Annotated in this window: 37 protein-coding genes and 1 pseudogene (2 of these 38 cut by a window edge); 32 read left to right on the top strand and 6 right to left on the bottom strand. The window is 62.2% G+C overall.

The window, feature by feature from the left end; all coding sequences use genetic code 11:
• The 12 genes and pseudogenes from BL8807_RS01630 to BL8807_RS01575 form a co-directional block, all read left to right on the top strand.
• Window positions 1–1,302: the 3' portion of a ribonuclease J gene (locus BL8807_RS01630; protein ID WP_072723622.1), read on the top strand. 645 nt of this gene lie to the left of the window's left edge; only the last 1,302 of its 1,947 coding nucleotides appear in the window; the start codon falls outside the window, past its left edge; it ends in the stop codon at window positions 1,300–1,302.
• A gap of 126 nt (window positions 1,303–1,428) precedes the next feature.
• Complete coding sequence (pepN, locus tag BL8807_RS01625; RefSeq protein ID WP_072723624.1) at window positions 1,429–4,038, top strand: aminopeptidase N; 2,610 nt, start codon at window positions 1,429–1,431, stop codon at window positions 4,036–4,038.
• Between the two features lie 41 nt (window positions 4,039–4,079).
• Window positions 4,080–5,600 carry an AI-2E family transporter gene (locus BL8807_RS01620; RefSeq protein WP_094725372.1) on the top strand — a complete coding sequence of 507 codons (1,521 nt, stop codon included), beginning with the start codon at window positions 4,080–4,082 and terminating at the stop codon, window positions 5,598–5,600.
• A complete protein-coding gene (locus BL8807_RS01615) occupies window positions 5,600–6,832 on the top strand; it encodes a glycosyltransferase family 2 protein (protein WP_072723692.1) in 1,233 nt (410 codons plus the stop codon). Before BL8807_RS01620 ends, BL8807_RS01615 begins: the two co-directional genes overlap by 1 nt.
• A gap of 342 nt (window positions 6,833–7,174) precedes the next feature.
• A complete protein-coding gene (locus BL8807_RS01610) occupies window positions 7,175–8,143 on the top strand; it encodes an ABC transporter ATP-binding protein (RefSeq protein WP_072723694.1) in 969 nt (322 codons plus the stop codon).
• Window positions 8,140–9,819, top strand: a complete 1,680-nt coding sequence (locus BL8807_RS01605) for an ABC transporter permease (RefSeq protein ID WP_072723626.1) — start codon at window positions 8,140–8,142, stop codon at window positions 9,817–9,819. Before BL8807_RS01610 ends, BL8807_RS01605 begins: the two co-directional genes overlap by 4 nt.
• Window positions 9,820–9,931: 112 nt before the next feature.
• Window positions 9,932–11,350: a D-alanyl-D-alanine carboxypeptidase/D-alanyl-D-alanine-endopeptidase gene (locus BL8807_RS01600; RefSeq protein WP_072723696.1), complete on the top strand. Its 1,419-nt coding sequence runs from the start codon at window positions 9,932–9,934 to the stop codon at window positions 11,348–11,350.
• Window positions 11,351–11,354: 4 nt separating this feature from the next.
• Window positions 11,355–12,467, top strand: a complete 1,113-nt coding sequence (tilS, locus tag BL8807_RS01595) for a tRNA lysidine(34) synthetase TilS (protein ID WP_072723628.1) — start codon at window positions 11,355–11,357, stop codon at window positions 12,465–12,467.
• Complete coding sequence (hpt, locus tag BL8807_RS01590) at window positions 12,454–13,017, top strand: hypoxanthine phosphoribosyltransferase (protein ID WP_094725382.1); 564 nt, start codon at window positions 12,454–12,456, stop codon at window positions 13,015–13,017. The genes tilS and hpt overlap by 14 nt, the downstream gene beginning before the upstream one ends.
• Window positions 13,014–15,119, top strand: coding sequence for an ATP-dependent zinc metalloprotease FtsH (ftsH, locus tag BL8807_RS01585; protein ID WP_072723631.1), 2,106 nt, complete (start codon window positions 13,014–13,016; stop codon window positions 15,117–15,119). The genes hpt and ftsH overlap by 4 nt, the downstream gene beginning before the upstream one ends.
• 352 nt (window positions 15,120–15,471) lie before the next feature.
• Window positions 15,472–15,963, top strand: a pseudogene (locus BL8807_RS11900) (2-amino-4-hydroxy-6-hydroxymethyldihydropteridine diphosphokinase); the annotation flags it as partial.
• Window positions 15,964–16,040: 77 nt separating this feature from the next.
• Entirely contained in the window at window positions 16,041–16,577 is a 537-nt protein-coding gene (locus tag BL8807_RS01575; RefSeq protein ID WP_072723633.1) for a DUF3180 domain-containing protein, read from the top strand.
• A gap of 13 nt (window positions 16,578–16,590) precedes the next feature.
• Here BL8807_RS01575 and BL8807_RS01570 read toward each other — a convergent pair whose 3' ends face one another.
• From BL8807_RS01570 to ettA, 3 genes are all read right to left on the bottom strand, one after another.
• Window positions 16,591–17,847, bottom strand: a complete 1,257-nt coding sequence (locus tag BL8807_RS01570) for an IS110 family RNA-guided transposase (RefSeq protein ID WP_094725499.1) — start codon at window positions 17,845–17,847, stop codon at window positions 16,591–16,593.
• A gap of 443 nt (window positions 17,848–18,290) precedes the next feature.
• The gene (locus BL8807_RS01565) at window positions 18,291–19,196 is read right to left on the bottom strand and encodes an acyl-CoA thioesterase (protein WP_072725642.1); all 906 of its coding nucleotides are present in this window, start codon (window positions 19,194–19,196) and stop codon (window positions 18,291–18,293) included.
• Between the two features lie 495 nt (window positions 19,197–19,691).
• Window positions 19,692–21,371 (bottom strand): energy-dependent translational throttle protein EttA, encoded by a 1,680-nt coding sequence (ettA, locus tag BL8807_RS01560; RefSeq protein ID WP_072725767.1) that lies wholly within the window; start codon window positions 21,369–21,371, stop codon window positions 19,692–19,694.
• Between the two features lie 410 nt (window positions 21,372–21,781).
• Between ettA and BL8807_RS01555 the strand changes: the two genes are divergently transcribed.
• The 5 genes from BL8807_RS01555 (at window position 21,782) to BL8807_RS01535 (ending at window position 29,816) form a co-directional block, all read left to right on the top strand.
• Window positions 21,782–23,419, top strand: coding sequence for a DEAD/DEAH box helicase (locus BL8807_RS01555; RefSeq protein WP_083570211.1), 1,638 nt, complete (start codon window positions 21,782–21,784; stop codon window positions 23,417–23,419).
• Window positions 23,420–23,834: 415 nt separating this feature from the next.
• A complete protein-coding gene (locus BL8807_RS01550) occupies window positions 23,835–24,611 on the top strand; it encodes a hypothetical protein (RefSeq protein WP_072725646.1) in 777 nt (258 codons plus the stop codon).
• 643 nt (window positions 24,612–25,254) lie between these two features.
• Window positions 25,255–26,601 (top strand): xylose isomerase, encoded by a 1,347-nt coding sequence (xylA, locus tag BL8807_RS01545; RefSeq protein ID WP_072725648.1) that lies wholly within the window; start codon window positions 25,255–25,257, stop codon window positions 26,599–26,601.
• A 246-nt stretch (window positions 26,602–26,847) separates the two neighbouring features.
• Window positions 26,848–28,569 (top strand): glycoside hydrolase family 43 protein, encoded by a 1,722-nt coding sequence (locus BL8807_RS01540; protein WP_072725651.1) that lies wholly within the window; start codon window positions 26,848–26,850, stop codon window positions 28,567–28,569.
• Window positions 28,566–29,816 carry an MFS transporter gene (locus BL8807_RS01535; protein ID WP_072725653.1) on the top strand — a complete coding sequence of 417 codons (1,251 nt, stop codon included), beginning with the start codon at window positions 28,566–28,568 and terminating at the stop codon, window positions 29,814–29,816. The genes BL8807_RS01540 and BL8807_RS01535 overlap by 4 nt, the downstream gene beginning before the upstream one ends.
• A gap of 24 nt (window positions 29,817–29,840) precedes the next feature.
• On the opposite strand, the gene BL8807_RS01530 is transcribed toward BL8807_RS01535, so the two are convergent.
• Window positions 29,841–30,869 carry a LacI family DNA-binding transcriptional regulator gene (locus tag BL8807_RS01530; RefSeq protein ID WP_072725655.1) on the bottom strand — a complete coding sequence of 343 codons (1,029 nt, stop codon included), beginning with the start codon at window positions 30,867–30,869 and terminating at the stop codon, window positions 29,841–29,843.
• A gap of 399 nt (window positions 30,870–31,268) precedes the next feature.
• Between BL8807_RS01530 and BL8807_RS01525 the strand changes: the two genes are divergently transcribed.
• From BL8807_RS01525 to BL8807_RS01485, 9 genes are all read left to right on the top strand, one after another.
• A complete protein-coding gene (locus tag BL8807_RS01525) occupies window positions 31,269–32,546 on the top strand; it encodes an ABC transporter substrate-binding protein (RefSeq protein ID WP_072725658.1) in 1,278 nt (425 codons plus the stop codon).
• 94 nt (window positions 32,547–32,640) lie between these two features.
• Complete coding sequence (locus BL8807_RS01520; RefSeq protein WP_072725660.1) at window positions 32,641–33,681, top strand: carbohydrate ABC transporter permease; 1,041 nt, start codon at window positions 32,641–32,643, stop codon at window positions 33,679–33,681.
• Window position 33,682: 1 nt separating this feature from the next.
• Complete coding sequence (locus tag BL8807_RS01515; RefSeq protein WP_072725662.1) at window positions 33,683–34,579, top strand: carbohydrate ABC transporter permease; 897 nt, start codon at window positions 33,683–33,685, stop codon at window positions 34,577–34,579.
• 88 nt (window positions 34,580–34,667) lie between these two features.
• Window positions 34,668–36,299, top strand: a complete 1,632-nt coding sequence (locus tag BL8807_RS01510; protein WP_072725665.1) for a glycoside hydrolase family 43 protein — start codon at window positions 34,668–34,670, stop codon at window positions 36,297–36,299.
• Between the two features lie 116 nt (window positions 36,300–36,415).
• Window positions 36,416–38,302 (top strand): sialate O-acetylesterase, encoded by a 1,887-nt coding sequence (locus BL8807_RS01505; protein WP_083570207.1) that lies wholly within the window; start codon window positions 36,416–36,418, stop codon window positions 38,300–38,302.
• 82 nt (window positions 38,303–38,384) lie between these two features.
• Complete coding sequence (locus BL8807_RS01500) at window positions 38,385–40,349, top strand: right-handed parallel beta-helix repeat-containing protein (RefSeq protein ID WP_072725669.1); 1,965 nt, start codon at window positions 38,385–38,387, stop codon at window positions 40,347–40,349.
• Window positions 40,343–42,406 (top strand): hypothetical protein, encoded by a 2,064-nt coding sequence (locus tag BL8807_RS01495; RefSeq protein ID WP_159431893.1) that lies wholly within the window; start codon window positions 40,343–40,345, stop codon window positions 42,404–42,406. Before BL8807_RS01500 ends, BL8807_RS01495 begins: the two co-directional genes overlap by 7 nt.
• Window positions 42,403–43,545 carry a family 8 glycosyl hydrolase gene (locus BL8807_RS01490; RefSeq protein ID WP_072725671.1) on the top strand — a complete coding sequence of 381 codons (1,143 nt, stop codon included), beginning with the start codon at window positions 42,403–42,405 and terminating at the stop codon, window positions 43,543–43,545. The genes BL8807_RS01495 and BL8807_RS01490 overlap by 4 nt, the downstream gene beginning before the upstream one ends.
• Window positions 43,546–43,602: 57 nt before the next feature.
• A complete protein-coding gene (locus BL8807_RS01485) occupies window positions 43,603–45,030 on the top strand; it encodes a carboxylesterase/lipase family protein (RefSeq protein ID WP_072725674.1) in 1,428 nt (475 codons plus the stop codon).
• Between the two features lie 291 nt (window positions 45,031–45,321).
• On the opposite strand, the gene BL8807_RS01480 is transcribed toward BL8807_RS01485, so the two are convergent.
• Window positions 45,322–46,752, bottom strand: coding sequence for an ATP-binding protein (locus tag BL8807_RS01480; protein ID WP_072725676.1), 1,431 nt, complete (start codon window positions 46,750–46,752; stop codon window positions 45,322–45,324).
• 355 nt (window positions 46,753–47,107) lie between these two features.
• Here BL8807_RS01480 and BL8807_RS01475 point away from each other — a divergent pair, with 355 nt between their 5' ends.
• Entirely contained in the window at window positions 47,108–49,135 is a 2,028-nt protein-coding gene (locus BL8807_RS01475; RefSeq protein WP_226847406.1) for a glycoside hydrolase family 36 protein, read from the top strand.
• On the opposite strand, the gene BL8807_RS01470 is transcribed toward BL8807_RS01475, so the two are convergent.
• Entirely contained in the window at window positions 49,132–50,142 is a 1,011-nt protein-coding gene (locus BL8807_RS01470; protein WP_072725680.1) for a LacI family DNA-binding transcriptional regulator, read from the bottom strand. The two genes, BL8807_RS01475 and BL8807_RS01470, sit on opposite strands and share 4 nt — an antisense overlap.
• A 148-nt stretch (window positions 50,143–50,290) precedes the next feature.
• Between BL8807_RS01470 and BL8807_RS01465 the strand changes: the two genes are divergently transcribed.
• The 5 genes from BL8807_RS01465 to BL8807_RS01445 all read left to right on the top strand — a co-directional run.
• Window positions 50,291–51,535, top strand: a complete 1,245-nt coding sequence (locus tag BL8807_RS01465; protein WP_072725682.1) for an ABC transporter substrate-binding protein — start codon at window positions 50,291–50,293, stop codon at window positions 51,533–51,535.
• Between the two features lie 120 nt (window positions 51,536–51,655).
• Window positions 51,656–52,570: a carbohydrate ABC transporter permease gene (locus BL8807_RS01460; RefSeq protein ID WP_072725771.1), complete on the top strand. Its 915-nt coding sequence runs from the start codon at window positions 51,656–51,658 to the stop codon at window positions 52,568–52,570.
• An 18-nt stretch (window positions 52,571–52,588) separates the two neighbouring features.
• A complete protein-coding gene (locus BL8807_RS01455; RefSeq protein WP_072725684.1) occupies window positions 52,589–53,428 on the top strand; it encodes a carbohydrate ABC transporter permease in 840 nt (279 codons plus the stop codon).
• A gap of 25 nt (window positions 53,429–53,453) precedes the next feature.
• The gene (locus tag BL8807_RS01450; protein WP_072725686.1) at window positions 53,454–55,433 is read left to right on the top strand and encodes a glycoside hydrolase family 127 protein; all 1,980 of its coding nucleotides are present in this window, start codon (window positions 53,454–53,456) and stop codon (window positions 55,431–55,433) included.
• 82 nt (window positions 55,434–55,515) lie between these two features.
• On the top strand, window positions 55,516–57,671 hold the 5' portion of the coding sequence (locus BL8807_RS01445; protein WP_072725688.1) for a carbohydrate-binding protein. 394 nt of this gene lie beyond the right edge of the window; only the first 2,156 of its 2,550 coding nucleotides appear in the window; its start codon is at window positions 55,516–55,518; its stop codon lies off the right edge, out of view.

The following is a 57,671-nucleotide window of genomic DNA, read 5'->3' as shown; positions in this document are numbered from 1 at the left end:
TTCAACCTCGAGTTCGTGAACGTGACCCATTCGATTCCGGACGCGCTCGCCGTCTACGTGAAGACCCCGGCCGGAAGCCTGATCGACACCGGTGACATCAAGCTGGACCAGCTGCCGCTCGACCACCGCGTCACCGACCTGGTGGAGTTCGGCAAGCTCGGCGAGCAGGGCGTGGATCTGCTCATGATGGATTCCACCAACGCCGAGGTGCCCGGTTTCGTCAAGCCCGAGACCACGATCGGTCCCGCGCTCGACCAGGCTTTCGCGCAGGCGACCCGCAAGATCATCGTCGCCAGCTTCTCCTCGCATGTGCACCGCGTGCAGCAGGTGGTGGACGCCGCCCACAAGTACGGCCGCAAGGTCGTGTTCGTCGGCCGTTCCATGGTGCGCAACATGTCCATCGCCGCCGATCTGGGTTTCCTGCACATTCCCGAAGGCACGGTCGTCGACCTCAAGCAGGCCAACGACATTGAGGACAAGAACCTGGTGTACATGTGCACCGGCTCCCAGGGCGAGCCGATGGCCGCGCTGGGCCGCATCGCCGACGGCAACCACCGCGACATCTCGATCAACGAGTTCGACACGGTGATCCTGGCCAGCTCCCTGATCCCCGGCAACGAGCACGGCGTGTACAAGATCATCAACAAGCTCGTGCAGATGGGCGCGCGCGTGGTCAACCGCGACAACGCGGCCGTGCACGTCTCCGGCCACTGCAACGAGGGCGAGCTGCTGTACATGTACAACATCGTCAAGCCCAAGTGCGCCATGCCGATCCACGGCGAGAACCGCCATCTGGTGGCCAACGGCCTGATCGCCGTGAAAACCGGCGTGGATCCGCAGAACGTGGTGCTCGCCGAGGACGGCGACGTGGTGGACCTCTACCACGGCAAGGCCGCGGTCGTCGGCTCCGTGCCGTGCGGCTACGTGTATGTGGACGGCGACTCGGTGGGCGAGCTGACCGAGGAGGAGCTGGAGAAGCGCCGCATCCTCGGCACCGAAGGCTTCGTCTCCGCCTTCGTGGTGGTCGACACCGAGGCGCGCGAGGTGGTCTCCGGTCCGAAGATCTACCTGAACGCCGTGGCCGAGGACGAAAGCGAATTCAACAAGGTGCGTCATCAGATCGTCGAACAGCTCAACGACGCGATGATGAGCGGCACGAAGGACACCTACAAGCTGCAGCAGCTGATGCGCCGCACGCTGGGCGGTTGGATCTCCCGACAGCTCAAGCGCAAGCCGATGATCGTGCCCGTGGTGGCCGATCTGGCCACCGACGTGGACGAGCTTGCCGGCCAGGAGCGATAATTGGCTCCGCGCCGATAAAGGGTATACAGTTGTTCCTATCGGAATGGCAGAGCGGCGTAACCGAATCGGTTGCGCCGTTTTCATATGGCGTGGCGGAAGCGCGCCAGCTTGTGGCAAAGGAGTAGCATGCCCGGTTCTAACCTGACCCGAGTCGAGGCTGAGGAACGCAAAGGCGTCGTCGAAGCGCCGATCGCCTATCATGTCGATCTGGATCTGACTCGAGGGGAGCGCACCTTCGGTTCGGTCTCCCACATCACATTCGACGCCATGGCCGGCGCGAGCACCTTCCTGGATCTCATCGCCGACGAGGTGACCGCGGTCACGCTCAACGGCGAGGCCTTGGATCCGGCCGAAGTGTTCGCCGACGACCGCATCGCGCTGAATGATCTGAAGGAAAGCAACGACGTGGTGGTGGAGGCGCTGTGCCGCTACTCCAACACCGGCGAGGGCCTGCATCGTTCGGTGGACCCCACCGACGGCAACGTCTACCTGTACTCCCAGTTCGAGGTGCCGGACGCCCGCCGCGTCTACGCCGTGTTCGACCAGCCCGATCTGAAAGCCGTGTTCAACTTCTCCGTGCTGGCGCCCCAAAGCTGGATCGTCACCTCGAATATGCCGGTCGCCTCCGTCGAGGAGAGCGAAACCGAAACCGCCGACGGCACCCTCGGCGACAAGCCGAACGAGACGACCAAGCGTTGGACGTTCGAGCCCACCCCGGTGATGAGCTCCTATCTGACCGCCATCTGCGCCGGCCCGTACGCCGAGTGGCACACCGAATACCACAACGAGGACGGACGCGTCGTGCCGATGGCGCAGTACTGCCGCCAATCCCTGGCCGAAGCGTTCGAGAGGGACGTCGACTACCTGTTCGACATCACCAAGAAGGGCTTCGCGTTCTATGCCAAGACGTGGGGCGTGCCCTACCCGTACGCCAAGTACGACCAGATCTACGTGCCCGAATACAACGCGGGCGCCATGGAGAACATCGGCATGGTCACCATCCGCGACCAGTACGTGTTCGATTCGAAGGTCACCGACGCGCTCGCCGAACGCCGTGTGGTGACCGTGCTGCATGAGTTGGCCCACATGTGGTTCGGCGACTATGTGACCATGAAGTGGTGGAACGACCTGTGGCTCAACGAATCCTTCGCCGAGTTCACCTCCACCCTCGCCACCGCCGAGGCCACCGAATGGCATGACGCCTGGGCCACGTTCTGCTCCGGCGAGAAGAGTTGGGCGCTGCGTCAGGACCAGCTGCCCACCACGCATCCGATCGTCGCTCCGATCAACGACCTCAACGACACCTACGTGAACTTCGACGGCATCACCTACGCCAAGGGCGCGTCCGTCCTGAAGCAGCTGGTGTTCTATGTGGGCCGTGAGCGTTTCTTCGAGGGCATCCACAACTATCTCGACAAGCACGCCTACGCCAACGCCACCCTCGCCGACCTGCTGGGCGAGCTGGAGGCCACCTCCGGCCGCGACCTGAAGGCGTGGAGCGCGAAGTGGCTGGAGGAGTCCGGCATCAACACCATCACCCCGCAGGTCGAGACCGACGAGAACGGCGCGTTGCGCTCGCTCACCCTGCGTCAGACCGCTCCGGCGGACCATGCCGTGCTGCGCCCGCACCGTCTGGCCCTCGGCTTCTACGACGAGGACCCCGCCAGCGGCAAGATCGTACGCACCGAGCGTGTGGAACTGGATGTGGACGGCGAGACGACCGTGGTGGCCGAGGCCGCCGGCAAGCCCCGCCCCGCGCTGATTCTGGTCAACGACGAGGACCTGACCTACACGAAGATCCGTTTCGACGAGGAGTCCCTCGCCTTCGCCGAGGCCAACCTGCACCGTTTCGACGATGCGCTCGCCCGCGCCGTCATCTGGCTCGCCTTCTGGGATATGACCCGCGACGGCGAGTTCCCGGCCACGCGCTTCATCGACATGACGCTGCGTCTGCTGTCCGCGGAGACCGAATCCACCACCTTCCGCTATGCGCTCAGCTGCATGGGCACCGCCGTGCACCATTACGTGCCCGCCGACTCCCGCGACGAGATGCTGCGTCATGTGGCCGCCGAGCTGTGGGCGCTGGCCAATGTGGCCGATGCCGGCTCCGACAACCAGTTCCAGCTGGCCACCGCCTATCTGGGTTATGGCGAGGAGGGCGACGACGCGTTCGCCGCGAACGCGCGCGGTCTGCTCAACGGCACGATCAGCCTGCCTGAGCTTGAGATCGACAACAACCTCCGTTGGACGATCATCACCGCGCTCACCTCGGTCAACGAGATGGACGAGGCCGATGTGCAGGCCGAACTGGCCAAGAAGGAGACCACGGAGAACCGCGAGTTCGCGCTGGGCGCCCGCGCCTCCCACGCCACGGCCGACGCGAAGAGCTGGGCTTGGAACGAGGCGCTGCACAACGACGGGCTGACGAACTCGCAGATGGAGGCCGTGGCCCGCGGCTTCTCCGGCACGCCGCGCGCCGACCTGGCCGAACCGTACGCGAAGCAGTACTTCGACACGGTCGACTGGGTGTGGGCGAACAAAACCTACCATATGGCCGAAGCGCTGCTGACCGGCCTGTATCCGTCCTACGCCGATCCGGCCGATCTGACGGAGCTGGGCGACGCGTGGCTCGAATCTCACCAGGACGCGGACAACGCGCTCAGGCGACTGATCATCGAGAACGTGGATTCGTCGCGCCGCACGCTGAAGGTCCGCCAGTACAACGAATCTCTCTGATCGACCGACGCGGCCAACGCCGATAACGAGAATGGTGAGCCATGAGCATCAACGATGAAGACAACGAACGGATCGACTTCGCGTCGGTGTTCCCCTCCAAAGGGGATGCGCGCCGGCCTCCGGAATGGTTCGGGCGCGCCTTGCTGTACACGGCCATAGCCGTGTTCCTGGCGTATTTCGTCTGGAGGTCGTGGAGCAAGATCGACTACATCGTGCTCGATGTGGTCATCTCCATCTTCATCGCGTTGGCGGTGGAGCCGATGGTCGTCGCCCTGGTGCGGCATGGGTGGAAGCGGGGCGTCGCCTCGGCCTCCGCCCTGCTGCTGCTGTGCGTGGCGATCGTCGGCCTGCTGGCGTTGTTCGGCAACATGTTCGTGCAGCAGGTCGTCGGCATGGTGCGGGGGATGCCCGCGCTCTACCAGCAGATCGCCGATCTGGTGGCCCAGTACACCACGTTCCGGCTGCCGGAGATCGACAGCTTGGGCACGGAGATCATCAAGAACCTGCAGACCTCGTGGGTCACCGACTTCGCCGGACAGGCGCTCAACACCACGATGGGCGTCTTCAGTGTGCTGATCGACCTGCTCACCGTGCTGATGGTGACCTTCTACGTTTCGGCGGCCGGCCCCAAAATGCGCCGTTCGCTGTGCCAGTGGATGGGGCCCTCCCAGCAGCGCCGTTTCCTGCTGGTGTGGACGATCGTGCAGGAGCAGATCTCCGGATTCCTGTTCTCCCGTTCGATCCTCGCCCTGATCAACGCCACCTGCACCGGCATCTTCCTTGAGGTCATCCACGTGCCCTATTGGCTGCCGTTGGCGATCTTCTGCGGTCTGGTCTCCCAGTTCATCCCCGTGGTCGGCACCTACGTCGGCGGCGCGCTGCCGGTGCTGTTCGCATGGAGCAACAACGGCGTGCCGGCGGCGCTCGCCGTGCTGGTGTTCATCGTCGTCTACCAGCAGATCGAGAACATGATCCTCTCGCCGAAGATCTCGCAGCGCACGATGGATCTCAACGAGGCCGTGGCCTTCCTCGCCGTGCTGCTGTTCGGCTCCCTGTTCGGCGCGCTCGGCGCATTCCTGGCTTTGCCGATCACCGCCAGTCTGCAGGCCGTGTTCCGCGCATACACCAAGCGGTATGAGCTGGTCGATTCTCCGTTGATGAACGATCCCGAGCCGGTGAAGAAGTCCAAGGTGGTGGAGGCCGGCGAGGTGATCGCCGACCATGTGATCAAACCGGTGGCCGAGCATATGCCGCGCGCGGCCAAAAGCACGGCCGGCCGTGTGCCGATCAACGACGAGCTGCGCCGCCTGCAGGAGCAGATCTACAACATCGCGTCGTCCGACGACGGGGATGACGAGGATTCCGCCACGGTGGCGATTCCGAAGAACGTGCTGTCCGGACAGGAGCGCCGTCCGCTCGCGGGTGCCGACGAGAACGAAGGCGGGATCGTGGACGGGGACGAATCCGGAGCCGAAGACCGTGGTCGGTCCGACGTCGACGGGCGTGAGGACGGGAGCGGCGCGCGTTCGGCCGACGGCAATCCTCGTGCGGGGTGGCGCTGATGCTGCTGCTGAACGTGTTGGATGTCCTGCTGGTCATCCTGGGCGCGGCGGGCATCCTCTACCAAGCCGCCTGCATCATCATGTCGCTGCTGGCCAAGCCGGCCCGGTTCCCCGACGCGCCCGAAGACAGGCATTTCGCCGTGCTGATCTCCGCGCGCAACGAGGAGAATGTGATCGGCAACCTCATCGCCTCGATCCGCGAACAGACCTATCCCGGCGAACTCATCGACATCTGGCTGGTGGCCGACAACTGCACCGACCAGACCGCCCAGGTGGGGCGCGATCTGGGCTGCCATGTGGTCGAACGGCACAACACCGAGCAGATCGGCAAAGGCTACGCGCTCAGCTATCTGCTCAACCATATGATCGAATCCGGAGCGGCCGAGCGGTACGACGCGTATTTCGTGTTCGACGCGGACAATAAGCTCGACCGTCGTTATGTCGCGGAGATGAACAAGGCCTACCAGTCGGGCTTCCGCATTCTGACCAGCTACCGCAATTCGGTGAACCTCGCCGACAACTGGGTGTCGTCCGGCTCGGCGCTGTGGTTCATCCGCGAATCGCGGTTCCTCAACAGCTCGCGTATGATCTTCGGCTCCAGCTGCCATGTGGGCGGCACCGGTTTCATGTTCTCGCGCGAGGTGATGCAGCGCAACAAGGGGTGGAAGTTCCATCTGCTCACCGAGGATCTCGAATTCACCATGGATTCGATTCTGCATGGCGACCGCATCGGCTATTGCGGCACCGCCATTCTCTACGACGAGCAGCCGGTCACCTTCGCGCAGAGCTGGCGGCAGCGCTTGCGTTGGAGCAAGGGATTCCTGCAGGTGTTCCGCTATTACGGCGAGGCGCTGATCAAGCGCGCCGTGCGCGAACGCGACTTCTCCTGCATCGATTTCACGCTGCTGCTGTGCCCGTTCACCGTGCTTGGCGTGGTACGCGTGGCGATGGGATGTCTGTTCGCCGCGTTCGGATTCGTGACCTGGTCCAGCCAATTGCAGTCGCTGACCGGATGGTCGAGCGGCATCATCACCAGCATCCTCGGAATGATGGCGTTGGCGGCCCTGACGATTCTCGCGGAACGCGATCAGATCGGCGCCACCAACAAGGAGCTGTTCGCCTACGTGCTCAGCTTCCCGATCTACATGCTCAGCTACGTGCCGATTTCCTTCCAGGCCATCTTCGCCAAAGCCCAATGGAAACCCATACAACATAAAGGCGCGGCCTCGTAATTGCGAAGCAATTACACAAAGGCCGCGGAGGCGGCGCAGTGAAGGGAAAACCCTGTGGGTTTTCCCGAGCGTAGCTCCTTAAGATGTCACCCTCGTAATCGTTGCGCGATTATACAAAGGCCGCGGAGCCATCACATGGTGCGGTCCATGGTGCGGTGACTACATGGTGCGGTGGGTTGGAATTTCAACGTTTTCGAGGCACCGCACCATGGAAAGTGCCGCACCATGGGCACCACCGCACCATGGACCGCACCATGTGCCACATGATATGCCGCTGCGCGGCTGTGCACGGGTGTTGACAACAGCAAGGCAGCCCTTCGCGTGTGGGGTAGTATGGAAACCATGACATTCGACACTTTCGCCAATTCTGTTGGTTATGCTCCGATTCCTCCCGATCCTTCCGCCGCCGTGTCGATCCGCGGCCTGTTCAAGCGCTTCGACGACAAGGTCGCCGTCAACGGTCTGGCTCTCGACATTCCCGTCGGTTCCTTCTACGGCTTGGTCGGCCCCAACGGCGCTGGCAAAACCACCACGCTGAACATGCTCACCGGCCTGCTCGTGCCGGACGCGGGCACGGCGATGATCCTCGGCAACGACGTGTGGAGCGACGTCAACCGCGTCAAGCGCGAAATCGGCGTGATGCCGCAGGCCGGTCAGATCTTCGACAGGCTTACCGGCCTGCAGCTGCTGGTCTACTCGGGCATGCTGCGCGGCATGCGCCGCGACGAGGTGCTGCGCCGCGCCAACGATCTGCTGAACGCCTTCGATTTGGCGCAGTCGGCGAACACGATGGTGGTTGACTATTCCTCCGGCATGACCAAGAAGATCTGTCTTGCGGCCGCGATGATCCACAGTCCGCGCATTCTTGTGCTCGACGAGCCGTTCGAATCGGTCGATCCGGTTTCCAGCGCGAATCTGCGCGATATCCTGATTGAATACGCGGCCACCGGCGGTACGGTGATCATCTCCTCGCATGTGATGGCGCTGGTCGAGAAGATGTGCACGCATGTGGCCATCATCAACCGCGGCCAGGTGTGCGCGGCCGGCACCGTCGACCAAGTGGCGGCGGGCGGCGACTTGGAGGAGCGCTTCCTCACGCTTGTCGGCGGGCGTCACGGCGCGGCCAAACTCGACTGGCTCGACGGCGGCGCGAATGATGCGTCCATGCCGGCTTCCGCGCCGGGTTCCGCCACAAATCCAATCCAGCCCATGGTTCCGGTCCAGCCCATGACCCCGGTCCAGAATCCGATCGGGACGCCCGCGCCGACCGGTCGTACCGGCGCGTCGGACGGCAACGGAGGCGTGCGATGACCATCGCGTTGAATATCGTCCGCCTGCGTTGGGCGCTGACTTTCGCGGCCATGCGCAAATCCGTGTGGCAGACCGTCGGCTATGTCGTCTGTCTGGCGATGGGTGCCATGTGCGTCATCGGTGTGGCGGCGGGTGCGTTCGCTCTCGGTTTCGGTCCTGATTTGATGGGATCGCCGGCGGGACAGGCTTCGGCTGCGGCTCGTGACTACGCGTCGGTGACCCGCTGTGTGGTCGTCATCGTCGCGGCCTGCCTGCTGCTGTTCGTCGCGGCCATCCAGCTTATGCTGATCGGCGAGGGATCCTCGCTGAGCCCTAAAAAATTCGAATTATATGGTATCGAGGACCGCACGCTGCAGTTCGGTCTGCTGCTTGCGGGGCTTTCCGGGGCGCCTGCCATCGGCGGCACGCTCGCCTTCGCGCTGTGGGCCATGGCCTACCGTTGGATGGGGCCGGTGCCCGTGCTGGTGGCGGTCGTCGCCGCGCCGCTGGCCGTCGTCACGATGATCAGCATCTCGCGTATGATCATCTCATTGGCCACCTCGATGGTCACTTCCACGCGCGGTCGGACCATGTTCTATATCGTCACGACGGTGGTGTCCATTCTGCTGTGCCAGATGCCGAGCATCGTGCTCAACAGCAGTGTGGAATCCGAAGGTTTCGATACGGCCGCCCTGATGGCCGGCGGTACGATGCTCGCCGACATCCTGGCTTGGACGCCGCTCGCGGCCGCCTTCCAACTGCCGTTCGACGCGTTCGCCGGCGCTTGGCTGCCGTTGCTCGGCCGTCTCGCCGTGCTCGCGCTCACCTGGGTGGTGTGCTTCATGGTCTGCACCTGGTGTCTGCGTCGCGAACGCCTGGTCGCCGGGCGCGATGCCGCGACTGCCAAAATCAAAGGTATCGGCGCGTTCTCATGGATGCCTGACTCGCCGTCCGGCGCGATCTCCGCCCGACTGCTCATTTCGATGCGCCGGGACCCGCGCCTGTCGGTGATGTTCCTTATGCCGCTGCTGTTCGTGGTGATTTTCGGCATTCAGTCGCATGGTCTTTCCGTGATGATCTGGCAGTCGCTCACTTGGATGGGCCTGTTCATGATGATGGTGGAGGGCAACGGCCTGGCCTATGACGGCGGCGGCTTCACCATGCAGGTGCTCGCCGGCGTGCGCGGGCGCGACGACCGCTTCGGCCGCGTGCGTGTCTACGCGACGTTCTCGCTGGTCTACATACTGGTTCTCTCCTTGGGCATCTTCGTATTCACGGGGGATTGGCGCACCGGCGACGGGCTGGCGCTCGGACTGGTGTGCACCGGCATCGGCATCGGCGTCGTGTTCGCAGGCCTCGGCCTGGCCGAAGTGCTGTCCTGCGTGCTCATGTACCCGGTTCCCTCGATCGAAAAGCCGTTCTCGTCTCCGCAGGGGCGCTTGGCCGCGCAGGGCTTCTTCCCCTTCGCGCATCTGTTCGGCTCCGTCATCCTCATGCTGCCGACCGGCATCGTGGCGCTGGTGCTTGGCCTGACCGTGGGCGACGCCACGGTCGTGTTGGCGGGCGTCGGCGTGGGCGCGTTGGTCAACGGCGTCGTGGCGTTGCTCGTGGGTTCATGGCTTGGCGGTAAGCTGATGGATGTGCGGATGGTCAAGATCGTACAGACGCTCGAATCGTTCGCCAGCCTGCAGAAGTGACGCGCTTCGGTGGGCGAGGGTCCCATCGGTTGTTGGAAGACAAGGAGTGCGGCAGTTGGCTTTCGAGACGGCGAATCAACGGCCACGGCCCGGAACCCAAACCGTGCATGACATGCGGCGGCGCCGGTGGACCGTTCTGGTTTCGGTGGCGCTCACCGTGGCGCTGTGCGTGGGATACGCCGTGGCCGACGTGTATGACGCGGCCCCGGGCCTGCTGACGCAACGGACCGTCGCCGCAAGCGACTATCCCGCCCCGTCCGTCGTGCGCGTCGGCGACGGCATCGTGGGCGATCTCGACTCGACCAAAACCGTCGATCCGCAGGCCGCATCCGACCTGATCGAAACGCTCGTCTCCGCCGAAGGCGTCGGCGACGGCCTTTCGGCCATCATCGTCGACGCCCAAGGCGATGTCGTGGCGCAATACGAGTCAAGCACCCCGCGTGAGCCGGCCTCCACTATGAAGACGCTGACCGCGCTCGCCGCCTCCACCACCCTCGACATGGGCTCGACGCTCGACACCGAAACCTATCTCATCCAACACGACGACGGCACCGCCACATTGGTGCTTACCGGCAACGGCGACATGCTGCTCGGCGAGGGCGCAAGCGACCCCGAGCACGTCAACGGACGCGCTGGATTGGGCACACTGGCGGAAAGGACGGCCGCCGCGTTGTCGCAGCGCGGCATCACCGCCGTCACACTGGTCTACGACGATACCCTGTTCGGCGACCTGCGCTCGCCGGAGGGCATCGAGGAGAACAACGGCGACCACCTTTACTACACGCCCGTCTCGTCCATGGCCGTGGATGGCGGCCGTCAATGGTCGAGCGCCCTGCCCAAACCCTCCAATCCCGACGATTCCTCGTTGTATCCGCCGTTGTCGCAGACCACCGCGGCCGATGCGGCCGCCGTATTCGCCACCCGGCTGGCCGAGCAAGGCATCACCGTGAGCGGCGGGCCCAGCGAGGGAACCACGCCGGAGGATCTTTCACCCCTGGCCAGCGTCTCATCGGCCACATTGGCCGAGGTGCTCGCCTTCGCGCTGCGATATTCGGACAACACGCTCGCCGAGGAGTTCGGCAGGCTGACCGCCATCGCGCGCGGCGCCGACAATTCGCCCGCCGGCGCCACCGCCGCGGTCGAGGAGGCGCTGCGGGAACTGGGCATCGACACCACGGGACTGACGATGGCCGACTGTTCGGGACTGACCCCAGGTTCGCGGCTGACCGTGCGCACCCTGGCCGCCGTGCAGACGCATAACCTCACCGCCGGCAACGGCGCCGCCGCGGCGGAGGGATTGTCCATCGCGGGACTGGTCGGCACCGCCGCCACCCGATACACCGACGAATCGGCGGCCGGTCTGCTGCGAGTGAAAACCGGCAGCCTCGGCACGGTCACGTCGATGGCCGGCAACGTCTCGCGCATCGATGGCGGCGCGCTCTCCTTCGCCGTGGTCGTCAACGATCCGACGGACTACGAGGCCGCGCGTTCCGCAATCGACGCGTTCGTGACCGCTCTGGTCGGGCTGTGATCGCATGGTGTATTCGGCACGTCTGCGCAACGCGATCGGCCTGCTGCGCTCATCGCTGGAACAGGCCGGTCTGGGCATGCAATCGCCCCGCTTCGCCGAACATGGGGAACATGAGCCTGATCCGGACGCGCCTATGGTGCTGGTCGCCTGTTCGGGAGGGCGGGATTCGATGGCGCTGGCCGCGGTGTCGCGTCGTGTGTGCGCCTCGCTGGGACTGCGCTGCGGCGTCGTGATCGTCGACCATGGATTGCAGTCGGATTCGGCGCGGGTGGCGCGTGAGACGGCCGACCGTTGCCGTGCGCTGGGCATCTCCGAAGCGGTTGTGCGTCCGGTTACGGTGACGCCCAACGGCGAAGGGACGGAATCCGCGGCCCGTGAGGCGCGCTACGCCGCGCTGGTCAGCGAGGCGGCGTCTTGCGGAACCCGCTGCGTGGTGGCGTTGGCCCACACGCGTGACGATCAGGCCGAAACCGTGTTGATGGGACTGCTGCGTTCCGGTGGCGTGGATGCGCTCGCCGGTATGCCCCCGCGTTTCGAGCGCGGCGGCGTCGTCTTCCTGCGTCCGTGGCTGGCCCTGCCCCGCGCGGACACCACCGGCATCTGCGAGGATCTGGGACTGGCGTATTGGGACGATCCGACCAACGGCGACGCCGCCGCGGAGCGGGGGGATGTCGATGATGGTCTGCCCCGTGGGTTCCCGCTGCGTTCGCGTGTGCGGCACGACCTCATCCCGTACATCGAACGTTTCGCCGACGCCGATATCGTGGGTCATCTGGCCGAGGGGGCGAATCAGGCGCGGCAGGACAAGGATTTTCTGGACGATCAGTCCGACCGGTTGGCATGTCGGAGCGTGCTGAACCACGCCGCCGAGGGCGAGGTGGTGCGCTTCGACGCGCGCGTGCTCGCCGAAGCGCATCCGGCGATCCGCAGACGTGTGGTCGCGCACGCGTTGCTCGCGGCCGGCATCGCCTGTTCCATGAAACAGGTCGAGTCCATCGACGCGCTGATCTGCGACTGGCATGGCCAGGGGGGTGTGGCCCTTCCCAGAGGATATTCAGCGAACCGCAAGAAACACGTCATTCGTGTGTGCCAAGATGGAGCGCATGCGAATCGCTGATGTTCAGGAGTGCATTGACCACGAGCTGGTCAGTGCGCGGCAGATTGATACCATAATCCGCCAGGCCGCGGCGCGCGCTAGCGCCGACTACCGTGGCAAGGATCCGTTGCTGGTGGCGGTTCTGAAGGGGGCCGTGAACACCTTGGTCGCGTTCTCCCAGGCCATGACCATTCCCGTTCAGATGGATTTCATGAGCCTGTCGAGCTACGGTTCGGGGGTCACGTCGAGCGGCGCCGTCACCGTGCGGCAGGATCTGTCCGCCGATGTTCGCGGCCGGCACATTCTGATCGTTGAGGATATTGTGGATTCAGGACGCACGCTCGCCTGGCTGGTCGATGAGCTCAAAGCGCGCGGCGCCGCCTCGGTCGAGGTGTTCGCGCTGCTGAGCAAGCCTTCGCGCCGCGAAGTGGACGTGGATGTGAAATACAGCGGCTACGAGATTCCGGACGAATTCGTGGTCGGATTCGGTCTCGACTATGACGAGCGATTCCGCAACCTCGACTCGATCGCGGTGCTCAAACCGTCCGTATACCAAGGAGAACAAGCATGACCTTCCCTCAAGGACCCGGCCAATCAGGCAACGGGAACTCGCCCAACGGCGGTGACAACCGCAACAACGGCAACCCGTTCACCAACCCGTTCAACCGCGGCGGCGACGGCAACGGCAACAAGCGGGGCAACTCCAACGAGCCCAAGCCGTTCTGGCAGTCGCCGTGGCTGTGGGGCGTGGTGCTGGTGATGCTCAGCGTGCTCATGTTCCAGATGTTCGCCGGCTCCAGCACCCGCACCATCGACACCAAGGACGGCTTCGAGCTGATTCAGAGCGGTCAGGCCACCTACGCCGAGATCACCGACAACCGGCAGCAGGTGCGGCTGGAGTTGAGCAGCGACTTCACCAAAACCGACCCCGACACCGGCCGGGAGGTGAACTACGGCAAGGAGGTGCAGTTCTACTACACCTTCGCGCAGGGCTCCCAGCTGGCGCAGATGGTCGAGGAGGCCAATCTGTCGAAGGGCTGGACCTCGAATATCGCGCAGACCAGCGTGGTCAGCTATCTGCTGTCCTCGCTGCTGCCCTTCCTCATCATCTTCGGCCTGTTCTGGTTCCTGATGAGCCGTATGGGCGGCGCCTCCGGCATGTTCGGCATGGGAGGCAAGAAGAACGCGGGCAAGCTGCTCGAAGGCCAGACCCCGACGACCAAGTTCGCCGACGTGGCCGGCGAGGACGAGGCCGTGGCCGAGGTCGAGGAGATCAAGGACTTCCTGAAGGATCCGTCCAAGTACAAGGCGCTGGGCGCGCGCATCCCGCGCGGCGTGCTGCTGTACGGCCCTCCCGGCACCGGTAAGACGCTGCTCGCGCGCGCCATCGCCGGCGAGGCCGGCGTGCCGTTCTACTCGATGGCCGGCTCCGACTTCGTCGAGATGTTCGTCGGCCTGGGCGCCTCCCGTGTGCGCGACCTGTTCGAAGAGGCCAAGAAGAACGCCCCCGCGATCATCTTCATCGACGAGATCGACGCCGTCGGCCGCAAGCGCGGCTCCGGCATGGGCGGCGGCCACGATGAGCGCGAGCAGACGCTCAACCAGCTGCTTGTCGAGATGGACGGCTTCAACAACGACACCAACCTCATCATCATCGCCGCCACCAACCGCCCCGACGTGCTCGATCCGGCCCTGCTGCGTCCGGGCCGATTCGACCGCCAGGTGGGCGTCGCCGCCCCCGATCTGGAAGGCCGCGAGGCGATTCTGAAGGTGCACGCCAAGGGCAAGCCCTTCGTGCCGGACGTCGATCTGCATATGATCGCCGTGCGCACGCCGGGCTTCACCGGCGCCGATCTGGCCAATGTGCTCAACGAGGCCGCGCTGCTGTGCGCCCGCGCCGGCGCCCAGCTCATCGACAACCGCGCCATCGACGAGGCCATCGACCGCGTGCAGGCCGGACCGAAGAAGCAGTCGAAGGGCATGGCCCTCGAAGAGCTGCGCAACACCGCCTACCATGAGGGCGGCCACGCGCTTGTCGCGGCGGCCCTCAACGACACCGATCCGGTGACCAAGGTGACGATTCTGCCGCGAGGCCGCGCGCTCGGCTATACGGCCGTGATGCCCACCTCCGACCGCTACTCGCAGTCGCGCAACCAGCTGCTCGACCAGATGGCCTACGCGATGGGCGGCCGCACCGCCGAGGAGATCGTCTTCCACGATCCGACCACCGGCGCTTCGAACGACATCGAGAAGGCGACGAAGATCGCCCGCACCATGGTCGTCGAATACGGCTTCTCCGCGAAGCTCGGCGCGATCAAGTGGGCGGATGACGACGACCAGACCACGGTGATGGACGGACTCGCCCCGCGCAAGTACTCCGACCGCACCGCCGAGGTCATCGACGACGAAGTGTTGAAGCTCGTGGAGACCGCGCACACCGAGGCGTGGAACATCATCAACGAGAACCGCGACGTGCTCGACGAACTCGTGCGCCAGCTGCTCGTCAAGGAGACCCTGAACGAGAAGGAATTGGCCTCGATCTTCGCGAACATCAAGAAGGCCCCGAAGCGCGAGGTGTGGCTCTCCGACGAGCGCCGACCCGATTCGTACAAGCCGCCGGTCGAGATCCCCGAGTCGCTGAAGCGCTCGGTGGGTATGAAGCCGGGCGAGTGATCGCAAGCGACAACCAAGGGGGCGTGCCGGGCGGCAGGCCCCCTGCCATATGGGGGAGAAGACCGTGACAAACACCGAACATCAGGAGCTCGACGCCGAGGTGACGCTGCGGCTGACCCCGAGTCAGGCGCGACGGCTCGCCCCGGGCGCGCATGTGGACGTTATCGTGCGTGACGCCGGCGGCGAATTCGTGGCCTTCGCGCACGACGTCGATGTGCGGATCGACGGCATCGACGGCGGCGACATCATCGACGGCGGCGGCAGCGGCGCGAATCGTGTCGGATTCGGGCCGGATTCGGCCGCCCCGACCACCGCCGTCGAGACCGATGGGGACGAACGGACGGACGTTGGCGCGGCCATCGCCTCCCGCAGGGCCGTCATTTCACTGGACAGCGTGTCTCAACGGGCCGAGTCGATATTCCGTGCGGCGATCGTCGCCATCGATGGTATCCCCGGCAACCAGGTGGAAGGCATCTCTCCGCTCTACCATGTCAGCGGCGTCACCGGACCGGACGCGATGGCCGCCGTCATCCAGATCACCACCCGGATGAGCGCGCGCGAACTCATCGGTGTGCTCGGCGCGGTGGAGGCTTCCCACGAGGGAGCGGTGGATTTGGATCTGGTGGATATGGAAGGCGTGCGATCCGACGAGCCGGACTGCCGCGTGCCGTGGCCCTCGGCCCGTGAGCATGCGGGCGTGCTGGCCCCTTGGCTTGATATGGATCCCGACGCCGAATTGGGAGGCGATCCGGTTTCGTTCCTGCTGGCGATGGCTCCCGACGCGGGATTCGTGGGAATGCTGAGCGACAATTGGATCCTCGGAGCGCAGGGACTGATCGACTGAACGCCCGACGGGCGGGATCCCGTCCGGTTCGTCCCATCTTCGCGGGCGGGACGGACGTTGGAATATAAGGAGAACATATGAACGCACGGCGCACCTCATGGTGGTATTACCTCATCGCCATCGCGCTCGGCCTATTGGGCGGCGCCGGCATCGCCGTCTACGACGAGCATTCCGGAGCATCGATGCTCGGCGCGCCTTGGTTCGTCTCCGGACTGCTGGCCGTGCTTGGGGTCGTCGTGCTCGTGCTGGCCCTGCAGGTGCATAAATACGCCACCACCGACCCCCGCAAGCGGCCGAACACGTTCGTGAATCCCACTTTGGCCGTGTACACGCTGGTGCTGGCCAAAGCCTTGGGACTCGCCGGCGCGGCGCTCGCCGGATGGTACGGCGGCCAGGCGCTGCTGTCCATCGCGCATATGGAGGCGGATTATTACTCGCAGGTCGTGCTCGAATGCGCGATCGCCGTGGTGGTCTGCCTGGCCGATATGGTGATCGGCATCGTGGGGGAGTGGCTGTGCCAGTTGCCTCCCACCGAAGGCGCGGAGCATCCCAAAATGAAGAAGGCGGCCAGAAGCCGCCAAATGGCGGGCGCGGTCTCCAAATCCGCCGAATAGAACCTCGATGCTCCTATAGTTTGTCAAGCTGTTGTTGGGGTGGTGTGTCGGTGGTGCTGTGGATCCATTGGGTGGCTCGTCGTTCGAGTTCGGGCAGGTCGCGGGCGCCTCGTTCGATCTCGCTGATCCTGCTGGAGGGCACGCCGAGGGCCTGTCCGACCTGTCGCTGGGTCAGCGCGTGGGAGAGCCTCAGTTCGCGCAGCATGGCGCCGCGCCGGGCGGGTGGCTCGCGTCCGGGGTCGCCGTCGCGGACGGCGATGAGGACGCGGTGGATCTCGCGGGCGATGTAGCGTTTGAGGCAGCGGATGGTCTCCATCTTGCTTTTGCCCTCGCGGGTCCTTTTGGCCATGTAGTCGCGGGTGGGCTGGTGGTGGCGCAGGCGCACGACGGCGATCTGGTGCAGGGCCTTGTTGCCCTGCCGGTTGCCTCCCCGGTTGAGCCGGTGGCGGCTGGTCCTGCCGCTGGAGGCGGGCAGGGGGCACGCGCCGCACAGTTTGGCGAACGCGGCCTCGCTTCTGACTCGTTCGGGGTTGTCGCCGGCGACGACGGCCAGGGTGGCCGCGGTGACGACGCCGACCCCGTTCAGGTCGAGCAGCGCGCGGGCGTGTTCCTCGAGGATCTCGCGCATCGCCCTCTCGAGCCCGTCCGCCTGTTCGCGGAGGGCCTTCCACGCCGTCGCGGACGCCTTCATCGCGGTGAGCGCGGCGCGCTCGACCGGCCCGCCGGCGGGCCGGCAGGCGGCAAGGCGGGTCATGCGCCTCCCGGTCCTCAGGCTCCGGTAGCGGTCCCGGACGGTCTCGGGCGCGGTGACGAGCATGCCGTTGACGCTGTTGGACAGCGTGGTCATGGCCGACACCAGCCGGTCGCGCTGCGTGTTGAGGTGGCGCAGGGCCTCGACCCAGCCGTCCGAGCTCTTCGGCCCGGTCCCGTCTCCGGCCATGACGCTCCTGGCCGCCTCGGCGGCGTCGACGGGGTCGGACTTGCCGTCCCTGCGGCGCACCGCGCGTTTGGGGCGCAGCACCTCGCGCGTCTCGTAGCCCGCGGCGGCGAGCCTGCGGGCCAGGGCCGCGCCGTACGAGTTGGTCCCCTCCACGCCCACCACGACCCGGGACGGGTCGGGCAGCATGCCCGCCAGCGCCTCGTAGCCGGCGGCGTCGGTCGGGAACGTCCGCGTGGCCAGCGGCCGTCCGCGCCAGTCGAGCAGGGCGAGCGTGTGGGTGTCGGTGTGGGTGTCCACCCCGGCGTAGATCGTCTCCATGGGCGGCGTCATCGTTGTCCTCCTTCGCTGGCCGTCGATGGTCGTTCCGGGGGCTTCCGGCGCAGACGGGACGTTGACGGGACACGCTACCATGGACGATGCGGGGTCCGATGGGAGCGTCCACGCTCCTATGAGGTCATGCGTCCATGGCCCTCGGTCCGGCGGTCCCGGGCGGGACAGATCGAGGGCGGGACAGCCGCTTCCCGAAAGGAACGGCGTCAGTCATCCTGGGGGTCACCGCCCGGACCGCCACCTTCAATTATCACCGGACAAACCGGCAATAACCATCATCAACGTCATCCTGAGCGGAGCGCAGCGGAGTCGAAGGATCTCACGCCGATTAGAGATCCTTCGACTCCGTCCTTCGGACTCCGCTCAGGATGACGGAATGATGGCTGGACTCCGCTTAGGATGGCATGAGGGCGGCTGGCTCCGCTCAGCACGACGAGTGGGTGTCACTTGTGCGGCACGCGGATCATGGCCTCCTGGGTCATGACCGCCACCAGTTCGCCGTCCTGCGCGTAGACCTTCGCCGTGCCCAGTCCGCGGCCGTGCGCGGCGGTCGGCGTGTCCTGCACGTATAGATGCCACTGGTTGATGTCGATGTCGCGGTACCACCACATCGAATGGTCGATCGAGGCGTAGGAGATGCCCGGCGTGGAGATGCTCAGTCCGGCGCGGCGCAGCACCGGCTCCATCATCACCTGATCGCATTCCATCGCGAGGATCGCGCGGTGCATCACCTGTGGCGCGTCCACCGTGCCATCCACCTTCATCCACACCATCTGCTTGCCGGAATCGCGTTTCGCGGACTCATTGTCGGCGCCCAGCATGATCGTGGGCGTCACATGGCGGATGTCGAACGGCGACTTCTGCGCGTAGTAGTTCGCGAACGGGGAATGTTCGGCGTACGGGGCCATGAGCTCCTTGGCGCTGGTCAGGGTTTCCGGCGCCGGCACGTCGGCGGGCATGGGGTCGGCGAATTCGACGCCGGACTGCCCGCTCTCCTGGAAGCTGGCGATCGCGGTGAGGATCGGCCCCTCGGCCTGCGTCACATTCACCCGTCTCGCGGAGAACGAGCGGCCGTCGCGCAGCGTTTCGACGTCGAACAGCAAGTCCTGACGGATGTCGCCGGCCGCGATGAAATAGCCGTGGATCGAATGCGGCAGGCGGCTCGGGGAGACGGTTTTCGCCGCGGCCATCATCGCCTGCGCGATCACCTGGCCGCCGTAGACGCGGCCGGTGGGGAAGTAGAGGCTTTCGCCGTTGATGTACGTGTGGTTGCGGTAATCGGAGGGCCTTCCCAACCGCAGCACGTTCACCAGATGGTCCAGAGGTGTGGTCGTGGCGGTATCGGTCATAATCTCCTCGATTCTTGGAGCGCGCTGGGAGCGCCGGTGGTGTGTTCAATCCTGCTGAGCAGTTTAGCGTCCGTAAGTAACCGTATTCGTCAGGGAATGTAACGAATCATCATAATCCGCCTCCCACGGCCGCTCCACCCCACCAGGCGTGCTGCCCCGCCCGCGCCTGTTTCCCGGCTTCGCCGTGCTTCCGTCACACGTACGCGTCGCGCCGGGAGCGCCGGTCCGTCGGATCCTGCGGCGCGTGAGGGATTTGCGGTCTTTTGCGGTTGGGACACGCTATGTGGTCGAATCCTGCGGTGTGTGCGGGTGGGACCGTTCATCGTGCCCAAAGACACCACCGCAGTCACGAATCCTACGGTGTGCGGGTGGGTCTGTGACGGGTGATGGATATGCAAAGGCCGTCGGAACGATGGTTCCGGCGGCCTGTTTTGCGGTTGAGTTTTTTTCGGCTCTCGGCTTATGGCTTATGGTCGAAAGCCGGTCGACCCAATATCAGACGCGGGTCAGCTTGCGGTGCAGGCGGTGCGGGCGGGACGCCTCCTCACCCAGACGCTCCACCTTGTTCTCCTGGTAGGACTGGAAGTTGCCCTCGAACCAGTACCAACGGGCCGGATTCTCGTCATCGCCCTCCCACGCGAGGATATGCGTGGCGACGCGGTCGAGGAACCAACGGTCGTGGGAGACGACCACGGCGCAGCCGGGGAACTGAATCAGCGCGTTCTCCAGGCTTTCCAGCGTCTCGACGTCCAGATCGTTGGTGGGCTCGTCGAGCAGCAGCAGGTTGCCGCCCTGCTTGAGGGTCAGGGCCAGATTCAGGCGGTTGCGCTCGCCGCCGGAGAGCACGCCTGTGAGCTTCTGCTGGTCGGAGCCCTTGAAACCGAAGCTCGCCACATAGGCGCGGGTCGGCACCTCGACGCCGGCGACCTCGATGAAGTCAAGACCGTCGGAGACGGCCTCCCACAGGTTCTTGTTCGGGTCGAGTCCGGCGCGGTTCTGGTCCACGTAGCTGATCTTCACGGTTTCGCCGACCTTCAGTTCGCCGCCGGAGAGCGGCTCCAGGCCGACGATCGTCTTGAACAGCGTGGACTTGCCCACGCCGTTGGGGCCGATCACGCCGACGATGCCGTTGCGCGGCAGCGTGAAGCTCAGATCGTCGATGAGCACGCGGTCTCCGAAGGCCTTGTGGATGTGGTTGGCTTCGAGCACCATGGAGCCCAGACGGGGGCCGGCCGGAATCTGAATCTCGGAGAAGTCGAGCTTCTTGTTGTTGCGCGCCTCCTGCTCCATCTGGTCGTAACGCTCCAGACGGGCCTTGTTCTTGGCCTGGCGGGCCTTGGGGGAGGAGCGCACCCAGTCGAGCTCGTCCTTCAGACGCTTGGCGAGCTTGGCGTCCTTGGCGCCCTGGATCTCCATACGCTTCGCCTTGGTTTCCAAATAGGTGGTGTAGTTGCCCTTGTAGGGGTAGAGGTGGCCGCGGTCGACCTCGCAGATCCACTCGGCCACATTGTCCATGAAGTAGCGGTCGTGGGTGACGGCGATGACGGCGCCCTTGTACTGGTGCAGGAACTGCTCCAGCCACAGGATCGACTCGGCGTCGAGGTGGTTGGTGGGCTCGTCGAGCAGCAGCAGGTCGGGGGCCTCGAGCAGCAGCTTGCACAGGGCCACGCGGCGGCGCTCGCCACCGGAGCACACGTTCACCGGGGTGTCCGGGTCGGGGCACTGCAGCGCGTCCATCGCCTGCTCGAGCTGGGAGTCGAGATCCCAGCCGTCCGCGGCGTCGATGTCGTTCTGCAGCTTGCCCATCTCATCCATCAGCGCGTCGAAGTCGGCGTCGGGATTCGCCATCTCCTCGCCGATCTCGTTGAAACGCGCCACCTTCTGGGCGATTTCGCCGAAGGCCATCTTGATGTTCTCGCCCACGGTTTTGGTGTCGTCCAGCGGCGGCTCCTGCTGCAGGATGCCGACCGTGAAGCCGGGGGTGAGGGAGGCCTCGCCGTTGCTCACGGTTTCGATGCCGGCCATGATCTTGAGCAGCGTGGACTTGCCCATGCCGTTGGGGCCCACCACGCCGATCTTCGCGCCCGGCAGGAAGCTCAGGGTCACGTCGTCGAGGATCACGCGGTCGCCGAAGGCCTTGCGCGCCTTGATCATCTGATATACGAATTCAGCCAACGTTGTTCCGTTCTCTTGGAATGGGTTTCGGTCATAAAACATCACCCATTATTCCTTGAGGGGTCTACGTGCCCGGATAGCCGAACGCCGGCACGCCCATGATGGGCCGACACACCGATGTCGAGCGGTGCTGAAAGAGTGAAGTGTCTGTTACGAAGCCGCAGGTGAAAAGAAGATACAAGTTAATCGGCTTCGAAGTCTGAAAGGCTATTGTGCCGAATTACCAATCCCATTCCAAGTCGTTTTCGCATGCCGGTTCACGTTCCGGCTCACGGTACGGATCGCGCTCCGGTGGATCCGGTTCTCGTTCGTATTCCAAGGATTTCTCCCGCGACCGTTCGCGTTCGCCGAAGGCGCGCGAGGATTTCTCCGCCGACTTCTCCAATAACGCCGCGACCGTTTCCGGCGATCTGAACGCCGCCGACGCCCCCGCGAAGACCTTCGCCGAGCTGGGCGTTCCCCAGCCGCTGGTGCGCGTGCTCGCCGCCGACGGCAAAACCACCGCGTTCCCCATCCAGGCCGACACTCTGGCCGATTCGCTGGCAGGCCGCGATCTGCTCGGCCGCGGCCGCACCGGCTCCGGCAAGACGCTCGCCTTCGCGATTCCGCTGGTCGCCCGTCTGAACGACGAGACCAGCGTGACCGAACTGGCCATGCAGGAATTCGAACAGCTGCGCAACATCAAAGACAACGACGCGCGCCGCAAGGCGATGCTGCCCCACCCCCGCGGCCTGGTGCTGGCACCGACCCGCGAACTGGTCAACCAGATCGACGAGGTGATCCGCCCGCTCGCCGACGCCTACGGCATGAGCACCGCCACCATCTACGGCGGCGTCAAATACAGCCGGCAGATCGCCGAACTGCGCGACGGCGCCGACATCATCGTCGCCTGCCCCGGCCGACTCGAGGATCTGCTGCGCCAGAACGCGCTCTCGCTCGAATCCGTGGAGATCACCGTGCTCGACGAGGCCGATGAGATGGCCGACATGGGCTTCCTGCCCGCGGTCACCCGCCTGCTCGAACAGGTGGACGCCGACGGACAGCGCATGCTGTTCTCCGCCACGCTCGACCACGGCGTCGACAAGGTGGTCAAGCGCTTCCTCACCGACGCGCGCGTGCATGCGGTCGACGACGCCGACGCGCAGGTCGACACCATGACCCATCACGTGTTCGCAGTATCCCAAGGCAACAAGCATGAGGTGATCCGCGAGCTCGCCTCCGGCAAGGGCAAGCGCATCCTGTTCACCCGCACCAAATTCCAAGCCAAGAACATGGCCAAGAAGCTCGTCGACCAGGGCATTCCCGCGGTCGACCTGCAGGGCAACCTCAACCAGAACCAGCGCGACCGCAATCTGGCCGCGTTCTCCAGCGGCGAGGTGCGCGTGCTGGTCGCCACTGACGTGGCCGCGCGCGGCATCGACGTGAGCGATGTGGAGATGGTGGTGCAGACCGAGCCGCCGGAGGATCCCAAGTCCTTCCTGCATCGTTCCGGCCGCACCGCGCGCGCCGGCGAGAAGGGCGACGTGGTCACGCTGGTTCTGCCGAACCAGGAACGCGGCACCCGTTCGATGATGCGCCGCGCCGGCATCCAGGTGCAATGCGAGACGATCACTCCGAACTCGCCGGTTCTCGAGGAGCTCGTCGGCGAGCATGCGCCGCTGGTGCATGGCTGGACGCTGAGCGTTCCGGTGGTCAATCCCTCCGCGGGGCGCTCGCGTCGACGCAAGGGATCCGGTTCGTACGGCAAGAACGCCGGCGGACAGTACCGCAAAACGTCCGGTTCCGAACGCAAGCGTTCCGCCGAGGGGCTGAGGCCGCGCGATGAGAAAGCCTCGGGCGGCAAGGTCGGCAAATACGACAACCGCAAGTCCACCGCAAGCACCGAGCAGCGCCGTGAAGGCAAGCGCTCGCAGCAGTGGAACGATTGGAACACCGACTCGCGTGGTTCGCGCGGCGAAAACGGGCGGGGCGGTCGTCGTTCCGCCGCCGGATTCCGCTCGTCGCGCTCTGGAAAGCGCGCCGCGGCACCCTTCCGCAGCGGTCGCTGATCGCATGCGCCCGCGTGTGAGCCGATTCCGGAATCCAGTACGCTGATCTTGGCTTGCGTGCGCGTCCGTGCGTGAGCCGATATCGCATTTCATGGCCGATGGCTTCCCGCCGTCGGCCTTTTGCTATAAGACGGGGCGGGGCCGGAGCGATGCCGCCCCCTGAGATTGCGTCGGTCTATTGCGGCAGGGGCGTCTTTCATACGGGGATTCCGGCAACGTGCTCACCATCAGACGTCGCGCCGGTCCATTGCGGCAGGGGCGTCTTTCATGGTGTGCATAACGGTGGAAAACGAAAAGTTATCCACCGCCGTCCCCAGCTTTTCGAGGGTGGTTGCGCCGGCTGGCGGAACCGCCTTATGGTGGCGGTCCGACGGACGGTAACGAAGCCGTCCGCACGTTCGGGAAGGGAACGACCATGACCATGTCCGTATGCGCCGATGCCATTGATTCCAGCCGTTCTGAGGATGCGCGGGCGGCGCTTCCCCCGACGATGACCCCACATGCCATAGCGGTGCTGTTCCAGCGCGCGGATCTTGCGTTGTATGGCGACGCTTGGCGTGATTTCCTGCTGTGGGCGAATATCGGTCCGGTCATCGGTTCGGACCATGGTGCCGATGGTGATGCCGCGTCGCGTATGCGGCGCGCGTTCGAGGAATGGTTCGCCTTCGATTGCGAGATCGACGAGCGGGGCAAGACGCCGTTCGACCTCGCCGCCCGCTACCGGTTCAACGTGACCCGCGACATCGATAGGAGCGAATACGCGAATCTGCGCCGCGTTTCGGCCTCGAACCGCGCGTCGTGGTTTCGGATATTGAGTGCCGAAGCCGTCCGTGGTGTGTTGATGTTGGAGGACCTCGCCTCGGATCAGCTTTATGAGGTGAGGGATCGTCGGCTGGCGGGCGAGCTTGATGGCGTGCGCGGCGGCTCGCTGGTCGCGCGGATCGCCATGTCCCATGGGGAGTGGCGTCTGGTGGGGGAGCCGTTGCATATGTCGCGTCGAGGGGAGGCTAACCGCGCGCATGTGCGGTTCTGCCAGTTGCTGAATGTGCGGCAGCCACGGTTCGCCGACTTGGTGCGCTTCTTCCACGGCCGGGACGCGGGCCGTCATGTGGGCTATGACGTGTTGCGCGACTACGAGCGCGCCCACGGCGTCGAAACCATCTGGGCCAAGCTTTCCCGCGGCCTGATGTGAGCGTGTGTCCTTACTGGCGTGCCGGTCCCGTTGCAGGTGTGCCGGTCTGTTACGGTGTGTGGTCCGTCACGGTGTGTGGTCCGTCACGGTGTGCGGTCCGTTACGGCATGCCGGTCCGTTACGGTGTGCGGTCCGCCACGGTGTGCCGGTCCGTTACGGTGTGCGATCCGTTACGGTATGTGGTCCGTTACGGCATGCCGGTCCGTTACGGTGTGCGGTCCGCCACGGTGTGCCGGTCAGTCACGGTATGTGGTCCATTACGGCATGAGGTCCGTCACGGCATGCGGTCCGATCATGAACGCGGTCCAATGCCGTGATGCCGTCGCGGTACCTCCTGACGTCGGACGTCGGAAAGTGCCGTGAAACATGTGATTCGACCGTGTTTCACGGTACATTCTGACGGGGGTAACGCGGTAGGGCTCGTGAAACATGTGATTCGGTCGTGTTTCACGGCACATTCCGACGGGGGTGGCGTGTCGGTCAGTACGTGTCATCGTGGACTTCGCGATGGCGTGAATCCCAATGATTGCAAGGCGACACGCGTGACACACGCGAGTAAATTAAATCATTTGACAAACTAAGTTAGCCCGTTTTATTATGTACTCGTAAGTTCCAGCAACCACTACTGCAAAGGAGCGCCCAAATGGGTCTGTGGGATATCGACAAGATTGAGTACGTCGGCCGCGAGCAGGGTCCGCAGGAAGGCCTCGCCTTCCACTATTACGACGCCGAGAAGGTCGTTGCCGGCAAGAAGATGAAGGATTGGATGCGCTTCGGCGTCGCTTGGTGGCACACCTTCGACCAGGAGCTGGTCGATCCGTTCGGCACCGGCACCTCGCATCGTCCGTGGTACGGCAAGTACTCCAACCCGATGGACGAGGCGCTCGCCAAGGTGGACTACGCCTTCGAGTTCTTCACCAAGCTCGGCGCCGAGTTCTTCTGCTTCCATGATCGCGACATCGCCCCCGAAGGCGACACTCTGCGCGAGACCAACGCCAACCTCGACAAGGTTGTGGACAAGATCGAGGAGAACATGAAGTCCACCGGCGTCAAGCTGCTGTGGAACACCTCCTCCCTGTTCACCAACCCGCGCTTCGTCTCCGGCGCCTCCACCTCGCCGTTCGCCGACATCTACGCCTACTCCGGCGGCCAGCTGAAGCACTCCCTCGAAATCGCCAAGCGTCTGGGTGCCGAGAACTACGTGTTCTGGGGCGGCCGCGAAGGCTACGAGAACCTGTGGAACACGCAGATGCAGCGCGAGCAGGCCCACATGGCCCAGTTCTTCCACATGTGCCATGAGTACGCCAAGGAGATCGGCCTGGACGCCCAGTTCCTGATCGAGCCGAAGGCCAAGGAACCCACGATGCACCAGTACGACTTCGATGCCGCCACCGCCATCGCCTTCCTGAAGACCTACGACATCGACTTCATGAAGCTCAACCTCGAGGGCAACCACGCCAACCTGGCCGGCCACACCTACCAGCACGAGATCCGCACCGCCCGTGAGGCCGGCGTGCTCGGCTCGCTGGATGCCAACCAGGGTGACAAGCTCATCGGCTGGGATATGGATGAGTTCCCGACCGACCTGTACGAGACCACCACCGTGATGTGGGAGGTGCTCGACGAGGGCTCCATCGGCCCCAAGGGCGGCCTGAACTTCGACGCCAAGCCGCGTCGTACCTCCTTCTACGCCGAGGATCTGTTCCGCTCGCACATCGCCGGCATGGACACCTTCGCCGCCGGTCTGCTGATCGCCGACAAGATGCACCAGGACAAGTTCATCCAGAACCTGCAGGCCGAGCGCTACAGCTCCTACGACTCCGGCATCGGCAAGGACATCGACGAGGGCAAGGTCACCCTGGCCGACCTCGAGGCTTACAGCCTCGACAAGCCGCAGTCCGAGCTCATCGCCGCGACCAAGTCCGACCACCTCGAGTCCGTCAAGGCCACGATCAACAACTACATGCTCGAAACCCTTGCTAATGCCTGAGTTTTGGGCGATGATCGCAGTGTGAAGCTGTGGTCGAGCTGATAACTGAACAGCCGGTCGGCGAACAATGGGTGGTTCGTCGACCGGCGCACATTCTTCCATCTCCTTCTTTCCTTCCAAACCGGAAAACCGTCCGTAGCCTTAGCTGCGGGCGGTTTTCCAGTATTGGGGCTTCGAAACTTTCAATCTGCGACCTCGCGCGATGTCGCGCGAAGGGACTCCATGCACCTTGCCAAGGCGGGATATATGAGCGACACCATGACCTTCTCCAATCCGATTCTGACCGGCATGTATCCCGATCCCAGCTGGATGTGGGACAAGGCGAGAGACGAGGTTCTTCTGGTCAACTCGTCGTTCGAACTCGCGCCCGGACTGCCGATCCACGCCTCGTCCGATCTGGCGCATTGGCATCTCGTCTCGCACGCGGTCGACGAGACGATGGCCGATCGTCTGCTGCTTGGCTTTATGGAGGATTCCGGCGGTGTATATGCCCCAACCCTGCGGCATATCGGCGGCAAATATGTGATTGCATGCACCGTCGCCCGCCTGAGTCGCGACGCCGCCGCCAAGGCCGGAGTACCGCAGGCGGTGCTGGATGAGGTTCAATCCGCGCAAGGCAACTTCATCATCACCTCGGACACGGTGGAAGGGCCGTGGGAAGGACCGTATTGGGTCACCGGCGCGGAAGGCATCGATCCGGACGTATTCGAGGACATCGACGGCACAGTATGGTGGACGCAGACGCGTCCCGCATTGCATCCCCGGTGGGAGGGGCAGACCGAGGTCTGGGCGCAGCGCATCGATCCTGAAACATGGCGGCTGGAGGAGAGCTCCGACTCGCATGGCAACTACGGCAAAATCGTGATCTGGCGAGGTTATGGAATCGAGGCTGTGTGGGCCGAAGGACCGCATCTGTATCGCATCGGCGATTATCTGTATCTGATGACGGCCGAAGGCGGCACCAGTTTCGACCATAGCGAGATGATGATGCGCGTGCACGCGCCTGAAGGATTCGCCTCCGCGCTGCACGCATTCCGTGACGATGCGAACGGGGGCGCGGCGGTGTGGGCCGATGCCGGGCGCGACGACGAGCGTTCCGCGGTCGGTGAATACCATCGACTATTCCATCCCGACAAGAAGAACCCCTTCCTCACTCATAGGCACTTGGGCCTGTCCGAGTCGGTGCAATGCGTCGGCCATGCCGATCTGTTGCATCATCCCGAGTTCGGCTGGTGGCTCACCTGCTTGGGTGTGCGTCAGACCGCGGGAGAGGACGAAAGGGAGCTGCTGAGCTACTTCGGCCGGGAGACTTTCGTGGCTCCGGTGGAGTGGCGGCATGATCCGGCGAACTGGAAACTCTCCGCCGGAGGCGATCCGTCAGCGGGCCGCGATGCCAGCGATCCGGGATGGCCGGTGCTTGCGAATGGAACCGGCCGTCTGCCGCAGACCATGGAGATTCCAGGGAGCTGTCCGTCTCCAACAGAGGGAGACCGTGCGGGGGAAGTCCACGTGGTCCCCTCGGCAATCAGTGAGACGCTGACCATCGGCAAGGCTCCCGGCAAACGGTTCGTGCGCGTGAACGACTATGACTACACCGCGATGCGTCGCGTCTCGCGCGATGCCGACTCGCCACTAATGCTGTTCCAGGATTCACGGAACCATGTTCTCATCCATATTGAGGATGGGATGCTGCATTGCGAGACGCTATCCGCCGGCGTAAGCACCGCGACCTCGTATAAGATGTCGAAAGATGCGGCGTGGATTGGTGTTCGGCTGTATGGCAACATGGTGTCGTGCCTCACCGCCTCGGAAGATTCCGGCTCGGAGTTCGGCTTCGCCTGCCCGTCGTTGCCGATGCGTGTGGGGCAGGGCCTGCCGCACAACGCCACCGTGCTCACCTCCTTCGATGCGAGATTCCTCAGCACCGAGTGGTCGGGCGGTTTCGTGGGCTGCATGGTCGGAGTATGAACAGGTCCGTCACGCAACAGCATGTCGAAGCGAACGTCGGCCGGCCATCCGTTCGGTTCACCGCCTCGCTGGTAATCGGCCCGGCCTGCTGGCTGATGCCTCATCAAGGGGCGATTGCGACGCTGCTTCCGCAACGCGTAGGCGACATCGCTCCGGCTGATAAAGTGCCGCTGATGATGGTGTTCTCATCCACGGCGATGATTGTGGCGTTGCTGTCGAATATCGTGCTGGGCGCATGTTCCGACCGCACGCGCTCGCGGTTCGGCAAACGGCGGCCATGGATCGTTTCCTGTTCGGTGCTGTCTTGTTTGGTGTTGCTCGCGTTCGCGCGAAGTTCCACCATCGCCGGCATGTTGGTGACGTGGTGTTTGTATGAGCTGGTGGTTAATGGGGTCGCGGCCGCGATGATCGCCCAGATGTCTGATCGTGTGCCTGAACGATGGCGCGGCACGGCATCGTCGGCGTATGGCATCGGACAGATGGCGGGATCTCAATTGGGTGTGTTGATGAGCGCGCAGTTCCTAGGCGATGTGCGGCTGGGGCTTGATTTTCTGGCTATGATCGCGCTGGTTGGCGGGTTGTGCGCCGCGTGGCTGGCGGGGGAGCCGGGGAATGCGGACGAACCCCGTGAATCGTTGGGGTTGCGTGGTGTGCTGCGCGTGTTGATGTTCCCCATGTCCAATGCGTCGGATTTCTACAAGGTGCTTGCCGGACGTTTCGCGATGGTCATCGCTTCGAATATGGCCAGCGGATACATGCTGTATGTGATGCAGGATTATTTGGGATTGGACCGTGCGGGGGCGGCCGCGTTGCTGTCGTTGAACTCGGCGCTGATGCTGGTGATCGGGCTGGTGTGCTGCGTGGCGGCGGGGCCTGTGGCGGACCGCTTGGGACATACCCGCTCGCTGGCCGTTGCGACTATGGTGGTGGTCGCGGTCGGCATCATCGTGCCGTTCCTGATTCCCACGCCTGTTGGTTTGGTGGCCTTCGCATGCATCGTCGGAGTGGGGCAGGGGGCGAATTCGGCGTTGGTGCAGACCATAAGTTTGCAGGCTTTGCCGGATCCTAGCGCCGCCGCCAAAGACTTGGGATTTTTGAACCTCGCCAACACCTTGGGCGGTGTTTGTGGGTCCTTGCTCGGTGCCGCAGTGATCGGCCGGTTCGGATACGCCTATGTGTTCGTGTTCGGCGCGTTGTGCGCTCTGGCGTCGGCAGTGTGTTTTCGCACCGTGCGGTGCGGCGCGTGATTGCGTGCTCAGTCGTTCGGTCTCTCAGTCGTTCAGCGCCCGCGTGCTGTTGCGGACGATCAGACTGGTGGGCAGAATCACGCTTGACGGCGTCTCGCCGCGCGTGGCCTGTATCAGCATGCGCGTGGCGGCACCCGCCATCTCTTGCAGCGGCTGGCGGACGGTGGTGAGCGACGGTCCCATGAACGCGGCGGTCTGCACGTCGTCGAACCCGACGACGGAAAGATCCTCGGGAATGCGCAACCCGAGCTGTCTGGCGGCTTCGTAGACGCCCATGGCCTGAAGGTCATTGCCTGCGAATACGGCGGTGGGACGGGTGTTGGGGTTCTCCAGCATCGCCATGGCCTGCGCGTATCCGCTCGGCGTGGTGAAATCCCCCTCGGTGACCAACGTCGGATCCGCGGGTATGCCCTTCTCCGCCAGTGCGGACGAGTAGCCGTCCAGACGGGCGCGCGAACACATCATATAGTCCGGGCCCGTGATGATGCCGATGCGGGTATGTCCTAAGGACAGCAGATGGCGTGTCGCGATCACGCCTCCGGTCCAATTGTCTGCCTGCACCGACAGACTGTCGGCGGAGGGGTCTCCGGAAGGGTCGAACACCACGAAGGGGATGTTGCGGGCCTTGAGTTTGGTGCGTTCCGTTTTGGATAGATTGGAGAACACGAGGATCGCGCCGAGCGGTTGGCGACGAAGTACGCCGTCGAGCCATGAGGGGTCGGGGTGTTGTTTGGTGCCGCCTTCGGTGACGGTGACGCTGAGGTCGTGCTGCTTGGCCTCGGCGATGACGCCGCGGAGGACATCCAGAGCCCAGACCGTTTCGAAGTCCTCGAACACCACTTCAATCAGCCGCTGTTGTTTGGGGGTAGTGGGACGCCGGGTGTAGCCGCTGTCGCGCAATGCGGCGTCGATGGCCTGCCGGGTGGTTTCGGAGACGTCCGCGCGTCCATTGAGGGCCTTGGATACCGTGGCCAGGGAATACCCGGTCTGTTCGGCGATGTCGCTGAGTCGTACTGATCGACGACGGGCGTCGCGAGGTGCGCTGGTTGACATGGATGTTCCTTCTCTAGCTGGATGGGGTATATCATACATCGAAAGTTTCGATTTTTGCAAACATGAGGTTTTCGTGTCGTGTTTGTCAGAAAAAGGTGTCCAAAAACGTTGAGAAATCAGCATTTCTACGTCATTGTTTTGAGATGAGTAATTAATTTGACGGTTGTACTAAATGGATATATTCTTAAGGATATCGAAAACAAAGTAGAAGTTTTCGAAAAAGTGAAATAAATTTCGGAGGTGGTTAAGCGAAAACCTAGTGGTTCCACGGTGGGAACTCTTCTGGGGATTCGTTGAAGGCAATGTTTCAGCATTCCCGTCTTCGAAAATTTTGCGTCACTGGGTAAATGGATTTCATGGCGAGACATAGTCGGCATGAAACAAGGTAAGGAGTAGACGATGAAGTTGAAGTCTCTGGCGGCCGCCGCTCTCATAGCAGCCACAGTGGTGAGCTTGGGTGCCTGCGGCAGCTCGAATGGCGCTAGCGATGATCAGGCCATCACGTTCTGGCATAATGCCACCTCCGGTGATGGCAAGCAGTATTGGGAGGATCTTGCCGCAGCCTTCGAAGAGGAGAATCCTGGCGTTACGGTCAATATCGAGGCGATCCAGAACGAGGATTACGAAGGCAAGCTGACCACCGCCATGCAGGATCTGTCCTCGGGCCCGGACGTGTATATGTCCCTTGGCGGCGCGAAAACCCAGGACATGGTCAACGCCGGCCAGGCGATGGACCTTACGGATAAGCTTTCGGACACCGTGACCACCCAGATGGCTTCGGCGTTGTCGTCCAGTACGTATGACGGCAAGGTCTACGATGTGCCGGTCACGGTCCAGCCCGGCGGCATCTGGTACTCGAAGGATCTGTTCGAGCAGGCGGGCATCACGGAGGTCCCCACCACATTCGAAGAGCTTAAGGAGGCCTGCCTGAAGCTGAAGGAGGCGGGCATCGCGGCCATCGCGCTCGGTGCCAAGGACGCCTGGCCGGCCGCGCACTGGTACTACTGGCTGTCTCTGCGCGAGTGCTCGTCCGACGCGTACGCCGCCGGTACCGAAAATCAGGATTTCTCCGATGCGTGCTGGGTGAAGGCCGGCGAGGATCTGCAGGAACTTGCCGATTTGGATGTGTTCAACGAAGGCTATCTGACCACCACCGCCCAGCAGGGCGCCAGCTCCTCCGCAGGTTTGCTGGCGAACCACCAGGCCGCCATGGAACTGATGGGCACGTGGGAGCCCGGTGTGGTCAAGGATCTGACCGAAGACGGTGAGGCGATGGAGGATTTGGGATTCTTCGCGTTCCCCTCGGTCGACGGCGGCGAAGGTGAGGACGGCGCGCTGATGGGTGCCGCCACCGGATTCTCCGTCAATCCCGAATCCGGCGACATCGCCGTCGACTTCGTGAACTTCATGGCCGAGAAGGAATGGCAGGAGAAGTACGCGACCGCCTTCTCCACCATCCCCGCCTCCGAAGAGGCCCGCGAGGCCGTCACCGATGAGAACCTGCTGCAGATCATTGAATATCTCAACGATTCCTCCGAGATGCAGCTGTGGATGGACGCCGCGCTCGGCAGCAACATCGGCAACGCTCTGAACACGGGAGTCGTCAACCTGCTGTCCGGACAAGGCTCCGCCGAAGACATCGTGACCGCGATGGAAGACGCCGCCGCGAAGGGCTGATCGCTCTGAATGAGACTCATGTGATGGGATGGCGGGAACCATCCCATCACATGGCAATCCAACCTTGTACATAATGATGTCTGATGGAGCAACAATGACCAATACAGCTGCAGCGAAAAAACGGTGGGGGCTGTCGCGCAACACTTCACGACCCAACGATGGCAAACTCCGTCGCTATGCGGAAATCACCGTTCTTTCGGCGCCGGCGATTCTGCTGTTCGTCTGTTTCGTGATCCTGCCTCTTCTCTTTGGCGCCTATTACGGCTTCTACAAGTGGAAGGGATTCGGGCAGCCTTCGGAAACCGGTGAATTCGTAGGGCTGCAGAACTACATCACCGCTCTGACCGACGCCAGCTTCCAGAAGGCGGTGCTTCATACCTTCGAAGTCGTCATCGGTTCGCTGGTGATCCAAGCGCCGCTCGCCATCCTGTTCGCGCTTCTGCTGAATCAGAAATTCAAAGGACGCGGCCTGATCCGCACGCTGATCTTCGTTCCCTACGTGGTGTCCGAGGTCATCGTCGGAACCGGTTGGAGTCTGTTGCTGCAGAAAACCGGTGCCGTGAATGAGCTGTTGGGCTATCTGGGCATCGAGGGGCCGGACTGGCTGGCCGACCCCAATCTGGCGATGATCACGCTGCTGTTGCTCATCAGTTGGAAGTACATCGGTTTCGCGGTCATTCTGATGCTGGCCGGCATGCAGTCGATTCCGGAGGAATTGTATGAGGCCGCGAAAGTCGACGGCGCGAGCTTCTGGCAGATGCAATGGCGTATCACCCTGCCGCTGCTGGCTCCGACGCTGCGCATCTGGGTGTTCCTGTCCATGATCGGTTCGCTGCAGCTGTTCGATCTCGTGTACATCATTTGGGGCAGCTTCATCTCGGAGACCGCAGGTGTGTCCACCATGGCCACCTACATGGTGCGTCAGGGGCGCGACTCCGGCAACTACGGATACGGCTCCGCCGTCGCGATCATCATCTTCCTGATCTCCCTGGTGATCGCATTGCTGTATCAGCGGTTTGTGCTTAACCGTGATCTCGACGGCGCCCTTGAGCAGAAGCAGCAGAAGAAACGTGCCGCGAAGCGCGCGAAGGAAGAAGCTCGCCGCCAGGCCGTCACGATGAATGAGGTGAAATAACATGTCCATCAGTGTGACCGCGCGACGCAAGGCTCGCGGAGGTAAGTATTCGGCCGCCAATGGGTACCGTGTGTCCGCGAAGACGCCCTGGGGCAATCCCATTGTGTATTTCTTCGCCTTGATACTGGTGGCCATCTGCGTGACGCCGGTGCTGTACATCGTTCTCGGCGGTTTCCGTACGAATTCGCAGATCACCGTCAATCCGTCGGGTCTGCCCGACCCGTGGGTGTGGGACAACTATCTGGCCGTGGTGGCCAGCGATGTGTTCTGGACCGAACTTGGCAACTCGCTGATCGTGGCGATCTGCACGATGGTGGGCGTGGTCGTGCTGGGCATCATGGTGAGCTTTGTGATCGCCCGCTACCGTTTCAAGTACGCGCCGCTGATGTATGCGCTGTTCTCCGCCGGTCTGATGTTTCCGATGACCGTGGGCATCACGCCGCTGTATCTGATGATTCGCAATCTGGGATTGTCGAACTCTCTTGCCGGCATCATTCTTCCTCAGATCGCCTTCGGCCTGCCGCAGACCATCATCATCTTGGTGCCGTTCCTGCAGTCCATTCCGATGGAATTGGAGGAAGCCGCATTGCTGGACGGATGCTCACGACTGGGATTCTTCTGGCGCATGGTCATACCGTTGTCGATGCCCGGCGTCGCCACCGTCGGCATTCTGCAGTTCGTGGGCAGCTGGAACGCCTATATGCTGCCGCTGTTCGTGCTCAGCAGCTCCGATAACTACACCTTGCCGCTTGGCGTGTCGATGTTCAGTTCCGAGCATTCCGTTGACACCGCCCGTGTGCTCGCATTCACCTCGTTGGCGATGCTGCCCGCCCTGATCTGCTTCACGATCTTCCAGAAGAAGATCGTCGGCGGCCTGACCGGCGCGGTCAAGGGCTGACGCGCGTTCCCGCGTCTCGCTGTGATCCGGGGAGATTCCCTCTTCCGTCTCCCCGGATTCCTTTTCGTTGTGCAAGGAGTAAGTAGACATGAAGATCTCGAATCCGGTGATTCCCGGCTTCCACGCCGATCCTTCGATGATCCGCGTCGGCGACACCTACTACATCGCCAATTCCACATTCGACTGGTTCCCGGCAGTGCGTCTGCACGAATCCAAGGACATGGTGCACTGGAACACGTTGCCTGGCGCGCTGGACCGCGCCAGCCAGATCGACATGAAAGGCAACTGCTCGTCCGGAGGCGTTTGGGCGCCTGATCTCAGCTACGCCGACGGCAGGTTCTGGCTGGTGTACGCCGACGTCAAAATGGTGGACGGGGCGTTCAAGGACTGCACCAACTATCTGGTCACCTCCGAAGACATCCGCGGACCTTGGAGCGAACCGATCCGGCTCAACGGCGTGGGATTCGACGCCAGTCTGTTCCATGACGACGACGGGCGCAAGTATCTGGTGCAGCAGACCTGGGACTTCCGTGAATACCGTCATCCCTTCGACGGCATCACATTGACCGAATTCGACGTCGACACGATGCGTCTCAAGCCCGAAACCGCACGCACCATCTGGGCGGGCACCGAGGCCAAACTGGTCGAAGGACCGCATCTGTACAAAATCAACGGCTACTACTATCTCTTCGCGGCCGAAGGCGGCACCGTATACGCGCATCAGGAGTCGGTCGCCCGCTCCCGTTCGTTGGACGCGCTCTCCTTCGAGGGTATGCCCGGCGATCCCTTCCTCACCAACTTCGACACCCCGCGATCCTACCTGCAGAAGCAGGGCCACGGTTCGTTGGTCGAAACCCCGTCGGGGGAGTGGTATTACGCCTCGCTGTGCGCCCGCCCGTGGCATCACGAAACCGAAGCCGCCAACGATCCGCGCGGCTGGTGCACGCTGGGACGCGAAACCTCGATCCAGAAGGTCGAATGGGATGAGGACGGTTGGCCCCATATCGTCGGCGGTCACGGAGGCGAACGGTATGTCGACGCGCCCAAGGACGCGGTCGAAACCGTCGCTCCTGCCGATCACTCACAGCACGACGAGTTCGAATCCGACACCCTGGGGCATGACTGGAACACCCTGCGCGTGCCGTTCACCGAAGCTATGGGGCGGGTCGGCGGCGGCGAACTGACGTTGCGAGGCCAAGGGTCGCTGCGCAACCTGCATGAGCTGTCGTTGGTGGCGCGCCGCTGGCAGGCCTTCGACTTCGACGCCGAAACCAAAGTCGAGTTCCGTCCGACCACCTATATGGCCATGGCCGGTCTGACCAACTATTATTCCGACGTGACCTGGTCGTGGGTGTATGTGACCTGGGATGAGAAGCGCGAAACCCGCGTGATCGAAGTGGCGCAGAACGACTTCGGCGTCTACACCTCATTCCTGAAGGACGACGCCATCGTGGTGCCGGATGACGTGGATGCGGTGTGGCTGCGCACCAAGGTGCGCACGCGTTTCTACACGTACGAATACTCCTTCGACGGCGAGCTCTGGAACGAGATTCCTGTCAGGCTCGATGCGAAGCTGTTGTCGGACGACTATGTGAACCAACGCTACGGCGGATTCTTCACCGGAGCCTTCGTCGGACTGGCCTGCGTGGATGTGGCCGGTTACGGCGCCGAGGCGACGTTCGACCACTTCGACTACAAAGAACTGCCGAACCACGGCTAGGACATGACGGCGGGCGTTCCTCGATGCCGAAGCACCGGGGAGGCGGGGCGATGGCGAATCCGATCGCCCCGTGCACGACTCCCGTCATATCACAGCCCTACAAGGAAGTGGGTGGAATGGAACTCGTTCTTGCGAAACTGTTTGGCGACGGATGCGTGCTGCAATCCGATATGCCTGTGACGATTTGGGGTTGGGGCGTTCCCGGAAGCGAAGTGGTCGTCGAGGTGCAGCATCGGCGTTCGTCGGCGCTTGTCGACGCAACCGGTGCGTGGCAGGTCGTTGTGGAACCGTTGATGGCCGGAGGGCCGTTCGAGCTTTCGGCGTCGGATGGCGAGGGCGGCTCTCTGCGACGGACCTGCTATGTGGGCGAGGTGTTCCTGTGCGGTGGCCAATCCAATATGGAACTGCCGATGTCATGGGTAAGCCGGGAGTATCCGGAGGAGTTCTCCAAGCCGGATGATCCTCTGCTGCGACAGTACAAAGTGTCTCCGCGCTATGATTTCCAAGGGCCCGTGGTCGATCATGAGGAAGGTTCATGGTCGGGCGTCGATGCCGATCATCTCGGTGGATTCTCCGCGGTCGCGTATTTCTTCGGCCGCGCGCTGCGCCGCCATCTCGGCGTTCCGGTGGGGCTGATGAATGTGTCGCTTGGCGGTTCGCCCATCGAAAGTTGGATGGACCGTGAAACGCTTTCGTCGTTTCCCTCCGCGCTCGAGGTGCTGAACCCCTATCTGGGCGATGGGGTCGCCGAGGCGAAAAGCGCGTCCAGTCTCGCCCGGATTCGGCGATGGCATGATGCGCTCGAACTTCGGGCGAAGCCGGAAGACGAATTGTCATGGCATGATATCGAACTGCCGAATGCTTTCGATTGCGTGGGGCTGTCTGATTGGAACGGCGTGCTTGAATTACGTAAGACGATTCACCTGCGCCGGGATCAGGCGGGTATGCCGGCGATGCTGCGCTTGGGAACGATGGCCGACGCCGATGAGACTTGGATGAATGGGCGTCGCCTCGGTGGGCATGACAACCGGTATGAATTGCGCGATTACCGGATCGATGAGAACGTGCTGCGGGAAGGGACGAATGAGATTCGCGTCAGGCTGACCTGCGAGCATGGTTCAGGTCGTGTGACGCCGGGAAAACGTTTGGAATTGCGCGTGGACGGCGAATGCGTGGATCTGTCAGGCGCATGGCGGTACGCCGTGGCGACGCAGGCGGACACGGAATGTCCATATGAGGATTTCGTCCGTTGGAAGCCGACCGGCCTGTATAACGCGATGCTGTCAGTCTGCACGCGATACGCGCTCCGGGCGGTGTTGTGGTATCAGGGCGAGTCGAACACCGGCGACGGCGCGTCGGAGTATCGACGCATGCTGACCGCGATGATCGGCTTGTGGCGACGCCGCTGGAATCAGGATCGTCTGCCGTTTCTGATCGTCCAATTGCCCAATATCGATATCGACTGCGTCGAGGACGGCGGCTGGCCGGTGGTGCGCGAAGCCCAATGGCAGGTGTCGTGTGATGTGGACGATGTCGCCACGGTGGTGGCCTTGGATGTAGGCGAACGCAACGATCTGCATCCGGTGCGCAAACGGCCGATTGGAGAGCAGCTATGCGATGCCGCGCTGCAGTTGGTGTATGGAGAGGATGTCGGCTGCTCGCAGCCATGCCTGACCGACGTATGCGTGGAAGGCGACGATGTGGTGCTTTCATTCGCGAATCGGCATATTTCGCAGAAGAAGGCGGGCGGCGCATCGTTTGGTCCGATAACGCTGTCGACCGTCGATGGCAGGTCTCCGGGCGAATTCTCGTTCCATTGGGATGATGGCTTGGATGTGCCCACAGAGGCGCGGATCGACGGCTGTCATATCCGATTGCGCCGACCGAATCGTCGACCGGATGAGATTCGGTATGCTTGGCGCAACAATCCGGAACGCGGATTGCTCTGCAACGAGCGGGGGTCGTTGCTCACACCGTTACGCGTGGCGTTCCCCCGAGACTGACGGGTGCGCCATAGACGGGCGGGCGAACCCCGCCATCGTCCTATCATCCATCTCAGGTCGGGAAGTCAAAGGAGTCTGAACGATGACCGAATACCATGTCTCTTCCGCAGGTGAGGATACCGGCGACGGCAGCGTCGACCGTCCCTTCGCCACAATCGGCCGTGCGGCACGCATCGCCCGGCCCGGTGACATCGTCACCGTGCATGAAGGCGTGTATCGAGAGGAGGTCGACCCGCGCAACGGCGGCTTAAGCGAGAACGAACGCATCGTCTACCGCGCCGCGGAAGGTGAGGGCAAGCCCGTCATCAAGGGATCGGAACGTCTCCAAGGATGGGTGCGTCTCGACGGACATCCCACGGTGTGGCGGGCCGCGGTGCCGAACGCGCTGTTCGGTGATTTCAATCCGTTCAAGGAGGTCATCTTCGGCGATTGGCTGGAATCCCCCAAGCGTGGCGAGGAGCCGGACAAACATCTGGGCGACGTGTATCTCAACGGCCGTTCGTTCTACGAGGTTCCGACCGTGGAAGACACCTTCGATCCCCGGATGCGCACGGAGGTCGAGGATTACGCGCTGAAAACCGTCGGGCCCGTGCTCGATCCCGACCAGACGCGATACGTATGGCATGCCGAAGTCGACGAGGCGGCGGGGACCACCACCATCTGGGCGAATTTCCAAGATGCGGATCCCAACGAGGAGTTTGTCGAGATCAGCGTGCGCCGCACCTGCTTCTTCCCCTCACGCCATCATGTCAACTACATCACCGTGCGGGGCTTCGAGATGGCGCAGGCCACCGGCGATTGGGCGCCGCCCACCGCGCAGCAGTGGGGCATGGTCGGCCCGAACTGGGCGTACGGCTGGATCATCGAGGACAATGTGCTGCATGACGCCAAGTTCTCCGCGGTGTCATTGGGCAAGGAACTGTCGAGCGGTGACAACGAATGGGCGAGAACCGAGCGTAAAACAGGCTACCAGTATCAGCTCGAATCCGTATTCAAAGCGCTTCGCATCGGATGGCGCAAAGGCGTGGTTGGCTCGCATATCGTGCGGAACAACCATATCTACGATTGCGGGCAGAACGCCATCGTCGGCCATATGGGATGCGCGTTCAGCCGCATAGAACACAACCGCATCCGCCGCATCGCGCAAAAGCACGAATTCTTCGGATGGGAGGTGGCCGGCATCAAATTCCACGCCGCCATCGACACGGTGATCGACCACAACGACATCGCCGACTGCTCGTTGGGCCTGTGGATGGACTGGCAGACGCAGGGCACCAGAATCAGCCGCAACATCATGCACCGCAACGTGCGCGACATGATGATCGAAGTGAGCCACGGCCCCTATCTGGTGGACGACAATATCTTCGCCTCGCCGGTGACGTTCCAGAACTGGTCGCAGGGCGGCGCGTTCGTCAACAACCTCATCTGCGGCGCCATCGACTTGTATACGGTGCCTGACCGTTCCACGCCGTACCACTTCCCCCACAGCACCGAGGTGGCCGGTTGCGCGGTCGTCTCCGGCGGTGACGACAGGTACCGCGGCAACGTGTTCGCGCCGCAATGGGAGGAGGCGGTCGTGGGCGCCTTCGGACTCGCGTCCTACGCGGAGCATCCGAACGACATGCGCGGCTATTTGGATGCGTTGCACGCGATGTGGGCCGACCCGTCCCAGGGCGGGGGAGAGCGCAATCCGCTGCAGCCGCTGTACGCCGCGCACAACGTGTATTGCGGCCGCGTCGACGACAGCGGACACGAGCGGGCCGTCGTCCATACCGCCGCGATTCCGGTGCGGCTTGAAGAGGATGGCGGGACGTTGACGCTCGTATGCGACGTGCCCGACGGGCTGTCGGAGACGAGGGTCCCCGTGACCGGGTCCAAGGACCTGCCGGTGCCCCGCATTGTGGAGGAACGCTTCGAGAGCCCGGACGGCGCCGACATCGTCCTGGACATCGACCTGCTCGGACGCCCGTGCCAGACGATGCGCACGCCAGGTCCGATCGACGGGCTGCCGGCCGGAAAGACCCGCATCGTGGTATGGGAATGGTGAGAATGATGCGTCTGCGGTACAGCGTACGACCGGTTGATGGCGAAACTCCGCGGTACCTGTCTCCCGACATGGTCGGACTCGCCATCGATGACCGATGCCGGGGCGGTGATGGCGGCGCCGAAACGCCATGGCGGCACGAGGTGACTTTGACGAACGTTTCCGACGCGACGTTTCAGGGCGTGGTGCGTATCGACCTGCCGGTGGAAGGCGACGATCCCCGGTTCTTCCTTCCGGGATTCATGTACGGGCGCAATCGCGGCGAGGCGCCGCTTGCCACGCCGGACCGATTCCCGCGGATGCGCGATGGCGAAACGCGGCTGCCGGCGTCGTCATGGTGGATGGTGCGCGCGGACCGTCTGGCGAATCCCTGCGCGCTCGCCGTGTCCGACGGCAGGGTGAGAGGCGTTTCGATGGGCGCGTATCTGGTCCATGGGGCGGACGACTCCTTGCGCGGCCATGAGGCCGGCGACGATGGTGCTTTTGCGCAGTATTCGGGATACACCTGCTCGCTTTCCTCCGACGACGTGGATGCGCCGACGCGCGGAATCGCTTCGATCGGCGTGACGCTGGGATACGAGAACGCGCCTTGGCTGTTCGTCAGCTCCGCCAACATACGGCCCAGACCGGGAATCGAAGACCAATGCCTGATTTTGCCCGCCGGCGGCCGTGCGGTCGTTCTTGTGGACGTGTTCGACTATGAGGCCTCCGATGAGAGAGCCATTATTCCGGCATTGCGGACCGTGTACCGCCGCTTCCATGAATCTCCGCGTATGGTGGGCGATCCGCGGCGGGCGGTGGAAGACCTCGCCGGAGCGGTGAGCCGCGATGCGTGGCTGCCTGACGATCACATGTACGCCGGATTCGTGTTCGACCGTCCCAGCGAGTTGGGCGTACGACTTGGCGATGGGCCGTATTGGTACCAGAAATTAGGGTCGAGCGGTTGGACGAACGGTATGGCCGCGGCGGCCCCGATGCTGGCCAGCGGTCTGAGACTCGGCGACGAGAGGATGCGTTCGCAGGCTTTGGATTGCATCGACCATATCGTGCGTTATTGCGTCAACCCCAACAATGGTCTGCCGTTCGACGCGGTGGATGATGGCGTCTGGAGCAACCATGGCTGGTGGCGCGACCGTATTCCCGAACCGGGGCATAGCGCCTATCTGGTCGGACAGATGCTGTACTACGTACTGCAATCCTACGAATACGAGCGTGGTCTGGGGCACGCGGAACATGCCGACTGGCTCGATATGGTCGGCGGCGTCGTTCCGAGGCTCGCCGCGCAACGCAACAGCGACGGCGAATACCCCTTCATCTTCAGCGAGACGACGGGAGCGGGACTGGACTACGGCGCGTTCGCAGGCGCCTGGTGTCTGGCGGCGGGCGCGTATTGGGCGAAGGTGGGCGGCGACATGTCCGATCTTGACGGATTGAAGGCGTCGGAACGGCATTACCATGACGCGTACGTGCGGCATATGGAATGCTACGGAGCCCCATTGGACACCTCGAAGGCGGTGGACAGCGAAGGAGTGCTGGCCTACGTCAAGGCGACGCGCCTACTGCACGAGATCACCGGCGACGACCTCTATCTCGACCATCTCGCCGAAGCGCTCGCCTACGAGTCCACGTTCCGCTTCTGCTGGAACTCCCCTGTCACGGTGCCGCCGCTTGGCAGAGTCGGCTGGTCGAGCTGCGGCGGGAGCGTCACCTCCACCTGCAATCCGCATATCCATCCGATGTCCAGCAACATCATCGGCGACATGCGGTACTACCTCGACCACCGCGAAGACGATTACGTCCGTTCCCGTATGGAGGATGCCGTGCGGTGGAGCTGCCAGACCTACAACACCTTCGACGGCGAATACGACTATGGCAAGGTGGGCTGGATGTCGGAGCGCTTCTGTCACAGCCAAGGGCTGTTGGAGGAACGGTACGAGGACGGCTCGATAGCCAGCACATGGTTCGCGCTGATGCCGTGGGCCATCGGTGCCATCCTCGACGGTTTGACCGGTTTGTATTGGGACCGGTGCATCACGCATGGAAAGGAGAATCAGGAATGATCGAATGGAACGCGGACGCGTCGCTGTTGGAGCGGTGCGGTTACGGACGGGAGGCCATCGACCGTCGCGTGGCGCAGGTCTGGTATGAGATCTTCGAAGGACCGAACCGGTTCTATTGGGAGAACGAGACCGGACTGGGCTATGTGATGGACACCGGAAACCACGATGTGCGCACCGAAGGCATGAGCTACGCGATGATGCTCGCCGTGCAGTACGACCGTCGGGACGTGTTCGACAAACTCTGGGGCTGGGTGATGCGGTACATGTATATGCCGCAAGGGCATCACGCTCATTATTTCGCATGGTCGGTGCGCCCCGACGGCGTGCCGAACGCGGACGGTCCCGCGCCCGACGGCGAGGAATATTTCGCGATGGCGTTGTTCTTGGCGTCCAGGCGCTGGGGAGATGGAAGCGGCGTTTTCGCGTACGCGGCGCAGGCCCGGGAGATTCTGCGCTACTGCGTGCACAAAGGCGAATCGGATCGCGGCGCGGACTTCGCGGGCGAGCCGATGTGGAATCCGGACAACAAGCTCATCAAATTCATTCCCGAAACCGAATGGACGGACCCCTCGTACCATCTGCCGCATTTCTATGAGGTGTTCGCCGAAGAGGCCGATGAAGAGGACCGCGCGTTCTGGAAGGCGGCGGCCCGCGCCAGCCGCGACTATCTGGTGAAAGCGTGCGACGGGCGTACCGGACTGAACCCCGAATACTCGAACTACGACGGGTCTCCCCATGTGTGCGAGCGTGGACATTGGAACTTCTATTCCGACGCCTATCGCACCGCGGGCAATATCGGATTGGACGCTATGTGGCGCGGACCGGTTCCCGCTCTGAGCGACCGTGTCGCGGCGCTGCAGCGGTTCTTCCTGACCCATGACCGCACCAGCGTGTACGCGGTCGACGGCACGGCTGTGGACGAGACGGTGCTGCATCCGGTGGGATTCATCGCCGCCACGGCCGAGGGCTCGCTGGCCTCGTGGCATTCCGATATGCCTGACGCGCGCGAGAACGCCCGCATCTGGGTGGACATGTTCTGGAACATCCCGATGCGCGTGGGTTCCCGCCGCTACTACGACAACTTCCTCTACGCCTTCGCGATGTTGGCGTTGAGCGGCGAATATCGTCATGCATGGTGAAGACGGCTTTGCGGTTCGTCGATGATTCACTGTGATATGTAAAAACTGAGGAATTCCATGGTTATCCGTCTTGTGCGTACCGGTTGTGGTCCGGTTGAAGGGCTAGCCGAGTCCGATCCATGCGTCACTGTGTTCCGAGGTGTTCCTTTTGCTGCGCCGCCTGTGGGAAATCTGCGTTGGAAACCTCCGCAGCCAGTCTCTCCTTGGCGGGAAGTGCGTTGCGCCCATACGTTCGCGCCGATGGCGATGCAACCGCTGGGATCCCCGGACGATTTCTACGGCAAAGAGTGGCAGATGGATGCGGACGCTCCAATGTCCGAAGATTGCCTCTACCTCAATATTTGGACGCCATCGCTTCGTGGCGTCGGCGATCAGACCCGTGTCGTCCCGACGGCGAATGCAAAAGGCTTGCCGGTGATGGTGTGGATTCATGGTGGTGCCTTCCAGTGCGGAAGCGTCGCGGAGAAAGAATTTGATGGGTACCAGTTGGCGCGACGTGGCGTTGTGGTGGTCAGTCTGGCCTACCGCCTTAATGTATTCGGATTCTTCTCTCACGCTGATTTGGAGATGGAAGTCCGGGATGAGCGGCTGGGCGATGCCTGCGCGAATTTCGGATTTCTTGATCAGCGCATGGGCATTCAGTGGGTTCATGACAATATTGCGGCGTTCGGAGGGGATCCGGCCAACATCACGGTGTTCGGGCAGTCCGCGGGAGGCGCAAGCGTGCTCGCGCAGATGTGCTCGCCTATGAGACGAGGTTTGTTCGACCGTGCCATCATACAAAGCAGCGGAGGCGTCGGGGTGTTCAACGCCCATATATGGTCGTTGGAAGAGGCTCAACGCAACGGTGAGCGATTCCTGCGTCATCTTGGTGTGGGTTCATTGGATGAGGCTCGTGCGATACCGGCCCGTGATGTGCTTGCGGCGGCGGAATCCCTTTCCTCTCCTGAGGGGTCGAATGGCGGCTGGCCCATGGTGGAGAATTGGATTCCATGCGTCGACGGCCGTTTCCTGACCGATCAGTATGCGAAGACCATCGAATCCGGCGCGTGCGTCGATGTCGATTTGCTTTTCGGAAACACCACCAACGAATTCAACGAAGAGCGGGATGGGGTGTTTGTCGCCGCAGGCGAGGAAGGCAATCGGGAACTTGGACGTTTATGGGTGGAAGCCGGAGGCAAAGAGCCGTTCTATTATCGTTTCGACGTTCCTATGCCCGGCGACGATGCGGGGGCGTTCCATTCGAGCGACTTGTGGTTTAGTTTCGGGACGCTTTCGAAGTGCTGGCGTCCATTTGTCGGTTGGCATTATGATCTTGCGCGCATGATGTGCTCGTATTGGGCGAATTTCGCTCTTTCGGGAGACCCCAATGGTTCGGATATGGATGGTGACCCGTTGCCGCAATGGGAAAAGTCCACAACCGATTCCATGGGGCCGATGGTGTTCTCGAAAACGTTGTCCGTCGGTTCCAAGCGACATGTTTGATGTGTTTGCGGTTGTCCTCCGCCCCCTCGAGCTTGTGCCCGGACTGCTGATTCATACTTCAAAGGGAATCATGATGGTCGTTATCGCAGTTCGGGAGGGATGAAGTTTGCCGGGGCGCTCATGAGATTGCAATTTTCCTAAGGAAGATTTCGGCGTGCCGTGCAAAAACCTGACGAACATTCATGGGATGTTGACAAAAACCTAAGGAAGGCGCGTTGCCGTCAGCCGTATCTACTTCGACGGGCCGATGGCGACGCGCCGTCGCGTTCCGTGTCGCATGACGGATGTGGTTCATCCCTCCAGCATGGTCTGCGCGTCGACGAGGGTGAGCGAGGGGTCGCCGTTCGCTTTCGCGCGGGTGCCTTCGGACGCGCGTTGCTTGCTGAACAGGTAGTAGGCTGTCTCGCCTTTGAAATCGATAAGCGCGGTGCGGCGCTTGAGTTTGTCGATCGCTTCGGATTCGTCGAAGGTGTTGCGCCACTTGCATTCGCCCAACAGCATCTTGTGGTCGAACGAATCGGTCATGACGATGTCGATATCCGTCTGCTCGCGCGCCACGGGATCGTTTCCCCACCATTTGCCGAAGGCCGTGGGCTGGAAGTCCAATCGTCCTTCGCGGCATTCACGCAACAGCCATTGCATGCACAGGCTTTCGAATTGAGTGCCGACATGGGTTTCGAACACTCCTCCGGAGGTGGCGTATCGTACGGCACCGGATGCGGTGCCGCTTTCGATCAGCGGAACATAGGGGCTGACGAAGTGGTACCAGAAGTCGAAGAACGGGTCTTTGAACGTCCACAGTCCTTTTCTGGATCGCGATGCGTCCTCTCCGAAAGGCACCGTTCGCTGGATCACGCCAAGGGCGGAGAGCGTTTTCAGATATGCGCCGACGGTATTGGCGTCGACTCCGGCTTTTTCGGCGATTTCCTTGGGGCGTGTTCGACTTGCGCCTATCGCGTTGAGTATGGAATTGTAGAGAGCGGGCTCCCTGAGTTCCTGGCGCATCAGCATGGCTGGTTCCTCATAGAGGATCCCTGAGGTGCGGAAGCATAACGCCGCGATGTTCTCGCTGAATGTTTTCGCATCGTCGAGTTGCTCGAGATAATAGGGGGTTCCTCCCAGAGCGGCGTAGTAGTGGATCTGATCCTCCCAGGTACTCTGTGATGGCATAAGCTTCGTCGCAGTGAACAGGTCGAAAGGTTTCAGTCTGATTTGCGCGGTGCGGCGGCCGTAAAGCGGGCTTTTCGCGCCGAGCACGTCGCTTTCCATGAACCCCTCGTTGCTGCCGCACAGAATCAGTGTGATGTTGGTCTGCTTGAACGAGTGGTCTATGGCGATCTGCAGGATGGAGGGCAGGGCTTTCTCCGTCGCGGCCGCGTATGGGAACTCGTCGAAGACGAGAATGAACGGATGCTCCGCGTCCGCTTGCGCTTGTTCGGCGATGAAGACGAAGGCGTCAAGCCAGTTGCCGATGGCTCCGGCCGAGGCGGGGATGCCGAAGAATTCGTATATGGCTTGGGAGAAATCGGCCAGATTGTTGGCCGAGCTTTGTTCTCGCGCGGTGAACATGAGCGCCCGCTGGGAACTCATGGCGCATACGTGTGAGATGAGGGCGGTCTTACCCACGCGCCGCCGGCCATAGATGACCGCCATCTGGAAGCTGTTCTTATCGATGAGTTCGTTGAGGGCCGCCAGCTCCTCTTCTCGTCCGACGAATGTCATAGGTGGTGCCTTTGCCGTGGAAACCGTAATGTTGCGTGCGATAATCAATATTATACCGTGCTTACGATTAACTTGCTTATGAACAAGTTAATCGTAAGAACGGTACTTGCAGGCGATCTATATGGTTTGTATGCGGCCGAGCATTTACGGAAAGTTTTCCGTGTGCGGAAAGAAGCGTCCCATCCGGATTGTTCTGCCGATAGGCTGAGCGAATACCCCCAATCGAACGTACGCATGGCGGTGCGTCATGCGGAAGGGAGCGACGATGGCCCAGACTTTCACTTGGAATGCCGGTAGCGTGGCGATGGCTTTCTCGTATGATGCTGAATCGCCGGTCACGGTGCCGTCAATCGTCATGAAGGGAATCGAAGTCGTGTTCCCTCACCGGGTTCCGATTGTGGAGATCAATACGGTGGGTGACGGCCATCGTCTGTCGTGCAACAAACTCACCCACACCGTACTGGGGCAGACGTTGCGATATCGGCGGCATCGTGAGGAATCCAACGGCTCCCGCAAAGCGCTCACCATCGAGCTTGCCGCGCCGGACCACGGCATCGCGGTCTTCGTGCGATACGAAGTCGACGGGTCGGCTGCCATGGTGCGTACCGAAACCACCGTCGTCAACGAAAACTCCGTCGAGCCGGTGATACTGGACTCCATCACCAGCTGGACTTCCTCCTTCGGAGCGCCGCAAGGGGGCGGCGCGGATATGCGCTCGTGGAATCTGACCGAAGGCGCATACGACTGGCTGGCCGAAGGCCGCTGGCGCACCACGCCGATAGCGGATCTGCTGCCGGCCATCGGACAGGAACTTACCAACGTCGATCCCCGCCAGCAACATGCGGTCATCTCGTCCGGCACATGGTCCACCGGTCGGTTCGCGCCTTTGGGGATTCTTGAATCGCGCGAACTGGGTTTGACGTGGCTGTTCCAGATCGAGCATAACGGCGCGTGGCGTTGGGATGTTCAGGACGACACCGTTGACGGCGTCATCGCGCTCGCAGGTCCCACCAGCGAGAACCATAATTGGGAACGGGTGCTCCGCCAAGGTGAGTCCTTCACCGCCGTGCCGGTATCGTTCACGGTGGGCTGCGATTTCGACGCGGTCATCGCCAACGTCACCGATTATCGTCGTGCCATGCGTTCGCCGCACCGTGACAACGACGAGCCACGCGTGGTGTTCAACGACTATATGAACACGCTCTACGGCGATCCGACCACAGCCAAGGAGCTACCCCTGATCAAGGCGGCCGGCGAGATCGGCGTCGAGATCTTCGTCATCGACTGTGGCTGGTATGACGATTCCGGTGATTGGTGGCCTTCTGTGGGTGAATGGATTCCCAGCGCCACGCGCTTCCCCGGCGAAAAGGGCATCGTGGAAGTGATCGACGCCATTCGCGATGCGGGCATGGTGCCGGGTATCTGGCTGGAGCCGGAAGTGATCGGCGTGAAGTCGCCGATGGCGTGGAAGCTTCCTGATTCCGCGTTCTTCCAACGTCATGGACAGCGCGTGGTGGAGCAGGACCGGTATATTCTCGATTTGCGTGATCGTGCGGCACGTGCGCATCTCGACGCGGTGATTGACCGTCTGGTCAATGAGTATGGCATCGGCTATTTCAAGATGGACTACAATGTCTCGCCTGGCGCGGGCACCGATTATCGGGCGGACAGCCCCGGCGAAGGCCTGCTGGGCCATAACCGCGCGTACTGCGCGTGGGTGGATGACGTGCGCCGTCGCCATCCCGACGTGATTTTGGAGAACTGCTCGTCCGGAGGCATGCGTGAGGACTTCGCACAGCTTTCCCGTTTTCAGGTGCAATCCACCTCGGACCAGCAGGATTATCGTCTGTATCCGGCCATCGCCTCGTCCGCATTGATGATGGCTCTGCCGGAGCAAAGCGCCAACTGGGCGTATCCACAGGCGGATATGACATTGGAACAGGCCGCGTTCAATATCAACACCACCTTCTTGGGGCGGTTCTTCCTGTCTGGATACATCAATCGCATGGATGCCGAACAGCATGCGCTCACCGCTGCGGGCATCGACGCGTACAAACGTTATGTGCAGCCGGTGGTCGGTAAGGCTCGGCCGTTCTGGCCATTGGGATTGCCCGAATGGACGGATACGGTGGTGGCGGTCGGTCTTGACGCGGGGGCCACGGCGCTGGTCACTGTGTGGAATCGTGATGGGGGAGGTTCTGCGGTGGACCTTGCGATGCCACGCTGGTCCGCGCGTGACGCTCTGGTCGAACAGGTGTTCCCGGAGCCTTCCGCCACGTTCTCGCGTTGGAGTGCGGATTGGGATTCCGGCACGGGAACGCTGTCGGTGGATGTGCCGGCGGGAGGGTATGTTTCCCGCACGTTCAGACTCACGTTCGTCTAGCGGGGTTTCGTCAAGGTCGATTCGCGCACGATGAGCGAACAACCGATTTTCATGACGCCACGATGGCGGTTGCCGCGAATGGAATCGAGGAGGAGCCGCGCCGCGCGACGTCCGATCTCCTGGAGATTGTTGTCGAACGAGGTGATGGGAACCTGGCATTCCGTGGCGGTGACCGCCCAATTGTCATGTCCCACTACCGCGACATCCTGCGGAACCTTCAGTCCTCGTGCCAGCAAGGTTTCGATGGCGCCTCTGGCCAACATGTCGTTCAGACAATAGATGCCATCGAAGCGTGCGCCGGAATCCAAAAGAAGACGAGCCGCCGTTCTTCCCCATGACTCATGCCAGTTGCCGTAGCGGGTGGGAGCCGCGGGCCGCATGCCGGATTTGCGCAGCGCTGCCATGGCGCCATCGATGCGCTCTTTGGTGGCCAGATAGTGTTCAGGGCCGGATATGATCGCGATGCGGGAACAGCCTCGGTCGATGAGATGGTTGATCGCCGCGGCTCCCGCCGCCGTATTGTCGCATGTCACGGAGCAGTCGTCGGGATCATTGGATGGAGCGTAAGCGTAGACGATGGGAATGCCGAGCGCCGTATTGGGTTTTACGGGTGGGCGTGAGTCGGTTTCGCCTCCAAGAATCAGCAGCCCATCCACGCCGCGCGCGGCGAGCTGATCGATATGGGCGCGTTCCAGTTTGGGATCGCCGCGTGAGTTGGTGAGCAGCACGGCGTGATTGGAGGCTCCCAGGGTGTTCTCCGCGCCGATGAGCGCAGGCATGGAGAATCGGCCTTCAAGATCCGCGGACACCAGACCGATCAGTCCCGACTGGTGGCGTAGGGCGATGGCTCCTTTGGATTTCTCGTAGCCGAGTTCTTTGGCGGTGTTCAGCACCACGCGACGTGTATGCGCGGAAAGCTGTCCGGTGTCGTTAAGCGCTTTCGACACGGTGGCTACGGAAACGTTGGCCGCTTCGGCGATGGTGTGCAGGGTGATGCGATTGGGCACGGAAGAATTCTAGGAAAATTTTCCGCACCATGCAAATCCCGGATGGACGAATCCCGCGATTCATACTCTGGAGGTAACAGTTCGCCGTCACCTCAAAGTAGAGACCATCCGTAAGCAAGTGACGGGACTGGATCAGAAAGGAACCACGATGAACGTTAATTTCAAGCGCGTCACCGCCGCCGCAGTCGCCGTCGCGACCCTCGCTTCGATGGCCGCCTGCGGCTCGAGCACCGCCAGCAGTGATGATGACAACACGTTGACCTTCTCCTATTGGGATACCTTCCCGGTTCTTGAGGAGTTCAAGAAGGCCAACCCCGAAATCGAACTCAAGGAAGTCAACGTTCCCGGCGACGACTACAACACCAAAATCAATCAGATGATTCTCGGCGACCAGGCGCCTGATGTCATGCTGCTGCAGGAAGCCGATTATGTGCGTTACGCCAAGAATGGCGTCATCGACGAGCTGGATGCGTCCGAGTACGGCGTCGACGAATCCGACTTCCAGCCGGCGGTGGCCGACATCGCCGAGCAGACCGGCGGAACCTATGGTTTCCCTCAGGGCATGGCCACCGAGATCATGTATTACAACAAGGATATGTTCGATGCGGCCGGGCTTGACTACCCGACCGATGACTGGACGTGGGACGACTACGCGGAGGCCGCGCAGAAGCTCACCAAAACCGAGAACGGACAGACCGTCCAGTGGGGATCCGACGCCCCGAGCTTCAACGGCATCTGGTATTCCTTGGCGGGACAGGGAGGCGACAAGGTCGTCGATGACGGCAAGCTGTCGCTTGGCGATGGTCTGAAAGCCGCCATGGAATATCAGGACAAGATGACCAACGAGCTCAAGGCGCAACCGGAGCCGTCCTCCGGTTCCAAGATCACCGATCTGTTCGCCGCCGGACAGGCCGCCATGACGTTGGGTGGCAGCTGGCTGATCTCCACCACGTACAAGGACGTAGAATTCAACTGGGACATCGCCACCATGCCCGCCGCGCCTGGCGGACAGGACTACAACTCCCTGCACACGTCCTTCTTCGCTATCTCGTCCACTTCCGAGCATAAGACCGCCGCCCAGAAGTTCATCAAGTGGATGATGAGCGAAGAAGGCCAGATCGCCCTCGAAAAGGCCAACGCCAACATATCCGCGCTCAAGACCATCGGAGAGAAGGGCGATTGGCAGGTGCAGGGAACCAATGGCCCGACCAACTGGGAGGCCTTTGAGAAGGCGGCCGAGGAAGGCAAGTTCGGCTACACCACCGTCGCCTCCACTCCGACCTTCGATATCTACAACGATCTGAACGCGTATGTGCTCGGACAGAAGTCCATGGAGGATGTGCTCACGAATTCCGTGGATAAGGCCAACAAGGACATCGCCGAAGCCGAGTAGTCGTCAGACGCTTCTTCCTGACTCCTCTCATTCCCTCTTCTGATGAGGATGCCGTTCGCCGATTCGGCCGACGGACGGCATCCCATGTTTTATGACCCTCTCTGGAAAGGTATCGTTATCATGGCTTCTGTCGCTGTTTCCAAGCCGCGGCGCGCGGGGAACCCGAAACGGCATTCGGATGCCGCTGCGGCTTGGGGTTTTCTCAGTCCTTGGATCATCGGTTTTCTGGTGTTCAGCGGTTTCCCCATTCTGTTCAGCTTCTATCTGAGTCTGACCAAATGGAATCTTCTCGGAGAGCCGCAGTTCGTCGGCCTCAAAAACTATCGGGATCTGCTGTCGGGGGATTCGGAACTCGGCAGAACCCTGGTCGTCACACTGATATTCACCGTCATCAATGTGGGCGTCTCCATTCTCTCATCGTTGATTCTGGCGCTGCTGCTGAATCAGAACGTCCGGTTCAAAGGGCTTTTCCAGTTCTTCTACTATGTTCCCACCATCATGCCCTCCGTCGTCATGGCGGGCTGCATGACCCTGATGTTCAACTCACAGCTGGGCGTGGTCAATTATGTGCTGCGGGCCATAGGCGTGGACAATCCTCCGAATTGGACGGGCAGCACCACTTTGGTGTGGGTCGTCGTGGCCTATGCGTCGGTTTTCACCTTCGCCACAGGCCAGCAGATGCTGGTGTTCTCCGCGGCCCTCAAAGACGTTCCCACTGAACTGTACGAGGCCGCGTCGCTTGACGGTGCCGGCGCCTGGAAGAAATTCATTCATGTGACCATTCCGGGAATCGCCCCGATGATGCTGTTCAACGTCGTCTCCTGCACCGTCAATTCCTTTAACGGCGCGTTCACGCTGCTCTATCCGTTGACTGGAGGAGGCCCCGGCGACGCCACCAAGGTGCTTGGTCTGCTGATCTACGACAAGGCCTTCAAAAGCTTCAATATGGGCCAGGCGTGCGCGTTGGCCGTGGTGCTGTTCCTTATCGTCGCCGTCATCGGCGCCGTGCAGTTCAAGCTCATGGATCGCAAATAAGGGTCGAAAGGAAATATCATGTTCAAAGCTCCGAAATGGTATACGGTCCTGCAGTATACGGTGATGATCATCGTCGCCCTGTTCATGTTCTTCCCGATCTATTGGATTTTCGTGAACTCCCTGAAGACGCTGACCGGCATCTCGTCCGCGCCCTCGTTCTTTCCGAGCGACCCGCAGTGGGAGAACTACAAAACGGTGCTTTCCGATCCCTCCACGCTGCTGTATCTACGCAACACGTTGATTCTGTGCGTGGCCAACACCGCAGGTACGCTGCTCTCCAGCTCGCTGGTGGCGTATCCGTTGTCGCGCATGCGTTTCCGCGGGCGCGGCGTGGTGTTCGCCATCATCATCGCCACGATGATGGTGCCGACGGCCACGTTGATCATCCCGCAGTACCTGCTGTTCCGCGCTTTCGGCATGCTTGATTCGTTCTGGCCGCTGATTCTGCCAAGCTTCTTCGCCCAACCGTATAACGTGTTTCTGTTCCGGCAGTTCTTCGTGTCGATTCCGGAATCAATCGATGAGGCGGCGATGCTTGACGGATGCAACCGCTGGCAGGCGTTTTGGCGGGTCATAGTGCCGTTGGGCAAGCCGATTTTCATCACAGTGGGCATCATGTCCGCCAGCTTTTGGTGGAACGAGCTGTTCTCTCCGCTGGTGTTCATCAACTCCGATGAACTGAAGCCCCTGACCGTGGGCGCGCTGACGTCGTTCCAGCTTGCCGGCGGCGGCAACCAGACCAATTGGCCGTTGCAGATGGCGTTCTCCATGCTGATGATTCTTCCGCCCGCCATCCTGTACATCTGCTGTTCCAAATACATCACGGACGGTATCAAAACCAGCGGTATGAAGGACTGAGCGTATCCAAAAAGGAGTCTCTATCATGACCAACCAGAGCATCCCGTACCCTCGCGTGCGGATCACCTCGAAGTTCTGGAACCGTTACCGCGCGATGGCCGTCGACAACGCGCTTCCTTATCAGTGGCGTGCGTTGAACGACGAAGTGCCGGTGGACGTTCCAGAAGGGGCCGCCTGGGGGGAGAACGGCAGCATGTTCAGCCATTCTCTACGTAACCTGCGCATCGCAGCTGGCCGTGAGGAGGGCAAGTTCAGCGGACAGCCGTTTCAAGACACCGACGTGTCGAAATGGCTCGAGGCCGCCAGTTACGCGTTGCGATGCGAAGACGAAGGCATGGACGTCGATGAGTTGGCGACGCAGGTCGACTACGTGGTCTCACTGTTCGAGGAGGCCCAAGACGAAGACGGGTATCTCGACACCAAATTCGAGCTTGACATGCCGGTCGAACAACGTTTCCAAGGCCTGCGGTTTAGCCACGAGCTGTATACCATGGGTCATTTCATCGAAGCTGCGGTGGCGCATTATGAGGTCACAGGTTCGCGTAAGGCGCTTGATGTGGCCGAACGTGCGGCCGACTGCATCGACAGGCATTTCGGCGACGAACCCGGCAAAGTGCACGGACCTGACGGGCATCCCGAAGTCGAGTTGGCGTTGGCGCGCCTGTATGAGGCGACGGGCGAGCGGCGTTGGCTGGAACTCGCCGCGTGGTTCATCCGCATCCGTGGCGTCGATCCTGAATTTTTCGACGAACAGGACAAGGCGGGTGGTCCGCGGTTCTATCCCGGACTGGACATGCCTCGCCGATACTTCGTCGCGGACGGGCCCGTCCTTGATCTCGAGAAGGCCGATGGGCATGCCGTACGCCTGATCTATATGGCGACGGCCATCGCCAAGGTCGGCCATCTGCTCGCGGATGACGGAATGCGGCAAACCGCCGAACGCCTGTGGAACAACATCGTCGGCCACCGTATGTACATCACCGGCGCGGTCGGCTCCTGCCAAGTGGGCGAGGCGTTCTCCTACGACGACGATCTGCCCAACGATCTGGTATATGGCGAGACCTGCGCCTCCGTGGGCATGCTGTTCTACGGCCGGGCTTTGATGCAGGCGCATCCTCGCGGTGCCGTGGCCGATGTGATGGAGCTGCAGCTGTTCAACGGCATGCTCGCAGGCGTGCAGCTTGATGGAACCCGTTATTTCTACGTCAATCCATTGGACGCCGATCCGGTCGGATCCGCGGGCAATCCCGTCAGACGGCATGTGCTCACCCGTCGCGCGGGTTGGTTCGACTGCGCGTGCTGTCCGGCCAATCTGATTCGTCTGATCACTTCGCTCGACCAATATCTGTACACGGTGGACGGAGATACCGTGTATGCGCATCAGTTCATCGCCAACCGCGCTGAATTCGACGATGGTGTGGTGATCGAACAGACGCAGGGCGGTGAGGAATATCCGTGGTGCGGGGATATCCGGTTCGTCGTCGACAATCCCAATAGGGTTCCCAAGCGTTTGGCCGTTCGTATTCCCGCGTGGAGCGAACGCTGGTCGTTGGAGGTCAACGGCAGCGCGGTGCATCTGGACTCGGTCGATGGATTCATCTGCGTCGACGTGTCCGGGAAGGCCACGGAGATTCGCCTGAAGTTGGATATGTCGGTGAGACGTATGCGCGCCAGCCTTGATGTCAAGGCGGATGTCGGCAAGCTTGCGGTGGCCCGTGGTCCGATTGTGTTCTGCATGGAGGAAGTCGATAACGAAGGTCCGTTGTGGCTGGACGGTATGCGTGTGGATTCGCCCATCGATGAGCGGTATGACGCCGATCTGCTCGAAGGCGTCGAAGTGCTCACGGTGGAAGGCCTTCGCCTCGAATGTGAGCGCGCCGGACAGTATGTGGTCGCGGACCGGGCATTGGCCGAGCGACCGCATCGGCTCACCATGATCCCCTACTACTCCTGGTGCAACCGTGCCGAAGGGCAGATGCAGGTCTGGATGCGCGAATCCCACTGATGGCTGTGCCGGCGCGGGAACGTCCCGCGCCGGCTTCATATAACTGAATTCCACTATCCAACTACAAGAAGAGATGAAAACAATGAAGTTGAAATTATGCAAGTCTGTGGCTCTCGCGTCGGCTGTGGCGCTATTGGGCGGCAGCATGGCCGTGGCGACTCCCGCCGTGGCGGCCTCGGCTAATTCCGTGACGGTGGATCTCAACGCAACCACCGGAGAGATTACACATGGGGCGACGGGCTTCCTATACGGTCTTGCGGATGATGGCGTGCCTTCCGACACTTTGCTGAACGGTCTGACGAGTCTGCACACCACGGTCGGGCGGGCTCCGGGCGGCGCTCAGCATCCCAATGGCGATGCAATCGCCACAGCCGACCAATGGAAGCGCAACGGCGGCGGCGATATTCAGATCTATATGAAGGACTACTACTCCCAGTGGGGCTATGAAGCCTATTCAGGCTCCATGGAGGAAGACTATGTTCCGAAGATCGAGCAGATGGTGAACGCCGTGAATGAAAGTCCATATGCTCAGTCTTTCGTCTACGTGCCATTCAACGAGCCGGACTACAACGACGCCAACTACAACAAAAGCGACAAATTCGATGCGTTATTGGAAGATTGGGACACCGCGTATCGAACGATTAAAACGTTGGATCCCGATGCGCGCATAGCGGGACTGAACTTCGCTGTGTATGACAGCGCCAAATACGAGGCTTTTCTGAAGCATGCCGTTGAGAACGACACCGTGCCGGACATTGTGACATGGCATGAACTCGACGGAGCCATTCCTCGAATCTATGAGGATATCGAGAACTGGCGGGCGCTGGAGGACGAGTATCTCGGAGTTGATTCCGATCTGCCCATAAGCATCAACGAATACGCCAAATCCGGTGGCGACGAACAGGTGCAGCCGGGGACGCTGGTGCAGTACATCTCACGTTTTGAAACCGCCGGAGTGAGCGCGGCTCTGCCATATTGGTACCCCGCCGGAGACCTGGACTGGTTGGCCACCCACAACAACCAGGCGACCGGTTCGTGGTGGTTGTATAGCTGGTACGGCCAAATGAAAGGCCAACTGTTGGAGGTGGCGATGACGGATCGCGACCAGTCGATGCAAGCGCTCGCCGCATATGACGAATCCACGCGGCAGACCCGCGTGCTGTTCGGCGGAGACACCTCGTCGACGCTCACGTTGAATGGTCTCTCATCCCGATACGCGGATGGCGCACACGTCACCGTATATGGCGTTGACGCCACGGCAAAGGCCTCGAATGCGACCAAGGACGTTCCCGAGGCGTCGGATGGTCCGTATCGAGTGGCCGAATACAACATCTCCGGTGATGACGCGACTCTTGAATTGAGCGGCTTGAATCGATACTCCGCCTATTACGCCATCGTGACGCCCGGCCGGACGGCCGATGAGACTGCATCCGGTCTGTACGAGGCCGAGTACGCCCGCGTTTCGGGCGAGGCGACCCCCATGTATGAGGACGGTTCCGATATCTCAGGGGTCGGCTATGTGCAGGGATATGACGGAGCCGATGCGGACACCGCGTTTTTCGTGACCGCGGAGAAGGACGGATACTACGATCTGTCGGTGCGCTACTCCAGCGCGTCCGACGCGAGAATCGTGCTCAAGCTCAACCGTCAGGACGCTGTGGAACTCGAATTGCCGGGAACTGGCGGCTCTGATGCGTGGGGCACCGCCGTGGCGCGCGTCTATATGCCGTTGGGCATCAATCAGGTTGATTTGACCGGCGGCACTTACGGCATCAAAGTCGACTCCTTGGAAGTCCTTGCCGCCGACGATGACGCCGTGCGCACGTACGAGGCGGAAAGCGGATACAACGATCTTGAAGGTGCCGCCCGGGTCGAGGGCAACATCGTGTCCTATATCGGCAACGGTGAGGGAAACACCCTGCGTTTCAACAACATCGAGGCCGCGGAGGAAGGAGACTATACGATCACTTTCGCATATGCGCACAACGAATACACGAACGACAACGAATTCCAAATCGTGAATCGTTGGGCTGATGTGACGGTGAATGACGATTCCTCCACTACGCAGCGTGTGGTGTTCGCCAATACTCGCGACTGGAATGATTTCTGGACCACTTCCATTCGCGTGTGTCTGAAGGAGGGGTCCAATACCGTCATGGTGGGCAACGCCACAGGCTATGCGCCGAACCTCGATTACATCACCGTGGCGAAAACCGCAGCGCAGACATCCGCTAAGCC

It is taken from the genome of Bifidobacterium lemurum (genome assembly GCF_014898175.1).
GTDB classification, from domain to species: domain Bacteria; phylum Actinomycetota; class Actinomycetes; order Actinomycetales; family Bifidobacteriaceae; genus Bifidobacterium; species Bifidobacterium lemurum.
The sequence above is the reverse complement of the archived record's forward strand: the minus strand, read 5'-3'. Positions and strand labels throughout refer to the sequence as shown.

What these genes read in the sequence shown, in the direction of transcription:
- pepN (WP_072723624.1), top strand. Translation starts at nt 1,429, where the DNA reads ATGCCCGGTTCTAACCTGACCCGAGTCGAGGCTGAGGAACGCAAAGGC.
- BL8807_RS01620 (WP_094725372.1), top strand. Translation starts at nt 4,080, where the DNA reads ATGAGCATCAACGATGAAGACAACGAACGGATCGACTTCGCGTCGGTG.
- BL8807_RS01615 (WP_072723692.1), top strand. Translation starts at nt 5,600, where the DNA reads ATGCTGCTGCTGAACGTGTTGGATGTCCTGCTGGTCATCCTGGGCGCG.
- BL8807_RS01610 (WP_072723694.1), top strand. Translation starts at nt 7,175, where the DNA reads ATGACATTCGACACTTTCGCCAATTCTGTTGGTTATGCTCCGATTCCT.
- BL8807_RS01605 (WP_072723626.1), top strand. Translation starts at nt 8,140, where the DNA reads ATGACCATCGCGTTGAATATCGTCCGCCTGCGTTGGGCGCTGACTTTC.
- BL8807_RS01600 (WP_072723696.1), top strand. Translation starts at nt 9,932, where the DNA reads ATGCGGCGGCGCCGGTGGACCGTTCTGGTTTCGGTGGCGCTCACCGTG.
- tilS (WP_072723628.1), top strand. Translation starts at nt 11,355, where the DNA reads ATGGTGTATTCGGCACGTCTGCGCAACGCGATCGGCCTGCTGCGCTCA.
- hpt (WP_094725382.1), top strand. Translation starts at nt 12,454, where the DNA reads ATGCGAATCGCTGATGTTCAGGAGTGCATTGACCACGAGCTGGTCAGT.
- ftsH (WP_072723631.1), top strand. Translation starts at nt 13,014, where the DNA reads ATGACCTTCCCTCAAGGACCCGGCCAATCAGGCAACGGGAACTCGCCC.
- BL8807_RS01575 (WP_072723633.1), top strand. Translation starts at nt 16,041, where the DNA reads ATGAACGCACGGCGCACCTCATGGTGGTATTACCTCATCGCCATCGCG.
- BL8807_RS01570 (WP_094725499.1), bottom strand. Translation starts at nt 17,847, where the DNA reads ATGACGCCGCCCATGGAGACGATCTACGCCGGGGTGGACACCCACACC.
- BL8807_RS01565 (WP_072725642.1), bottom strand. Translation starts at nt 19,196, where the DNA reads ATGACCGATACCGCCACGACCACACCTCTGGACCATCTGGTGAACGTG.
- BL8807_RS01550 (WP_072725646.1), top strand. Translation starts at nt 23,835, where the DNA reads ATGACCATGTCCGTATGCGCCGATGCCATTGATTCCAGCCGTTCTGAG.
- xylA (WP_072725648.1), top strand. Translation starts at nt 25,255, where the DNA reads ATGGGTCTGTGGGATATCGACAAGATTGAGTACGTCGGCCGCGAGCAG.
- BL8807_RS01540 (WP_072725651.1), top strand. Translation starts at nt 26,848, where the DNA reads ATGAGCGACACCATGACCTTCTCCAATCCGATTCTGACCGGCATGTAT.
- BL8807_RS01535 (WP_072725653.1), top strand. Translation starts at nt 28,566, where the DNA reads ATGAACAGGTCCGTCACGCAACAGCATGTCGAAGCGAACGTCGGCCGG.
- BL8807_RS01530 (WP_072725655.1), bottom strand. Translation starts at nt 30,869, where the DNA reads ATGTCAACCAGCGCACCTCGCGACGCCCGTCGTCGATCAGTACGACTC.
- BL8807_RS01525 (WP_072725658.1), top strand. Translation starts at nt 31,269, where the DNA reads ATGAAGTTGAAGTCTCTGGCGGCCGCCGCTCTCATAGCAGCCACAGTG.
- BL8807_RS01520 (WP_072725660.1), top strand. Translation starts at nt 32,641, where the DNA reads ATGACCAATACAGCTGCAGCGAAAAAACGGTGGGGGCTGTCGCGCAAC.
- BL8807_RS01515 (WP_072725662.1), top strand. Translation starts at nt 33,683, where the DNA reads ATGTCCATCAGTGTGACCGCGCGACGCAAGGCTCGCGGAGGTAAGTAT.
- BL8807_RS01510 (WP_072725665.1), top strand. Translation starts at nt 34,668, where the DNA reads ATGAAGATCTCGAATCCGGTGATTCCCGGCTTCCACGCCGATCCTTCG.
- BL8807_RS01505 (WP_083570207.1), top strand. Translation starts at nt 36,416, where the DNA reads ATGGAACTCGTTCTTGCGAAACTGTTTGGCGACGGATGCGTGCTGCAA.
- BL8807_RS01500 (WP_072725669.1), top strand. Translation starts at nt 38,385, where the DNA reads ATGACCGAATACCATGTCTCTTCCGCAGGTGAGGATACCGGCGACGGC.
- BL8807_RS01495 (WP_159431893.1), top strand. Translation starts at nt 40,343, where the DNA reads ATGGTGAGAATGATGCGTCTGCGGTACAGCGTACGACCGGTTGATGGC.
- BL8807_RS01490 (WP_072725671.1), top strand. Translation starts at nt 42,403, where the DNA reads ATGATCGAATGGAACGCGGACGCGTCGCTGTTGGAGCGGTGCGGTTAC.
- BL8807_RS01485 (WP_072725674.1), top strand. Translation starts at nt 43,603, where the DNA reads ATGGTTATCCGTCTTGTGCGTACCGGTTGTGGTCCGGTTGAAGGGCTA.
- BL8807_RS01480 (WP_072725676.1), bottom strand. Translation starts at nt 46,752, where the DNA reads ATGACATTCGTCGGACGAGAAGAGGAGCTGGCGGCCCTCAACGAACTC.
- BL8807_RS01475 (WP_226847406.1), top strand. Translation starts at nt 47,108, where the DNA reads ATGAAGGGAATCGAAGTCGTGTTCCCTCACCGGGTTCCGATTGTGGAG.
- BL8807_RS01465 (WP_072725682.1), top strand. Translation starts at nt 50,291, where the DNA reads ATGAACGTTAATTTCAAGCGCGTCACCGCCGCCGCAGTCGCCGTCGCG.
- BL8807_RS01460 (WP_072725771.1), top strand. Translation starts at nt 51,656, where the DNA reads ATGGCTTCTGTCGCTGTTTCCAAGCCGCGGCGCGCGGGGAACCCGAAA.
- BL8807_RS01455 (WP_072725684.1), top strand. Translation starts at nt 52,589, where the DNA reads ATGTTCAAAGCTCCGAAATGGTATACGGTCCTGCAGTATACGGTGATG.
- BL8807_RS01450 (WP_072725686.1), top strand. Translation starts at nt 53,454, where the DNA reads ATGACCAACCAGAGCATCCCGTACCCTCGCGTGCGGATCACCTCGAAG.